Genomic DNA, 54,866 nt, shown 5'->3' on the forward strand with positions numbered 1-54,866 from the left:
GCCGTCATCGCCGAGGGCCGCTTCGCCGAACGCCCCGCGCTCCGGCGCTTCATCGAGGCGCTGACCCAGACGGGCGGGATCGCCCATCTCTGGGGTCGGGTGTCGGACGGGGGCGTGCACGGCTCGCTCGATCACGTGCTCGCGGCGGCGCGCGCGATCACCGACGAGGGCGTCGCCGTGGCCATCCATGCCCTGACCGACGGGCGCGACGGGGCGCAGAAATCCGCCGCCGAGTATGTCGCGCGGCTGGAAGACCAACTGCCCCAGGGGGCCTATATCGCGACCGTCACGGGGCGTTACTATGCCATGGACCGGGACAACCGCTGGGACCGGATCGCGCTGGCCTTCGAGACCATCGTGCAGGGCAAGGGCCCCCATGCGCGCAGCGCGGCCGATGCCGTCGCCGAAGGCTACGCGCAGGGGCTGACCGACGAGTTCTTTCTTCCGACCGAGATCGGCGACTACACCGGCATGGCCGACGGCGACGGCGTCTTCTGCCTCAACTTCCGCGCCGACCGTGCGCGCGAATTCCTGCGCGCCCTGGCCGAGCCGGGGTTCGACGCCTTCGAGACCGGCCCGCGCCCGGCGCTCGCCGGCTGCCTCGGGATGGTGTCCTATTCCGACGCGCACGACGCCTACATGGACACGCTCTTCGAGACCGAAGAGATCGCGAACACGCTCGGCGCCTGGGTGGCCGCGAAGGGCCTGCGGCAGTTCCGTCTCGCCGAGACCGAGAAATATCCGCATGTGACCTTTTTCCTGAGCGGCGGCGAAGAGGTCCCGGCGCCCGGCGAAGAGCGGTACATGGCTCCGTCGCCGCCGGTCGCGACCTACGATCTCGCCCCCGAGATGTCGGCTGGCGAGGTCACCGACCAGCTGGTAAAGGCGATCGGCGCGGGCTATGACCTGATCGTCGTGAACTACGCCAATCCCGACATGGTGGGCCATACCGGCGATCTGGATGCGGCGATCCGGGCCTGCGAGGCGGTGGACGAGGGCCTCGGCCGCGTGCGCGCGGCGCTCGCGGCGGCGGGCGGCGCGATGATCGTCACCGCCGACCACGGCAATTGCGAGGTGATGGTCGATCCCGATACCGGGGCGCCGCACACCGCGCACACGACGAACCCGGTGCCGGTGATCCTTGTGGGCGGGCCGGACGGCGCGCGGCTGCGCGCTGGCGGCCGGCTGGCCGATCTCGCGCCCACGGTGCTCGAACTCATGGGGCTGGAGGCACCGCCCGAGATGACCGGCCGGAGCCTGATCGCACGATGAGATCGCTTGCCGCGCTTCTTCTGGTGCTCTTCGCCTCGGCGGACGCCGCGGCGGAGACGGACCCGGCCGCGGCGGCACGCGGGGCGATCGAGGAACTCGAGGCGGCCGCGCAGGCGCTGGAGGCCGCAGAGACCGCGCGCGACCGGGTGGCGGCGTTGACCGCGACGGTGCGCGGCTTCGAATCCGGGCTCGCCGCGATGCGCGAGGGGCTGCGCGCCGTGTCGATCCGCGAACGCCAGCTCACCCTCGAACTCGAGGCGCGCGAGGCAGAGGTGGCGCGGCTGCTCGGGGCGCTCCAGTCGATGAGCGCCGCGCCGGCACCGCTTCTTACCCTGCATCCGTCGGGCCCCCTCGGGACGGCCCGCGCGGGGATGCTCGTGGCCGACGTGACGCCCGCGCTGCAGCGGCGGGCGGCGGCGTTGTCCGCCACCCTGACGGAGGTGGCGACACTCCGCGCGCTTCAGCAGGGCGCCGCGCGGCGGGTGGAGGAGGGCCTTCTCGGCGTGCAGACGGCGCGCACCGCGCTCAGCCAGGCGGTGGCCGAACGCGAGGATCTGCCGCGCCGCTTCACGGCCGACCCGGTCGGCATGCAGATCCTGATCGCCGCGACCGAAACGCTCGAAGGCTTCGCGAGCGGGCTCTCGGGGATCGTGCAGGACGAGACGCCCGTGCGCCTGCCGCCGGTCGTGCAGCGCAAGGGTGACCTGCCGCTTCCGGTTCAGGGCACCGTCATCCGCCGCGCGGGCGAGGCCGACGCCGCCGGGATCGTGCGGCCCGGCATTGTGGTGGCGACGCGTCCGCGCGCGCTCGTCACGACGCCCGCGGCGGCGACGCTCCGTTACCGTGGCCCCTTGCTGGATTACGGTCTGGTCTCCATGCTCGAACCGCAAGCCGGGGTACTCTTCGTCCTGGCGGGTCTCGACGTGGTCTTCGGGGAGGTCGGAGAGGTGCTGCCAGAGGGAAGCCCGGTGGGCCTCATGGGCGGAGAGGACCCGCAGGTCGGGGCGATCGTGTCACAGTCGGGTGATGGGGCTGGAAGAGACCGGAGCGAGACGCTCTATATGGAAGTCAGAGCGGGCGGGGAGCCCGAGGATCCGCTTGCGTGGTTCCGCAGCGAGAAGGACTGAGCAGATGAAGAAATTCGTGATCGCCGCGCTGGGCGGCATAGCGGCCGGGATCGTCGCGACGACGCAGGTCGCCGGCCCGTTGCTGGCGCAGGAGAGCGAGAGGTCGACCAGCGTCTACGAGCAGCTCGACCTCTTCGGCGACATCTTCGAGCGCATCCGCGCGCAGTATGTCGAGGAAGTGGACGAGGGAGAGCTGATCGAGGCGGCGATCAACGGCATGCTGACATCGCTCGATCCGCATTCGAGTTATCTTTCGCCCGAGGACGCGGCGGACATGCGCGTCCAGACCCGGGGAGAGTTCGGCGGGCTCGGGATCGAGGTCACGCAGGAGGACGGCTTCGTGAAGGTCGTCTCGCCGATCGACGGCACGCCGGCGGACGCGGCCGGAATCGAGGCGGGCGATTTCATCACCCACGTGGACGGCGAGTCGGTTCTCGGCCTCACCCTCGACGAGGCGGTGGACCTGATGCGCGGGCCGGTGGGCTCCGAGATCATCATCACCGTCGTGCGGGATGGCGAGGGCGAACCCTTCGACGTCTCGATCATCCGGGACACGATCACGCTGACGGCCGTGCGCACCCGGCTCGAGGGCGAAACGGTCGTGCTGCGCGTCACGACCTTCAACGACCAGACCTACGACAACCTGAAGGAAGGGCTGGCCGAGCAGATCGAGGCCGCGGGCGGCATGGAGGGCGTCAACGGCATCGTGCTCGACCTGCGGAACAATCCCGGTGGGCTGCTGACCCAGGCGATCCGGGTCTCGGACGCGTTCCTCGAGAAGGGCGAGATCGTCTCGACCCGCGGGCGCGTCCTGACCGATGGCGATCGCTACAACGCCACGCCCGGCGACCTGGCAGAGGGCAAGCCCATCGTCGTCCTGATCAACGGCGGCTCGGCCTCGGCGTCGGAGATCGTGGCCGGGGCGCTTCAGGATCATCGCCGCGCGGTGGTCGTGGGCACGCGGAGCTTCGGCAAGGGCTCGGTGCAGACGGTGATGCCGCTGCGCGGCGACGGGGCCATGCGCCTGACGACGGCGCGCTATTACACCCCGTCGGGCCGCTCGATCCAGGCGCTTGGCGTCTCCCCCGACATCGTGGTGGAACAGCCGCGGCGCAGGGCCGAAACCGAGGAGGACGCAGAGGACGGGGCACGCCCGCCGCGCTCGGAGGCGGACCTGCGCGGCCGGCTCGACAACGCCTCCCTGTCGGAGGACGAAATCCGGCAGATCGAGGAAGAGCGGCCCAAGGCCGAGACCGCGGCGCGGCTGCGTGAAGAGGACTACCAGCTCGCCTATGCGATCGACATCCTGAAGGGCATGGAGGCGCTCGGGCCGGATCAGCCCTGAGCCCGGCATCCGGGCGCGGCGAAGGCATTGTGCGACGCCTTCGCCGCGCCCCTGGCCGGACAGGGGCCGGCCAAAGCTCTTGCCCAGAGGAGTGCGCCGGATGACGCCCGAGGAGATCGCCCGCCTGCCCTACCGTCCCTGCGTGGGCGTCATGCTCTTGAACGCGGGCGGCCACGTGTTCGTGGGCCAGCGCATCGATTCCGATGTGGCCGCCTGGCAGATGCCGCAGGGCGGGATCGACGGGGACGAGACGCCGCGCGAGGCCGCGCTGCGCGAGCTTCGCGAGGAAACGGGCATCACCGCCGACTTGGTGCGCGTCGAGGACGAGACCGAGGGCTGGGTCACCTACGACCTGCCCCACGACCTCGTGCCCCGGATCTGGAAGGGGCGCTACCGCGGGCAGAAGCAGAAATGGGTGCTGGCGCGGTTCCTGGGCACGGACGCGGACGTGGACATCGCCACGGATCACCCCGAGTTCTCGGAGTGGCGCTGGATCCCGGCGCAGGATCTGCCGGGCGTGATCGTGCCCTTCAAGCGTGTCGTCTACGAGCAGGTTCTCGACGCGTTCCGCGCGCGGCTCTGAACCGGGCGCGGCGCGGACTCCAAAAAAGAACAAAACGTGAATATAATGCCGACTCGTCATGGCCGCGGAACTCTCGATCACCTCGAACTTCACCTTCCTGACCGGCGCCTCGCATCCCGAGGAGTTCATGCGCCGCGCCGGGCTCATGGGGCTGTCCGCCATCGCGGTGGCCGACGAGAACTCGGTGGCGGGGATCGTGCGGGCCCATGCCGCGGCGCGCGAGATCGCCCGCGAGGTGGCCGAGCGGGACGCGCTCGAGGCGGCCCGGGGGCCGATCGGCCCGCCCGCCCCCGAGGGCTGCGCCCCGGGTCCGTCGGCGGCGATCCGGAACGTGCCGCGCCTCATCCCGGCCGCGCGGCTCGTGCCGGTGGACGGCCCCGAGATCACCGCGCTCGCGGCCACGCGCGAGGGCTGGGCGCGGCTCTGCCGGCTGATCTCGCGGGGGCGGCTGCGCGCGCCCAAGGGCGGCGCCGCGCTGCGCATGGACGACATCATGGAGGGGATGGAGGGGCTCGAGCTTCTGCTGCACCCGCCCGCCCGCGCGCTGGACTGGCCCGAGGACTGGCGGCGGCAGGCGGCCCGCCTCGCCCGCCGCTTCGGAGAGCGCCTGCACCTCGCCCTCGCCCCGGCCTATGACGGGCAGGACCCGGCGCGCTTCGACCTCTGGGCGGCGGAGGCCGCGCGGCTTGCCCTGCCGACCCTCGCCACCGCGCGGCCCATGATGCATCACGGCCGGCGCCGCCGGCTCGCCGACGTGCTCACCGCCATCCGCACCGGCACGCGGGTGGACGCGCTCGGCCGCGCGGCGCTCGCCAACGCCGAACAGCGGCTGCGCTCGGAGGCGGAGATGCGCCGGATCTTCCGCGGCCACGAGGCGGCGGTGGCGCGGGCGGAGGCGCTGGCGCGGCGCTGCACCTTCTCGCTCGACGCGCTGCGCTACGAGTACCCTTCCGAGGTCGCCGACGGAGAGCGCCCGCGCGACCGGTTGGCCCGGCTGGCCCGGGCGGGTCTCGCCCGGCGCTATCCCGAGGGCGCGCCGGAGCGCGTGCGCGCCATGCTCGAGCATGAACTCGCGCTCATCGCCAAGCTGAACTACGAACCCTATTTCCTGACCGTCAACGACATCGTCGCCTTCGCGCGCACGCGCGGCATCCTTTGCCAGGGGCGCGGCTCGGCGGCGAATTCGGTGGTCTGCTACTGCCTGGGCGTCACCTCCGTCTCGCCCGAGATCGGCACCATGGTCTTCGAGCGCTTCGTCAGTGAGGCGCGCGACGAGCCGCCCGACATCGACGTGGATTTCGAGCACGAGCGCCGCGAGGAGGTGATCCAGTGGATCTACGCCCGCTACGGCCGCCACCGCGCGGGTCTTTGCGCGACCGTCATCCACTACCGCGGCAAGCGCGCGATCCGCGAGGTGGGCCGCGCGATGGGGCTTTCCGAGGACACGGTGGCGGCGCTCAGCTCCCAGCTCTGGGGCTTTTACGGCATGGGCGGGACGGAGGCGGAGCGGCTCTCCGAGATCGGCCTCGACCCTTCGGACAGGCGCCTGAGCCAGACGATGGAGCTGATCGACGAGATCGTGGGCTTCCCGCGCCACCTGTCGCAGCATGTCGGCGGCTTCGTCATCACCGAGGGGCGGCTCGACGAGCTCTGCCCGCTGGAGAACGCGGCGATGGAGGACCGCACCGTCATCTGCTGGGACAAGGATGACATCGACACGCTGGGCATCCTCAAGGTGGACGTGCTGTCGCTGGGGATGCTGACCTGCATCCGCAAGGCGTTCGAGCTGCTGCGCCAGCATCACGGGGCGGATTACACGCTGGCGACGCTGCCGCAGGAGGATCCGAGGGTCTACGACATGCTGTGCCGGGCCGACTCCGTCGGCGTCTTCCAGGTGGAAAGCCGCGCGCAGATGAACTTCCTGCCGCGGATGAAGCCACGCTCGTTCTACGATCTGGTGATCGAGGTGGCGATCGTGCGGCCGGGGCCGATCCAGGGCGACATGGTTCACCCCTACATCCGTCGCCGCAACGGCGAGGAGCGGGTCGAGTTCCCCTCCGATGCGCTGGGCGCGGTGCTGGCCAAGACGCTGGGCGTGCCGCTTTTCCAGGAGCAGGCGATGCAGATCGCCATCATCGGCGCCAATTTCACGCCCGATGAGGCCGACCGGCTGCGCCGCTCGCTCGCCACCTTCAAGAAGCACGGCAACATCAGCGAGTTCCGGAGCCGGTTCCTGAAGGGCATGGTGGCGAACGGCTACGACCGCGATTTCGCGGAGCGCTGCTTCTCCCAGATCGAGGGCTTCGGCTCCTACGGGTTCCCCGAAAGCCACGCGGCGAGCTTCGCGCTGCTGGTCTATGCCTCCGCCTGGCTCAAGTGCCATCACCCGGGCCTTTTCGCCTGCGCGCTTCTCAACGCGCAGCCCATGGGGGTCTACGCGCCGGCGCAGATCGTGCGCGACGCGCGCGAGCACGGGGTGGAGGTGCGCCCGGTCTGCATCAACGAGAGCTACTGGGACAACGTGATGGAGCCCGACGGCCGCGGCGGGCTGGCGCTGCGCCTGGGCTTCCGCCAGATCAGGGGGCTGAAGGAGGAGGACGCCGCCTGGATCGCGGCGGCGCGCGGCAACGGCTACCTGACGGTGGAGGACGTCTGGCGCCGCGCGGGCGTGACGCCCCCGGTGCTCGCCCGGCTGGCCGAGGCGGATGTCTTCGCCGCGCTCGGCCTCTCGCGCCGCGAGGCGTCATGGGAGGCGCGCGCGCTCCGCGCCCCCGCGCCGCTGCCGCTTTTCGAGGGCGACATGGACGGGGAAGGCATCGCCGAGCCGGCGGCGCTCCTGCCGGAGATGACGCTCGGCGAGGAGGTGGTGGAGGATTACGTGGCCATGCGCCTCAGCCTGCGCGCGCACCCGGTGGCGCTGCTACGCGACCGGCTGACGCCGCCTGCAGAGGGATGAGAGGCCGCGGGCGCCGCCGCGTCAGCCGTTCCTCGGGGGGATGTCGAGCGCCCGCTGCACCGCGGGCCGCGCGAGGAAGCGGTCGAGATAGGCCACGGTGCGCGGATGCGCGTCCCAGCCCACGAGGTCCTTCGCGCCGTAGAAGTCGAGCGCGCGCAGCCAGGGCGCGAGCGCCATGTCGGCGATGGAATACTCCCCCGCGATCCACTCGCGCCCCTCGAGCGCGGTTTCCACCACGCCCAGAAGCCTGCGCGCCTCGTTCACGTAACGCTCGCGCGGGATCGGGTCCTTCACCTCGGCGCCCTTGAACTTCACGAAGAAGCCGAGCTGGCCGAAGAGCGGCCCCACGCCGCCCATCTGGAACATCAGCCACTGCAGCACCTCGTAACGCCCGCGCGGATCGGCGGGCAGGAACTGCCCGGTCTTCTCGGCGAGGTAGACCAGGATGGCCCCCGACTCGAAGAGGCCCATCGGTTCCCCGCCGGGCCCGTCGGGATCGATGATGGCGGGGATCTTGTTGTTGGGGTTGAGCGAAAGGAATTCCGGGCTCTTCACGTCGGCGTCGTCGAGCGTCACGCGGTGCGCCTCGTAGGGCAGTCCCGTCTCTTCCAGCATGGCCGACACCTTGATGCCGTTCGGCGTGGGGAAGGAATAGAGTTGCAGCACGGACGGGTCCTGCGGCGGCCAACGGCGGGTGATCGGGAAATCGGCAAGCTCGGCCATCGGGTCTCCTTTCATGCTCCGGTCGCACAATAGGCGCATTACCGGCAGGTAAAACCCTTTGACTTGTGCGCGGGTGCAGGATTGCCTGCGCATGAGGGTCAACCCGCAGGCGCGGGGCGACGGCTGCGCGGCGAAAGGATGGGCGCGATGGAAGACCAGGCGAGACAGCTCATGGAAACGGCGTCGGGCTACGGCCCGATCCTGCTCAATGCGCTGAAGGCGCTCGTCGTCCTCGTCGTCGGCTGGACGATCGCCGGCATCGTCGGCGGCACCGTGCGCCGCCGGATCAACCGCACCCCGCAGATCGACAAGACGCTCGGCAACTTCGTGGCCAGCGTCGTGAAGTGGGTGCTGCTCCTCGTGGTCTTCATCGCGGTGCTGGGCATCTTCGGGATCGAGGCCACGAGCCTCGTCGCGGTGCTGGGCGCCGCGACCCTCGCGGTGGGCCTCGCGCTCCAGGGCACGCTCGCCGATCTGGCGGCGGGCTTCATGCTGATCCTGTTCCGGCCCTACAAGCTGGGCCAGTTCGTCGATATCGGCGGCACCGCGGGGACGGTCGAGAACCTCGACCTCTTCGTGACCGAACTCGTCACGCCCGACAACGTGCAGATCATCATGCCGAACGGGAAGGCGTGGGGCTCGGTCATCACCAACTACTCCGCCCATGCGACGCGCCGCCTCGACCTGGGTTTCGGCATCGACTACGGCGACGACGCGGACAAGGCGATGGGCATCATCCTGCGCATCGCCGAGGGGGATCCGCGCGTCCACGCCGACCCGGCGCCCTGGGTGCGCGTGGTCGGCCTCGGCGAAAGCTCGGTGGACCTCGGCGTGCGGCTCTGGTGCGCGGCGGAGGATTACTGGGATCTGAAATTCGACATGCTGAAACGCGTCAAGGAAGCCTTCGACGCGGAGGGCGTCACGATCCCTTACCCGCATTCGGTCGAGATCTCGAAGCCGGCCTGAGCGGCCGGGACCGGCGCTGCTTGAAGCGGCGCCGCGCGGCGCGTTAGCCTCGGCGCGACCGACAGAAAGGAGCCCTGCCCATGCCCGCCGCCCGCCCCCCTGTCTGCGACTTCGGCTGGACGGCCCCGGAGTTCCGCCTGCCCGCGACCGACGGTCGGACCCACGCGCTCTCCGACCTCAGGGGCCGGAACGGTCTGGTGCTCGCCTTCATCTGCAATCACTGCCCCTATGTCCTCGCCGTGATCGACCGGATCGTGCGCGACGCGCGCGATCTCGCGCCGCTCGGCATCGGCTTCGCGGCAATCTGCTCGAACGACGCCGAGGCCTACCCGGCCGACAGCTTCGAGAACATGGGCGCCATGGCGAAGGAGAAGGACTTCCCCTTCCCCTACCTGCACGACGCGGACCAGTCCGTGGCGCGCGCCTTCGGCGCCGCCTGCACGCCGGACTTCTTCGGCTTCGACGCGGATCTCGGCCTCCAGTACCGCGGCAGGCTCGATGCCTCGCGCGCGGAGACGGGCCCCGAGGACCTGCGCCGGGATCTCTTCGAGGCGATGAAGCAGGTGGCCGAGACGGGGAAGGGACCGGCCGAGCAGGTCCCGTCCATCGGGTGTTCGATCAAGTGGAAGGCCGCCTGAAAGGGCTGCGCGCCGCCGCGCGCCGCCGCGGCGGGCGGTTCAGCCCCGCAGCACCTTCTGCGGCGAGATCACGTCGATCCCGAGCGCCTTGCCCACGGCATAGTAGGTCAGCTGCCCAGCGTGCACGTTCAGCCCGGCCAGCAGATGGGGGTCGTCGGTGCAGGCCTGCCGCCAGCCCTTGTCGGCGAGCGCCAGCATGAAGGGCATCGTGGCGTTGCCGAGCGCGATGGTCGCGGTGCGCGCCACGGCGCCCGGCATGTTGGCGACGCAGTAATGCACGATCCCGTCCACCTCGTAGATCGGATCTTCGTGGGTGGTCGCCCGCGACGTCTCGAAACAGCCGCCCTGGTCGATGGCCACGTCCAGGAGCACGGCGCCCGGCTTCATCCGGGCAAGGTCGTCGCGGCGCACGAGCTTGGGGGCCTCCGCGCCGGGGATCAGCACCGCGCCCACCACGAGGTCGGCGCGGCCGAGCAGCTCCGCAAGCGCGCCGCTTGAGGAGTAGCGGGTGCGGAACCTGTCGCCGAACACGTCGTCGAGGTAGCGCAGCCGGGGCAGGGACCGGTCGAGCACGGTGACCTCGGCCCCCATCCCGGCCGCCACGCGCGCGGCGTGGGTGCCCACGGTGCCCCCGCCGATCACCCCCACCTCGGCCGGGCCGACACCCGGCACGCCGCCCATCAGCGTGCCGCGCCCGCCATTGGCCTTCTGCAGGGCCCAGGCGCCCATCTGCGGGGCGAGCCTGCCCGCGACCTCGGACATGGGCGCGAGCAGCGGCAGCCCGCCCTGCGCGTCGGTGACTGTCTCGTAGGCGATGGCGGTGACGCCCGACGCGAGCAGGTCCCGCGTCTGGTCCGGGTCGGGGGCGAGGTGGAGGTAGGTGAACAGCACCTGGCCCTCGCGCAGCATCCCGCGCTCCGCCGCCTGCGGTTCCTTGACTTTCACGATCATCTCCGCCTCGGCGAAGATCTCCTCGGCGGTCTCGGCGAGCCGCGCGCCGGCCTCGGTGTAATCCGCGTCCTCGAAGCCCGCGCCCCTGCCGGCGCCCGACTGGACGATCACCTCGTGCCCGTGCGCCACGGCTTCCTGCGCGGCGTTCGGCGTGAGGCCCACGCGGAACTCCTGCGGCTTGATCTCGGTGGGGCAGCCAATCTTCATCGCGGTCTCCTCTTCCCTGCACCGAGCATGCAGGATATCCGGTGCAAATGCGTTGAAATCTCTCGCGCCGGGAATGCAGTCTTCGGCAGTTTCTTCGCACATCAAGGTAAATCGGCGAAGGACATGCGGCCGTAATGACGATGGACGAAACCGATCGCCGGATCCTGCGCGCGCTTCAGAAGCAGGGCCGCATCTCGAACGCCGACCTGTCGGAACAGGTCAACCTGGCGCCCTCGGCCTGTCACCGCCGGGTTCAGCGGCTGGCGGCGGCGGGCGCGATCGCGGGCTACGTCGCGCTGCTGTCGCCGCGCGCCCTCGGCGTTCCTGCCACGATCTTCGTGGAGATCACGCTCCAGGCGCAGGCCGACGAGGTGCTCGAGGCGTTCGAGACCGCGGTGCGGCGCATTCCCAACGTCCTCGAATGTCACCTGATGGCGGGCACCGCGGACTACATCCTCAAGATCGTGGCCGAGGACACCGAGGATTTCGCCCGCATCCACCGGCAATACCTCACGCGCCTGCCCGGCGTGGCGCAGATGCAGTCGAGCTTTTCGCTCCGCAGCGTCTGCGCGACCACGGCGCTGCCCGTCTGAGGGCTCAGCGTTCGGGCCAGTCCACGACCAGTTCCAGAAGCGGGGCGCCGTCCGAGACGGTCCACACGCGCCGGATCACGACGAAGACCTCGTCCTGCACACGCAGCCGGTCGCCGGCCTGCATCGCCGGATCTGGCTTGACGGGCCGCAACTCTTCGCCGATCCCTGACGTAAGGGCACGTGCGGCGGCGCTCGCCGTGAGCCGGAACCTGGTCCGCAATCCGGCGCCGTGTGAAACTGGAGTTACCGACATGCTCGTCCGCTACTGCAAGATGGTGATGGTGTTGGGCCTAAGCCTTTTCGCTTTTCTCGTCACGTTCAACAACCTGACCGATTACAATTCGAATTTCGAGTTCGTGAAACATGTTCTCAGCATGGACACGACCTTCGAGGGCAACGCGGGCATGTGGCGCGCGATCACGGTGCCGTGGATGTGGCACGCCGGCTACTGGGGTATCATCGCGGGGGAGGGGATCACCTTCCTCCTGCTTCTCATCGGCGCGCTGCGCATGTTCGCCGCGCGGGACGCAGACGCCGACGCCTTCCAGTCCGCCAAGACCTACGTGGTGCTCGGCGCGACGGTGGGCTTTCTCGTCTGGTTCGTGGGGTTCATGGCCGTGGGCGGCGAGTGGTTCCTGATGTGGCAGTCGGACACGTGGAACGGCCAGCAGGCCGCCTTCCGCTTCTACATGAGCATTCTCGCGGTGCTCATCTTCGTGATGATGCGGGACGAGGAGGCGTGGGGAGCCGCGTCTGACCGTACCGCCGCGGGCGGCGCCCGGCGGGGGACCTGACGCCGGCGGCGCCGGGCGACGTCCCGACGGGCCCGCCCGAACATGACAAACCCCCGGGCACGAGGCCGCGGGGGTTTCCCATTCGTGTTCGATCGCCGGCAGGCGAACGCTCAGAGGAGCCCTTCGCGCTGGGCCTTCTTGCGCGCGAGCTTGCGCGCTCGGCGAATCGCCTCGGCCTTTTCGCGCGCCTTCTTCTCCGAGGGCTTCTCGAAGTGCTGGCGCAGCTTCATTTCGCGGAAGACGCCTTCGCGCTGCAGCTTTTTCTTGAGCGCGCGCATCGCCTGATCGACATTGTTGTCGCGAACACTGACCTGCATGTGGGTGTCACCACCTTTCGGGCTGAAGTTGCTGTTATTGCAGGAGGTGGCCGTATACCAAGGCCACGCTAGCTTGTCCAGAACATCCACGAGATGCCGAGGAGTCGCCAGATGCCCACGACGCCGGAAAGCCCCGAACTCGCAGCGCTGCTCGACGCCGCGCTTCTTCACGTGCCCTTCGACGGCTGGTCCGAGGCCACGTTCCGCGCCGCGATACGTGACACCGGCATCGACCCGGCGGTCGCCCGTGCGCTCTGCCGGCGCGGCGCCCTGGACCTTGCCGTGACGTTCCACCGGCGCGGCGACAGGGCGATGCGCGAGCGGTTGCGCGTCACCGACCTGACGGAGATGCGGATGCGCGACCGGATCGCCTTCGCCGTGCGCGCCCGCCTCGAGGCGGCGGGCGACAAGGAGGCGGTGCGCCGCGGCACCACGTTCTTCGCGCTTCCCAACCACGCCGCGGAGGGCGCGCGCCTGATCTGGGAGACGGCGGACACCATCTGGACGGCCCTTGGCGACGATTCCGACGACGTGAACTGGTATACCAAGCGCGCCACGCTTTCGGCGGTCTACAGCGCGACGGTGCTTTACTGGCTCGGCGACGAGACGCCCGACAGCAGCGCGACATGGGCGTTCCTCGACCGCCGGATCGCCGACGTGATGCAGTTCGAGAAGGTCAAGGCGCAGGTCGGCGAGAACCCGGTGCTGAAACGGGTTTTCGCCGGACCGGCCTGGGTGCTAGGCAAGGTGCGCGCGCCGATGCGCGCCCCCGACATCGACCTGCCGGGCCGCTGGTCCGGCCCGCCCGCCCAGGAGTGAACCCATGCCAGAGCAGACCATGCGCGCCGTCGAGATCAGCGAGCCCGGCGGCCCCGAGGTGCTGCGCCTGGCAACCCGCCCCGTGCCCGAGCTGGGGGCGGGGCAGGTCCTGATCCGCGTGTCCCATGCGGGCGTAAACCGGCCCGATGCGCTGCAACGCGCGGGCGCCTACGCGCCCCCGCCCGGCGCGTCCGACCTGCCGGGCCTCGAGGCCGCGGGCGCGATCGCGGCAATCGGCCCGGGGGTGACGGAATGGGCGGTGGGAGACCGCGTCTGCGCGCTTCTTCCCGGCGGCGGCTACGCCGAACACGTCGTGACGCCCGCGGCGCATTGCCTGCCCGTGCCCGAGGGGCTCGCCCTCCAGCAGGCCGCCTGCCTGCCCGAGACCTTCTTCACCGTCTGGTCCAACGTCTTCATGCGCGGCGGGCTCCAGGCCGGGGAGCGGTTCTTGGTTCATGGCGGCTCTTCCGGGATCGGGACGACGGCGATCCAGCTCGCCCACGCCTTCGGCGCCCGGGTCTTCGCCACGGCGGGAAGCCCGGAGAAATGCGCCGCCTGCGCCCGTCTCGGGGCCGAGCGCGCGATCAACTACCGCGAGGAGGATTTCGTCGAGGCGCTTCGCGCCGAGGGCGGCGCCGACCTGATCCTCGACATGGTGGGCGGCGATTACATCCCGCGCAACGTCAAGGCGCTCGCCGATGACGGGCGGCTCGTGCAGATCGCGTTCCTGTCGGGCCCCAAGGTGGAGCTGAACTTCGCGCAGGTGATGACGCGGCGGCTGACGATCACCGGCTCCACCCTGCGCCCGCAATCCGACCTCGCCAAGGCGCGCATCGCCGAGGGGCTTCGCGCCCATGTCTGGCCGCTTCTCGAGGCGGGGCGCATCGGACCGGTGATGGATTCCGAATTCCCGCTCGAAGAGGCCGCCGCGGCCCATGCCCGGATGGAAAGCTCCGCCCATATCGGGAAGATCGTGCTGAAGGTGGGCTGAGCGTCCCTTCGTCCGCCGCTCAGGGGATCGGCGCGAGAAGCGCGTCGTCGAGACGGCAGTCCTCGACCACGTCGCGGCCGCAGGGCACCGGCGCGAGCCCGTCGCGCGACAGGCAAAGCCGCGCCTCCTGGATGCGGCCCGCCCGGCAGGTGATGGTCAGCAGGTCGGGCGCCACGCCGGGATTGGCCTTCAGGAACGCCTCCTCCTCCACCCGGGCGGGCAGGCGCACCGGATCGCTCAGCCGGCGGAAGAGTTCGGGCCGCGCCACCGACAGGTAGGCGCGGCGCGACAGCGCGAAATAGTCGTCGGCGGCCAGCCCCGAGCAGCTTCCGTGCTTCTTCCACTGGTGCCAGGCGAGCCCCGCGCTGCCCATGATGTCTGCCATCGCGCGGGTGCCGGCGCGCGAGGGCGGCTGCATCGAGGTCGGGCAATGGCTCGGCCAGCCGCGATGGTATTGCGGCCAGAGCCCGTGCAGCGTCCAGCCGTGATCGGCGGCCGGATCGCATTGCGGCGCGCCGCGCGCCCCGCCTTCGAGCGCGCACCAGGTCGGGCTCCAGCTCAGCGAGAGCACCCAGTAGTCGAAATCGCCCGCCGCCTCGCCCTCGGCGCGCAGCGCCGTAGCCCAGAACAGCAGCAGAATCGCCCAGCGCATTCGGCCCTTCCCTTCGCGTTTCGGCTCGACTATATCAGCGCCGAGTTCCCCCACAACTCGATCCAGCCTCGCAGGGCGAGGCCGCCCGGCCCCGGGCGCCGGGCAATACGTATGGAGGAGACGCGACATGGCCAAACTGCTGCACCCGAAGGCGACCGCCGTCTGGCTCGTGGACAACACCACGCTCAGCTTCAAGCAGATCGCCGATTTCACCGAGATGCACGAGCTGGAGATCCAGGGCATCGCCGACGGCGACGTGGCCGCGGGCGTGAAGGGTTTCGACCCCGTGGCCAACAACCAGCTCGAGCCCGAGGAGATCCGCAAGGCGGAGGCCGACCCGAACTACAGGCTCCAGCTCAAGTTCAACCCCGCCGCGCGCGATGAGGACAAGCGCCGCGGCCCGCGCTACACGCCGCTGTCGAAGCGGCAGGACCGCCCGGCGGCCATCCTCTGGCTGGTGAAGTTCCACCCCGAGTTGGCCGACAGCCAGATCGCGCGGCTCGTCGGCACGACGAAGCCCACGATCCAGTCGATCCGCGAGCGCACCCACTGGAACATCTCCAACATCCAGCCGATCGACCCGGTTGCCCTGGGGCTTTGCAAGCAGAGCGAGCTCGACGCCGTCGTGCAGAAGGCGGCGAAGAAGAAGGAAGCCGAGGGCGCGATCATGTCCGACGACGAGCGCCGCAAGCTCGTCTCCACCGAGCAGAGCCTCGGCATGGAGGCCGAGCCCAAGATGCCGACGGCGATCGAGGGGCTCGAGTCCTTCACGCTCACCGGAGGCAGCGAAACGCGCGCCGACGAGGACGACAAGCGGGATCCCGACAGTTTCTTCAACCTGCCCGACGAGACCGAGGACGACGACGAGGACGGCGGCCGCTGAGCGCGAAAGGCGCGGCGGGGCTTCCCTTTTCCTTCGCCGCGCGGCAGCCTTTTCCCGGTGACAGAGCGGGAGGATGCGATGCGGATCGCCATCATCGGCGCGGGTCTGATCGGTGGCGCGGCGGCGCGGCACCTGGCTAGGGCCGGCCACGACGTGGTGCTGATCGGTCCGGCCGAGCCGGGCGACAAGCGGTGCCACGACGGGGTCTTCGCGAGCCACTACGACGAGGGCCGCATCACCCGCAAGCTCGATCCCTGGGCCTTCTGGAGCCGTGTAAGCCGCGAGAGCATCGCGCGCTATGGCGAGATCGAGGCCGAAAGCGGCATTTCCTTCTACACCGAGGCGGGCGCGATGCTCGCGGGGCCGGCTGACGGCACGCTGATCCGCCAGACCGCCGAGGTGCAGGAGGCGGCGGGTTTTCCCGCCGAGCGGCTGACAGGCGGCGCGCTGGCCGAGCGGTTCCCCTTTTTCGCGTTCGCGCCCGGGACGCTGGCCCTTTACGAAGCGACGGCGGCAGGGCACATCAGCCCGCGCCGTCTTGCCCGGGCGCAGCGGGTCGCGGCGGAACGCGCCGGCGCGCGGTATCTCGCGGCCGAGGCGCAGGGCCTCGACGAAACCGCTGCGGGCATCAGCGTCGCCACGTCCGAGGGACCGGTGCGGGCCGATCGCGCCCTGGTGGCGACAGGCGGATTCACCGACGTCCTCCTGCCCGGGGCGCTGCCGCTTTCGGTCTATGCGCGCACCGTGGCGCTTTTCGAGATCGACGCGGCAGAGGCCGCGCGGCTTTCCTCGATGCCGTCGCTCATCGCGCTTCTGCCGAACGGCGAGGATCCCTATCTCCTGCCGCCGATCCGCTACCCCGACGGGCGGCTCTACCTCAAGCTCGGCGGCGACCCGGTGGACGTGCCGCTGGAGGGCCGCGCGGCGCTCGGCGACTGGTTCCGCGGCGGCGGCTCGGCGGAGGTGGGCGCGCGCCTCGAGGCCATGATCCGGAAGCGGATGCCCGGCCTCGCGATCCGGCGCACGGTCACGGACGCCTGCGTGACCACCTACACCCCTGCCGATCGCCCGGCCATCGGGCGGCTTTCCGACCGCGTCGCGGTGGCGGTGGCCGGCTGCGGGCGGGGCGCCAAGTGTTCCGACGAACTCGGGCGGCTGGGCGGCCTTGCCGTTCTGGGCGCCGCGTTGCCGGACTGGGCCGAGCTGCAGCCGGTGGCCGCACGGGCCGCCTGAGCCGCCCCGCGCCGCGTCAGAACGACTTTCGCGCGGTGAGCGCCGCGGCGATGGTGCCGTCGTCGAGGTAGTCGAGCTCGCCACCCACCGGCACGCCTTGGGCGAGCGAGCTGATCGCGGCCCGCCCGTCCAGCGCGTCAGCGATGTAGTGGGCGGTGGTCTGTCCGTCCACCGTGGCCGAAAGCGCCAGGATCACCTCCTGCACGCCTTCCTCCGCCACGCGCTCCAGGAGCTGCGGGATGCGCAGATCCTCGGGCCCCACCGCGTCGAGCGCCGAGAGCGTGCCGCCGAGGACGTGGTAGCGCCCCTTGAACACGCCCGAGCGCTCCATCGCCCAGAGGTCGGCCACGTCCTCGACCACGCAGATCTGGCCGTTGCCGCGCGCCGGATCGGCGCAGATCGGGCAGATCTCGCCGGTGCCCACGTTGCCGCAGCGCGCGCACTCCCGCGCGGTCGCGGCCACCTGCTGCATCTGGCGCGCGAGCGGCGCGAGTTGGCTTTCCCGCCGCGCCACGAGATGCAGCACCGCGCGCCGCGCCGACCGCGGCCCGAGACCGGGCAGCCGGGCCATCATCTCGATCAGCGTGTCGATGTCCGAAGGAGCGCTCATGGCGGCGAAGGCGGCAATCCCGGGCGGTGGCGCGGCGCGCGGCCGCGGCCACGCACCTCAGAACGGCAGCTTCATGTCCTTGGGCAGGCCCATCTCGTCGGTGAGCTTCGACATCTCCTCCTGCGCCGCGGTCTGGGCCTTGGTCTGCGCCTCCTTGACCGCCGCGAGAATGAGATCCTCGACGACTTCCTTGTCGTCGCCCGAGAAGATCGACGGATCGATGTCGAGCCCGGTAAGCTCGCCCTTGAGCGTGCAGACGACCTTCACGAGGCCGCCGCCCGACTCGCCCGTCACCGTCATCTGCTTCATCTCTTCCTGCAGGTCAGCCATGCGCTGCTGCATTTCCTGCGCCTTCTTCATCATCCCGGCCATGTCGCCGAGCTGGCCCAGTCCCTTGAACATCTTCGTTCCTTTCCTGTCGCGCGCGGCGCCTGCCGGCGGCTTTCGTCAATCGTCCTCGAAGGGGTCCCACTCGTCCTCGACCTCGGGCAGCGCACCCTCGGCGGCCGCGCTTTCCCGCGCCGCCTGTGTCCGGATATCCTTGATCCGGGCGCCGGGAAAGGTGGCGAGCACCGCCTTCACGAGCGGATGGGCCCGCGCCTCGGCATCGAGCGCGCCCGCCTCCTCGGCGCGGGTCTCCGCGATCGTGGGGCCGCCGCCCGTCCCGACGACGCTCACCGCCCACCGGGCACCGGTCCAGGCCTGAAGACGCTGGCCAAGGCGCTGGGCGAGGTCCGGGGCGGCCTCGTCCGTGGGCTCGAACTCGATCCGTCCGGGTTGATAGGCGGCAAGGCGCAGATGGCTTTCCACCTCGATCAGCAGCGTCATGTCGCGGCGCGCGCGGACGAGCTCGACCACATGCTCGAAGGCCGAATAGTCGGCCAGCGAGGGCGCGAGCGCGTGGGCCTGCGCAGCGCCGCCCGCCGCGCCGGCCGGACCGCGGGGGGGCGCGGGCGCGCGCAGCCGCGCGCCGGACGTGGCCATCTGCCCGGTCGATTGCTGCGCCGCGCCGCCGCCTCCGCCGCCGCCCGGGGCAGGCCCAGGCGGGGGCGGCTCGGATTGCAGCCGGCGGAGCAGATCCTCGGGGCTGGGCAGTTCGGCCACATGCGTCAGGCGGATGATGGCCATCTCGGCGGCCATCATCGCGTTGGGCGCGGCGGCGACCTCCTCGAGCGCCTTCAGCAGCATCTGCCACGTCCGGGTGAGCGCGCGCATCGGCAGCCGCTCGGCGAGGTCGGCGCCGCGGGCGCGCTCGGCCGGGCCCACCGTGGGATCCTCGGCCGCGCTCGGCGTGATCTTCCCGACGCTGATCCAGTGCGTGAGTTCGGCAAGATCGCGCAAGACGGCCATGGGATCGGCCCCGTCGGCGTATTGCGCCGACAGCTCGGACAGCGCGCCGGCCGCGTCCCCCTTCACCACGAGTTCGAAGAGATCCATGACCCGGCCGCGATCCGCCAGACCCAGCATGGCGCGCACCTGCTCGGCCGTCGTCTCGCCCGCGCCGTGGCTGATCGCCTGGTCGAGAAGCGAGGTCGCGTCCCGGGCCGAGCCCTCGGCGGCGCGGGTGATGAGCGCCAGCGCGTCATCCGAGATCGCCGCGCCCTCCCGCTCGGCGATGCGGCGCAGCAGGCCGATCATCACCTCGGGTTCGATCCGCCGCAGGTCGAAGCGCTGGCAGCGCGAGAGCACGGTCACGGGCACCTTGCGGATCTCGGTGGTGGCGAAGATGAACTTCACATGCGCCGGCGGCTCCTCGAGCGTCTTGAGAAGCGCGTTGAAGGCCGAGGTGCTCAGCATGTGCACCTCGTCGACGATGTAGATCTTGTAGCGCGCCGAGGCCGCCCGGTAGTGGACGCTGTCGATGATCTCGCGGATGTCGCCCACGCCCGTGTTCGACGCCGCGTCCATTTCCAGCACGTCGACGTGCCGGCCCTCGGCGATGGCCACGCAGTGCTCGCAGACCCCGCAGGGATCGGTGGTGGGCCCGCCCGTTCCGTCGGTGCCGACGCAGTTCATGCCCTTGGCGATGATCCGCGCCGTCGTCGTCTTTCCCGTGCCGCGGATGCCGGTCATGATGAAGGCCTGCGCGATCCGGTCCGCCGCGAAGGCGTTCTTGAGTGTGCGCACCATGGCGTCCTGGCCGACGAGATCGGCGAAGGTCTCGGGGCGGTATTTCCGCGCCAGAACCTGGTAGCCGCCCTTGTCCGTCTCGCTCATCACGCCTCGCCCGAATCCTGAATACGCAGCCTAGGGCCGCCGCCCGGCATCGTCCAGCGGGCGGCGCGCGGACGCCCGCCCATCAGAACGCCTGCACCGCGATCGCGAACCCGTAGACCGCCAGGATCAGGACGCTTTCCAGCCCGATGCCGGCCGGCCCGCGCCGCTGCCGGTAGAGCATCCCGAGGACGAGGATCGCGGTCATGGTCAGTCCCGCGGTCAGCCAGAACAGGTCGTCCCTGCCGATCGCGTGGTAGATGGACCCATTGCGATAGCCGGCATCCGAGAGCGTGATGAAGAGCACGTCGAAGGTGTTTCCGCCGATGATGCCGCCGACGGCCATCTGCAGCGCGCCGCGCCGGATCGCGGCGAGCGTCGTGACCAGTTCGGGAAGCGAGGTGATGACCGCCGTCACGAGCGCGCCGACGACGGAGGCGTTCAAGGCGTAGCGGTCGGTCAGTTCCGCCGCCGCGCGCGAAAGCGTCCAGCCCGCCGCCGCCATGATCAGCATCAGCGCCGCGAAAACGGTGAAAAGCGCGAGCGTCGATCGTGGCTCGGGATCGTCCTCCTCGGGCTCGTCCTCGCGGGTCTCGTGCGTGCGCACCGGTCGCCACATCGGTGTCTCGCGCACCTCGCGGACCGCGAGCAGCCCGACCGCGTAGACCGCGACGAGCAGGACCGAGACGGGATGAACGCCCCAGATCGCGAATTCGGGCAGGGTGTAGGCGACGAAGGGCAGGGCCAGCATCAGCATCAGCACGGTGCCCTGGAAGACGTTGGCGAGTTCGGCGGCGGCATGTTCCAGGTTGGCCTTGCGATGCAGGATGTCCGCGAGCGCGAGGAAGGCCGTCTGCACCGCGATCCCGCCGATCCCGTTGGAAAAGGCGAGCGATGCGCGCTCGTCGAGCGCGGCGGTGACCGAGACGATCGTGCCCGAGATCGACGTCGCCGCGCCGAGGAGGACCGCCCCCACCATCGCCTCGCCCAGCCCGGTTCGGTCGGCCAGGCGGTCGGCGAGCGAGGTCATCCGCAGGCCGCTGAGCAGGATGACGATGGCCGTCCCGGCGAGGATCGCCGCGAGGGCCGCGAAAGAGAAGTCGGAAAACATCCACCGCGCCTCGGACCGGGTTGCCCACATCAGGGACATATCAGCGGGCGGCGGCCGGAGGAACCGCGCCCCGTCACATCCGCACGCGCGTCAGATTCCGGACTGGAGGGGAAAGGTGAGAGGTTGGAAAACGACCCAAGCGGGGCTCGTTACGGCTGCTTCCTTCCGGACCTGACCGGGTTGGCGAGGCGCTTGCCCGCACCAACCTCTCAAACGGGTATCTAAGGCCGGCGGCGCGGATTCGCAACCCGTGCACTCAGAGCCGCAGCCGGAGTTGCAGAAACCCGTCCGCCGTCTCGCCCGTCTCGGCCACGTCCAGGCCTGCCGCGTCGACAAGATGCGCCCGCGCGGCCGGCCCGGTCGGCGCGAGCGCGGTGGCGCCCGGCAGCCGCGCGAACCGCCATACCGGGATCGGGTCCGGCCGGACCGGGCTTTCCCGAAGAAGGTGGTCCGCGAGCGCATCGCGGGCGGTCAGGTCCGCATCCCAGACGACCTCCCAGTCGGCGGCGCCGCCGGGCGGGTCCGACGCGCCGGTGCGATGCGCGCTCGTGACGACGAGGAAGTCGTCGGCCGGCCGCACCGGGCGCCCCGCGTGCCGGACCGCGTCCACGCGGCCGGGCCCCGGCCCGGTGGGCCGGCCGGAGATGTCGTAAAGGGCCGGGCGCGACAGGTCGATCCGATAGCTCAGGCCGTGCAGCACGTCGAAGCGGTGGGTCGGGAAATCGGGCTGGAGAAGCGGCTGGTCCGCGACGCCGGGCCGCAGCGTGCGGTAGAGCGCGGCGGCGCGTTCCAGCCAGTCGAGCAGTGCCGCTCCGCTCAGCCGCACGACCTGGAGCGCGTTGCCGAAGGGGAAAAGCTCCGACAGGTGCCGCGCGTGCAGCGGGCCGGCGGGGATATCGACGAAGTGCCCGGGTCCGCCGGGCCCGCCCGCCTTGGACGGCGCGACGGCCGAAAGCAGGGGAAGGCCCGCCCATCGGGTGCCGGCGAGCCCGCGCTCTGCCGCGGCGCGCTGCGCCTCGGCCAGAAGGCGCAGCGCCGGCGCGTCGGTCAGAAGCGCGAAATGGCTGTGAAGCGGCCGCGAGGTGGCGCCCGCGACCACGGCGAGACGCGCCTGCGCCGCGCCGTGGTCACGGGCCGCCGCGCGCAGGACTGCGGCGTCCTCGCCTTCCCCGCCCGTAGGGGCGACGCGGCGCGCCCGGTGCGCCGCCACCCGCCACCCGCCGGTCGACCGCCGCTCGAGGACAAGGTCGATGACGCCCACGCTCTTGCCCAGGAAATCGGGCATCACGGCGGGGATGCCCGCCAGCGTCGCGCCGGGCGTGTCGTCGGGCGGGAAGGCCGCGTGGCTGTGTCCGGCGATCACCGCGTCCAGACCGGGAACCGCCGCGAGCGCGCGGACCACGTTCTCGGCGCGGGGGGCGGGCCGCCTCTCTCCGAGGCCGCTATGGGCGAGCGCCACCACCACATCGGCCCCGTCCGCGCGCATCCGCGGCACGAGCCGGCGCGCGCTGTCGAGGATGCAAGCGGCGCGCACCGCGCCCGCGAGGGCACGACCGCTCCATCGCACGGTCTGGGGCGGCGCGAAACCGATCACGCCCACCCGCACCCGGGCGCGCCCGCCGCCGCCGTTGCGCAGCTCGCGGTCGATCAGCGTGTAGGGCGGCAGCAGGGGCGTGCCGCCCGCGTCCGCGAAATTGGCCAGCACGACCGGAAAGCCCGCGCCGGCCAGCGCGTTGCGCAGGAACGCGAGGCCGTAATCGAAATCGTGGTTGCCGAGCGTCGCGGCGTCGTAGCCCAGCGCCGTCATCGCCGCGATCGCGGGGTGTGGCGCGCCGCCGCGCTCCGCCCAGTTCTCGGCCACATGGTCGGCGAGCGGCGTGCCTTGCAGCGTGTCGCCGTTATCGAGGAGCAGCGTGCCCGGCACCTCCGCGCGAAGCCGCCGGATAAGCGGGCCGAGCGCGGCAAGCCCGGCTCGCGGCACCGGCGCGTTCCGCGCGTAGTCGTGCCCGAGAAGCGTGCAGTGCAGGTCTGTGGGCGCGAGGATGCGCAGCTGTGCCATGCCCGGCGCGAGGGTCAGGGGGGCGAAAGAGATCGTCATCGTTGGGAGTTCTGGCATCCATCGGCTTTGACTATCTGGGAATGTAATCCAATGATTTATTGCAATCTAGGGTTAAGCCAGCCGCCGGGGTCCGCATTTCCACTGGCCTGCGTGGCGTCGCGCATGTCATGGCTCTTACCCGGCGGCGGGCGAACGAACCGGAAGGAAGGATGATGCGGCACGCGGAGACGGTGACTTTCGGTGGATCGGCGCTCGACCGCGCGGACACGCTTCGGGCCGATCAACGGGCGCTCGCGGACGCGATGTCCGATCCCCGGTCCAGCGTGCTGGCGCTCTGGCGCGGACGGCCGCTCTTCGCCGGCCCGGGGCTCGACCGGCTGGTCCGCCTTCCGGTCGGGCATGCCGCGCTTGACGGCGCGGGCGAGCCCATCCTGATCGGGCGCGAGGATGGCTGCGCGGTCTTCGCCGCCGATATCTCGCACTGGATGCCGGAGACGGCCGAAGAGCCTTCGGAAGATGCCGAACAGTGCCACCCCGCCCTTCCCGGGGATCACGCCTTCCGCGAGCTGAGATCGTCCATGACCGCGCTCGGACCGCGCGACGCCGAGCTTGCTGCCACCGCCCGCGCCATTCTCGGCTGGCACCGAAGCCATCGGTTCTGCGCGCGTTGCGGGGCCGAAAGCGCGGCGGCGCGGGGCGGTTGGGTCCGGGTCTGCGCGTCCTGCGGCGGCCAGCATTTCCCGCGCACGGATCCGGTGGTCATCATGCTCGTCGTCTCGGGGCCGCGGGTGCTGCTGGGCCGCTCGCCCCACTGGCCGGGCGGCATGTATTCGCTGCTCGCGGGCTACATGGAGCCCGGCGAATGCATGGAGGCCGCGGTGCGGCGCGAAGTCCTGGAGGAGGCGGGCGTGCACGTCGGCGCGGTGCGCTACCTCGCCAGCCAGCCCTGGCCTTTCCCGGCCTCGCTCATGCTCGGCTGCCTCGCCGAGGCCGAGAGCGAGGCGATCACGCTCGATCCCGCGGAGCTGGAGGATGCGCTCTGGGTCGGCCGGACCGAGCTTCTGGACGTTTTCGCGGGCACGCATCCCCGCATCAGCCCGCCGCGCGCGGGCGCCATCGCCGGGTTCCTGCTGCGCAACTGGCTCGCGGACCGGCTGGATTGAAGGCGTGGGCCGGCCGGCGCCTCAGGCGCCGTGCCGCCGGGGATCGGCCGGGTAGACGCCGAGGATCCGCATCTCGTCGGTGAAGTAGTCGAGCTCCTCGAGCGCCAGTTTCACCCCGGGATCGTCCGGGTGCCCCTCGATATCGGCGTGGAACTGGGTGGCCTTGAACGAGCCGCCCACCATGTAGCTTTCCAGCTTGGTCATGTTGACGCCGTTCGTGGCGAACCCGCCCATGGCCTTGTAGAGCGCCGCGGGGATGTTGCGAACGCGGAAGACGAAGCTTGTCATCATGCCGTCGTCGCCACGCGGCGTGTGGTCGGGCTCTCGCGCCATGATGAGAAAGCGCGTGGTGTTGTTGCCCTGGTCCTCGATGTGCCGGGCGAGCACCTCGAGGCCGTAGATCTCGGCGGCGAGGTCGCCGGCCAGCGCGGCCAGCGCGGGATCGTGGGCGTTCGCGACATGGCGGGCGGAACCGGCGGTGTCCGCGCCGGTCACACGGTGGATGCCGTGGGCGCGCAGGAAGTCGCGGCACTGGCCCAGCAGCATTGTGTGGCTCATCGCGCGCTCGATCCGCGACAGGGGCGTGCCGGGCAGGGCGAGCAGGTTGATGTGCACCCGCACGAAGGCCTCGTTCACGATGTGCAGCCCGGACATCGGCAGAAGCTGATGGATGTCGGCCACGCGCCCGTAGGTGGAATTCTCCACCGGCAGCATGGCGAGTTCGGCCTGGCCGTCCCGCACAGCCTCCACCGCGTCCTCGAAGGTGCGGCAGGGCAGCGCCTCCATCTCCGGATGCGCGTCGTGGCAGGCCTGGTGCGAATACGCACCCGGCTCGCCCTGGAAGGCGATGCGTGCTGTCATGGCCATCGTCCCGCGAAAAAGCCCCGATCCGGGCGTTTGGTCGCGGTAACTACACCTTGCGCGGGTTGGACGGAACCCTATAGATACCCCCCGACTGACACCGGAAAACGGAAATGCGAGCCATGCCTGACACGATGACGTTTACCAAGGTATTCGGGAGCCTCTGCGGCGCGCTCCTGGTCTTCCTGCTGGGCAAGTGGGCCGCCGAGGAACTCTATCATGTCGGCGTTCCCTACGGCGAGCAGCAAGCCTACGTCATCGACACCGGCGAGGAAGAGGAGGAGGAGGTGGCCGACGCGGCCCCCGTCGAAGAGGAGGAGGAAGTTCCCTTCGTTCAGCTTCTCGCCAACGCGAGCGCCGATGCCGGCGAAGGCGTGTTCCGCCAGTGTTCGGCCTGCCACGTCGTCGATCAGGAGCGCAACGGTGTCGGGCCGCATCTCGTGAACGTCATGGGCCGCGAGATCGCGTCCATCGACGGGTTCCGCTATTCCGGGGCGCTGCCCGAGGGCGCATGGACATGGGAAGAGATGAACGCGTGGATCGAGAACCCGCGCGACTACGCGCCGGGCACCTCGATGGGGTATGGCGGGCTTGCCGATGACGAGGACCGCGCCGACCTGATCGCCTATCTGGGCAGCTACACCGAAGGATGGACCCTGCCGGGCGCGGACGCCGCCGTGGAAGAGGCGGCCGCCGAGGCCCCCGCCGAGGACATGGCCACCGAGGAGGCTGCTGCGGAAGACGCGGCGCCTGAGGAGCCCGCCGCGGAAGCGGCGGCCGAAGAAGAGGGCGCGAGCGAGGACACCGCCACGGAAGACGTCGCGATGGAGGACACCGCCACCGAGGAGGCAGCGACCGAGGAGATGACCGCTGCGGATGACGCGTCCGAGGATGCGTCCGCTGGCGGCGAGATGTCGGAGTTGCAGATGGCGCTGGCCGAGGCCGACGTCGGCAACGGCGAGCGCGTGTTCCGCCAGTGTTCGGCATGCCACGTCGCGAACCAACAACAGAACCGCGTCGGCCCGCACCTTGTCGGCATCATCGGCCGCGAGATCGGCGCGGTGGACGGCTTCCGCTACTCCGGCGCCCTTCCCGAAGGCGTCTGGACGGCCGAGGAAATGGACGCCTGGCTCGAGAACCCGCGTGATTACGCGCCGGGCACCTCGATGGGTTATGCCGGGCTTCGCGATCTTCAGGATCGTGCCGACCTTATCGCGTGGCTCGACAGCCTCGACGACTGAGCAGTGTCTCGCGCCCGCAAGGCGTATCGGGGCCGTCGCGCGGGAGCGCGGCGGCCCTTTTCGCGCCAGCGGACGGTCGGCCTGTCGGGATCACGCAATCGCAACTTGAACACGCGCGATCTGGCATTCTAGCGTAACTGCACCATTTCCCGTGAAGTGCGCACCGCTTCGGAACGCTGGAGGATCCGACCATGACCCCGTCGCAGCAGCCCGCGCAGGCCATCGTCCAACTCTTCGGTGCCGCGGCGCTCGCGCTTGCGGTGGCGTTCCCGCCGGCGACGGCCGCCGCCGAGACCGGGACGCCCGCCTTCACGCCGGAGCCGAGCGAGGCCGCGCGCGCCCAGGGCGGCGAGGTCGTCGTCTCGCACGGTTACAACTTCTTCGGCGATCTCACCTATCCGCCCGACTTCGCGCATTTCGACTACGTCAATCCCGACGCGCCCGTGGGCGGCGAGATCTCGCTCTGGGCCCCGGGCACCTTCGACAGCATGAATCCCTATTCCCGGCAGGGCCGGGCCGGACGCTATTCGTGGATGTTCTACGAGTCGCTTCTGGGCGAGATGCCCGCCTCGGGGGCGGGCGCGCCGGCCGACCAGATCGGGGAATCCTACGGCCTTCTCGCCTGGAAGGTCGAATACGATCCGGGCAAGACCTGGGCGATCTTCCACATGCGCCCCGAGGCGCGGTTTTCCGACGGCACGCCGGTGACCGCGCATGACGTGGTCTTCTCGCACAACCTGCTGCTGGAACAGGGGCTTCCGAGCTACGCGCAGGCGGTCAGCCGCCGCGTCCTCTCGGCGGAGGCGCTCGACGATCACACGGTGAAGTTCACCTTCGCCGAAGGCATCTCGCGCCGGTCGCTCATCGACCAGGTGGGCGGCGTTCCGGTCTGGTCGCAGGCGTGGTTCGAGGAGACGGGCGCCCGCCTCGACGAGCCGCGCCTGGAGCCGGCGGTCGGCTCCGGTCCCTATGTCCTCGACAGCGTCGACGTGAACCGCAGCATCGTCTATCGGCGCAATCCCGACTACTGGGGCTGGCACCTGCCGATCAACCAGGGCCGGCACAATTTCGAGCGCATCCGGATCGAGTATTTCGCCGACGAGAACGCCGCCTTCGAGGCGTTCAAGGCGGGGGTCTACACCTTCCGCGCCGAAGGCAATTCCCGCACCTGGGCCACGGGCTACGATTTCCCCGCGGTCGAGCGCGGGCACGTGAAGCTGGAGGAGCTTCCGGATGGCACGCCGCCGGCGCCCACCGGCATCGTCTTCAACCTCGGCCGCGACGTCCTCAAGGACAAGCGTGTGCGCGAGGCGATCTCGCTGGCCTACAATTTCGAATGGACCAACGAGTCGCTGCAGTATGGCCTTTTCAAGCAGCGCGAGTCCTTCGTTCAGGACACGCCGATCGAGGCCGAGGGCCCGCCCGAGGGCGCGGAACTCGAGCTTCTGCAATCCCTCGACGTGGAGGTCCCCGAAGAAGTGCTGACCGAACCGGCCCGCGACGCGCACAGCTCCGGCGCCGACTGGCTGAACGACCGCCGGAACCTGCGCCGCGCGATGCGCCTGCTCGACGAGGCGGGCTGGGCCGTGGGGGACGACGGGTTGCGCCGCAGCGCCGCGGGCGAGGTGCTGAGCCTCGACTTCCCGATCTCGTCGTCGAGTTCCGCGACCCTCGTCTCGGTGGTGCAGACCTTCGCGCAGAACCTCGAACTGATGGGGATCGAGGCCAACGTGGAGCGGGTCGATCCCTCGCAGTTCACCCTGCGCAGCCGGGAACGCGACTACGATCTGGTGTTCGACAACTACGTCGCCTTCCTTCAGGCGGGCACCGGTCTGATGCAGCGATACGGCTCCACAGAGGCGGAATTCAGCCTGTTCAATCCCGCCGGGCTCGCCAGCCCGCTGGTGGATGCGGTGATCGAGGCGGCGCTCGCGACCGACAATCGCGAGGACGAGGCCGTGGCGCTGCGCGCGCTCGACCGCGTTCTGCGGCACGAGTTCTTCATGGTGCCGGTCTGGTACAACGACAGCCACTGGGTGGCCTACTGGGACCAGTACGAGCACCCCGAGACCCTGCCGCCCTACGCGCTGGGCGTGCTCGATTTCTGGTGGTTCAACGCGGAGAAGGCCGCGCGCCTTCGCGCCGACGGCGCGCTGAGGTAGGGGCGGCATGGGCGCCTATATCCTCCGGCGGCTTCTGCTCATCGTTCCGACGCTGCTGGGCATCATGATCATCAACTTCACGCTGGTGCAGTTCGTACCCGGCGGGCCAGTCGAGCAGATCATCGCCCAGATGCAGGGGCAGGGCGACGTGTTCGAGGGCTTCGCGGGCTCGGGAGAGGACGCGGGCAGCACCTCGGCCGAGGAGCTCGACGGCTACGCCGGCGCGCGCGGACTTCCGCCCGAGTTCATCGCCGATCTCGAACGGCAGTTCGGCCTCGACAAGCCGCCGCTGGAGCGGTTCTTCGGGATGCTCTGGGATTACATGCGGCTCGATTTCGGCGAGAGCTACTTCCGCAAGATCGAGGTGACGGAGCTGGTCCTCGAGAAGATGCCCGTGTCGATCAGCCTCGGCCTCTGGTCCACGCTGATCGCCTACCTGATCTCGATCCCGCTGGGCATCCGCAAGGCGGTGAAGGACGGCACCCCCTTCGACACCTGGACCTCGGGCGCGATCATCGTGGCCTATGCCATTCCGGGCTTTCTCTTCGCGATCCTGCTGCTCGTGCTGCTGGCGGGCGGCAGCTATCTGCAGGTCTTCCCGCTGCGGGGCCTGACCTCGGACAACTGGCAGGACCTGAGCCTTCCCGCCAAGATCGCAGACTATTTCTGGCACATCACGCTGCCGGTCGCGGCCTCCACGATCTCGGCCTTCGCGACGCTCACGCTGCTGACGAAGAACTCCTTCCTGGACGAGATCAAGAAGCAGTATGTCATCACCGCCCGGGCCAAGGGCGTCAGCGAGGGGCGCGTGCTCTACGGGCACGTGTTCCGCAACGCGATGCTGATCGTGATCGCGGGTTTCCCGGCCGTCTTCATCGGGATCTTCTTCACCGGCTCGCTCATCATCGAGACGATCTTCTCGCTCGACGGGCTGGGGCGGCTGGGCTTCGAGGCGGCGGTGGCGCGTGACTATCCGGTGATCTTCGGCACGCTGTTCATCTTCGGGCTGATCGGTCTCGTGGTGGGCATCCTGTCGGACCTGATGTACGTCATCGTCGATCCGCGCATCGACTTCGAGAAACGCGAGGGCTGAGCGGTGCAGCAACGCGCGCCCAACGAAACCCCGGTGCCCACCGAGGAGACCGTCCCCCACAAGGAACGTATGCCGGGCCACATGGCCCCCGCGCCGGTCGTTCCGCCGCAGAAGCGCCGCTGGCTTTCGCCGCTCAACGAGCGGCGCTGGCGGAACTTCCGGCGCAACAAGCGTGCCTACTGGTCGCTCATCATCTTCTCGATCCTGTTCGGGCTCTCGCTCTTCGCGGAGTTCATCGCCAACGACAAGCCGATCCTCGTGAGCTACCGGGGCGAGCTTCACACGCCCGTCTTCACCTTCTACCCGGAGACGGCATTCGGCGGCGATTTCCGGACGGAGGCGATCTACCGTGATCCCGAGGTGTCCTGCCTGATCGTCACGGGCGGGCTCGACGCCTGTTTCGACGATCCCGAGGGCCTGATCGAGGACGCGGAGGACGGGATCGTGGGCGGGCAGGAGATCGAGAAGGGCTGGCTGCTCTGGCCGCCCATTCCCTACGCCTACGACACCGTGGTGGACCGGCCGGGCGCGGCGCCGCTGCCGCCCAACGAGCAGAACCTTCTGGGCACCGACGACACGAAGCGCGACGTGCTGGCGCGCATCATCTACGGCTTCCGGCTCTCGATCCTCTTCACGATCATCGTCACCACGCTCGCGAGCGTGGTGGGCATCGTCGCCGGCGCCGTCCAGGGCTTTTTCGGGGGCTGGCTGGACCTCATCTTCCAGCGCATCATCGAGATCTGGCAGGCGACGCCGGCGCTTTACATCATCATCATCCTCTTCGCGATCCTCGGGCGAAGTTTCTGGCTGCTCGTGCTGCTCACGGTGCTTTTCGGATGGACGGCGCTGGTGGGCGTGGTGCGCGCGGAGTTCCTGCGCGCGCGCAACCTCGAATATGTCCGCGCGGCGCGGGCGCTCGGCGTGTCGAACTGGACGATCATGTTCCGCCACATGCTGCCCAACGCCATGGTGGCGACGCTCACCATGCTGCCCTTCATCGTCACCGGCACCATCGCCACGCTCGCCGGCCTTGATTTCCTGGGCTTCGGCCTGCCGTCCTCGGCGCCGTCGCTGGGCGAGCTGACGCTTCAGGCCAAGCGCAACCTTCAGGCGCCCTGGCTGGCCTTCACGGCGTTCTTCACCTTCGCGATCATGCTCTCGTTGCTGGTGTTCATCTTCGAGGGCGTGCGCGACGCCTTCGACCCGCGAAAGACCTTCCAGTGAGCCGGGTCCTCGAAGTCGAGAAGCTGAGCGTGGCGTTCCGTCAGGACGGGCGGCGCATCGAGGCGGTGCGCGGCGTCTCCTTCGCCGTCGACAAGGGTGAGACGTTGGCGCTGGTGGGCGAATCCGGCTCGGGCAAATCGGTCTCGGCCCTTTCGACGGTGTCGCTGCTCGGCCCGTCGGCCGAGGTTTCGGGCAGCGTGCGCTACAAGGGCGAGGAGATGATCGGCGCCCCCGAGGCGGCGTTGCGCCGTGTGCGCGGCAACGACCTGAGCTTCATCTTCCAGGAGCCGATGACATCGCTCAACCCGCTTCACACGCTGGAACGGCAGATCCGCGAAAGCCTCGCGCTGCACCAGGGGCTCGTGGGGGACGCGGCGCGCGCGCGCATCGCGGAGCTCCTGGACCGGGTCGGCATCCGCGCTCCCGAAAACCGGCTGAAGGACTATCCGCCCCAGCTCTCGGGGGGGCAGCGCCAGCGCGTGATGATCGCCATGGCGCTCGCCAACAAGCCCGACATCCTGATCGCCGACGAGCCAACGACCGCGCTCGACGTCACGATCCAGGCCCAGATCCTGGAGCTTCTGGCCGAGCTGAAGGCCGACGAGGGGATGGGGCTTCTGTTCATCACCCACGATCTCGGCATCGTGCGGCGCATCGCGGACCGCGTCTGCGTCATGAAGGACGGCGAGATCGTCGAGAGCGGGCCGACCGCCGCGATCTTCTCCCGCCCCGAACATCCCTACACCCGGAAACTCCTGGCCGCAGAGCCGGAGGGGATGCCCGACCCCGTGCCCGAAGACGCCGAGGAGGTGGTGCGCACCGACCGGCTGAAGGTCTGGTTTCCCGTCCAGCGCGGGCTCTTGCGGCGCACGGTGGGCCATGTGAAAGCGGTGAACGACGCCACCATCACGGTGCGGCGGGGCGAGACGCTGGGTGTCGTGGGCGAATCGGGGTCCGGAAAGACCACGCTCGCGATGGCGATGATGCGCCTCATCGGCTCCGAGGGAGAGATCACCTTCGCCGGCGAGGACGTGAACGCGTGGTCCGTGCGCAAGCTTCGGCGCCTGCGCCGGGACATGCAGATCGTCTTCCAGGATCCCTTCGGCTCCCTTTCGCCGCGCATGAGCTGCGAGCAGATCATCGCGGAAGGGTTGGGCGTGCATGGAACCCGCGACAAGCGCCCGCAGCGCGAACTCGTGGCCGAGGTCATGTCCGAGGTGGGGCTCGACCCCGCGACGATGGACCGGTATCCGCACGAGTTCTCGGGCGGCCAGCGCCAGCGCATCGCCATCGCGCGGGCGATGATCCTGCGCCCGAAGCTTCTGGTCCTCGACGAGCCGACCTCGGCGCTCGACATGACCGTGCAGGTGCAGATCGTGAACCTGCTGCGCCAGTTGCAGGAGCGGTACGGCCTCGCCTACCTCTTCATCTCGCATGACCTGCGAGTGGTGCGGGCGATGTCGCACCGCGTCGTGGTGATGAAGGACGGCGATATCGTCGAATACGGCCCCTCGGAAGAGATCTTCGAGACGCCGCGCCACGCCTACACGCGCGCGCTGCTCGAGGCGGCGCTCAACCCCACGGGCGGCAGCGTCGCGGGCCGCGCCCCCGCGCCGGCCGAGGCGCTGCGCTAGAGACCCGGAAACGTCACCGCCAGCGCCGCGTGATCGCTCGCATGCGGGCGATGCCAGCCCGTCCCCTCGAGCCGCGGTCCCGCGTGCCGCGTGGCCTCGTGCCCGAGCCCCGCGCGCAGGATCTCGGGGCATGCCTGCGGGAAGCGGCCGGCAAGGGCGGGCGAGGCGAGCAGCGCATCGGGCCGGCCGTACCCGCCGGTCTCGGCGTCGTGCCAGGACCAGCGCCGGCCCGCAGGCAGCCGCTGGAGAAGGTCCACCGAGAAGGGTGGCAGCAGCGGCGCGATGGCCGGCGCGCCGGTCCCGTCAGCCGATTCGTTCAGATCGCCCAGAACCAGCCAGAGCGCCGCGACCGGATCCGGAAAGCACGCCTCGATCAGTCGGCGCACCGCCTCGGCCTCGAGGCGGCGGATCGCCCAGGCGCGCCGCGCGCTGGGGTAGGGCGCCTTGAAGTGACAGACGAAGAGCGTGAGCGGGCCGGCGCGCGCGCGCAGGCAATCGCGGCGGAAGATCGGGTGGTCGGGATCGACGCCGCGCGGCGCCTCGAGGCCGAGGTCGGCGGGGCGCAGGCTGGCGTGGCCCGCCACGTCCTCGAGGGGCCGCCGGCTCATCAGCGCCACGTCCTGGCCGCGCCCGTCATTGCCCGGCAGGCACACCCGCCAAGGATACCGGCCGTCTCCGGCGCGCGCGAGGAACCGGTCATGGAAATGATCGAGCGAGGCACGGTCGAAGACTTCCTGCAGGGCGACGACATCCGCGTCGGCCCGCGCGATCAGCTTCGCCCCTAGGCTCCGGTCGGCCGGGTCGAGCCGCGCGGCCGTCGCCGTCGCGTCCTCGGGGCGGTCGCCGTCGCGTGCGCCATCGAGGCGCCCGTCGCGCAGGCGCAGGTTCTGCATGTTGAAGCTGGCGACACGCATGAACCCATAGCGCCCGACGGCCGCGCCCCTGTCCAGAGCCCGCCCGCGTCAGATGGCAGAGGAGTGGCCGGCCTTGTCGAGTTCGTAGGCGTCGAAGGCGCGCGCCACCATGCGGGTCAGCGGTCGCGCCTCGGGCGGGATCGAAAGCCCGTCGGGCGTGACCCTGAGCAGCCCCCCGAAGGCCGCCTGCGCCTCTGCGAACATGGCCGAAAGCCGCCGACGCGACACGCCGAAGCTGTCGGCGATCTCTGCCGCGTCGATGCGGAAGTCGCACATCAGCGCCTCGATCATCCGGCTGCGCAGCGTGTCCTCGTCGCTGAAGACGTGACCGCGCGAGGTCGAGAAGCGCCCCTCGCGGATGGCGGTGGTGTGCGCAGAGGTGGCCGGCGCGTTCTGCGCATAGCCCTGCGGAAAGCGCGAGATGGACGAGGCGCCGACGCCGATTAGCACCTCGGCGGTGTCGTCGGTGTAGCCCTGGAAGTTCCGGCGAAGCCGCCCCTGCCGCGCCGCGACGGCGAGGCCGTCCTCGGGCCGGGCGAAATGGTCGATGCCGATCTCGTCGTAACCGTCCCAGGCGAAAAGCTCCCGCGCCGTGTCGAAGAGATCGAGGCGTTCCTGTGGCGTCGGCAGCGCGTCGGAGGGAATCATCTGCTGGCGCTTGGCCATCCAGGGCACATGGGCGTAGCCGTAAAGCGCCACCCGGTCCGGAGAGAGCGACAGGAGCTTCTGCACGCTTTCGGTGATCCGCGCGCGGCTCTGGTGGGGCAGGCCGTAGAGAATGTCGGCGTTCAGGCTCGCGACGCCACGGGCGCGAATCGCGTCCACCGCGTTGCGGGTCGCGTCGAAGCTCTGGATGCGGCCGATCGTGCTCTGGATATGCGGGTCGAAATCCTGCACCCCGATGGAGGCGCGGTTCATGCCCGCCGCGGCGAGCGCGTCGAGCCGGGGGCCGTCGATCTCGTTCGGGTCGATCTCGACGGAAAACTCGTAGTCCTCGGCGAAGGGCGCGACCTTGGCGATGGCGGCGGCCAGTTCCTCCATCATCGGCGCGGACAGCAGCGTGGGCGTGCCGCCGCCCCAGTGAAGCCGCGCGAGGCGGACCCCGCCCGGCAGGGTGTCGCGAAGCAGCGCCAGTTCGGTCTTCAGCGTTTCGAGATAGGCCGCGACGGGCTTTTCGCTCTGGGTGCCCTGCGTCCGGCACGCGCAGAACCAGCAAAGTCTGCGACAGAACGGCACATGCACGTAGAGCGAAATGGCGCTGCCTTCGGGAATCGCACCGATCCAGTCCGCGAAGCGTTGCGGATCGACGCCGCCACCGAAATGGGGCGCTGTGGGGTAGCTGGTGTAGCGGGGCACCTTCGCGTCGAAGAGTCCCAGCTTTGCAAGTTGTGTTCGGCTGTCCATGTCACTAGAATTAGACACTGAGGGATGTGGGAACCTTGACTCAGATCAACCAGCGAGAGCGACCGATCACATGCTCAACGACACCATGAAACCGATCTCGCAGGCATGCTCGGATTGCCCCATCCGCCACCGCGCTGTCTGCGCGCGCTGCGACACCGACGAGCTCGATCGCCTCGAAGAGATGAAATACTACCGCAGCTTCGAGGCGGGGCAGACGGTGATCTGGTCGGGCGACCGCATGGATTTCGTCGGCTCGGTCGTCTCCGGCATCGCCACGCTCACGCAAACCATGGAAGACGGCCGCACCCAGATGGTCGGCCTCTTGCTGCCCAGCGATTTCGTCGGACGCCCCGGCCGCGAGGGCGCGGCCTACGACGTCGTGGCCACCACCGACATGGTGATGTGCTGTTTCCGCAAGAAGCCCTTCGAACAGATGATGGAGCGCACGCCCCACATCGCGCAGCGGCTTCTGGAGATGACGCTGGACGAACTCGACGCCGCGCGGGAATGGATGCTGGTCCTGGGCCGCAAGACGGCGCGCGAAAAGATCGCGTCGCTCCTGTCGATCATCGCGCGGCGCGACGCGACCTTGCAACTTCGGGGCACGCAAGGGCCCCTCGTCTTCGATCTTCCGCTGACGCGCGAGGCGATGGCCGACTATCTCGGCCTGACGCTCGAGACCGTGAGCCGGCAGATGTCGGCGCTCAGGCGCGACGGCGTCATCGAGCTTCAGGGCAAGCGCCACGTCACGGTGCCCGATTTCGGGCGCCTGATGGAAGAGGCGGGCGACGACAGCGACGGCGGCATGCTGGTCTGACCGGGTCGGGCCCCGCCGGCCGCAAAACGCGGCCGGCGCCCCGCACGGTTCAGTGCGCCATGAAGAGCGGCAGCGGAGAATTCTCCAGCATGTTGCGCGTCGCGCCGCCCAGAATGGCCTCGCGGAAGCGCGAGTGCCCGTAGGCGCCCATCACGATCATGTCCGCGTCGATGTCGAGCGCGTGGCGCATCAGCACGTCCGAGATTTGCGGCATCGTCTTCGACAGCACGTCGATCTCGACCTTCACGCCGTGACGGGCGAGGAACTGCGACAAAAGGCCGCCCGGATCGGACCGGTTCGGCCCGTGCGCCGGCGGATCGACGACGACGATATGCACGGTGTCGGCCGCGGACAGGAACGGCAGCGCGGCACGCGCCGCCGAAAGCGCCTCGTCGCCCTCGTCCCAGCCCAGCAGGATTCGCTCGGGCCGCGTCTTGGCCAGCCCCTCTTCCGGCACGACGAGGACAGGCACATGGCCGTCGAACAGGGCGCCTTCGATCACCGGCTCCAGCTCCGCGCCACGGTTCTCGCCATAGGGTTTGGGCAGGATCACCAGGTCGGAAAAGCGCGCGTGCATCGCCACCTGGCGGCCGATGTCCGCAAGCTGGGCGACACCCGTCTCCACGTTCCAGCGCACGTCGCTCTTGCCGAGCGTGTCGCGCACGTGCTGCCCCGCCGCCTCTGCGTCGCGCTGGGCGCGGGCGATCGTCTCCTGCAGGATCATCGCGTTGGCGCCCGCGTAGTAGTAGCCGGTCTGCGTTCTGTCGACGCCCATGCACATCGCCTCGAGATGCGCGTCCCAAGCCTGCGCCAGCGCCACGCTCGCCTCGAGCGGCGGTTTTGAAACGCCGGTGTCGGTGACGACGGTCATCAGTGTCTTGTAGCTCATCTCGTCCTCCAGATAGACTTCGTTCGTGGACCGTAGGGTGCCAGACGGCGTGCGACCTTGATGCGCGTCAACCTTGCCGGCCCAACGCATTGATGCAGATCAAGGCGCGCGGGGCCGCGCCTGTACATGAAAGCTGACACAGACACCCGCCCCCGCGGAGCATGACCCGTGCGGGCAGAACGACCGAAGGGACGACACCTTATGGCGAATTATCTGAAGCTGATCGTGCTCGGCCTGATCACGCTCTTCGCGATGATCGCGGCCAATTTCGCGCGCGACGCGGCCTATCTGGTCCATGCCATCCTGATCATGCTGGTCTCGGGCGGCCTTTTCCTGTGGGTCTTGCGGAACACGGAGGAGGACACCGTAAAGCCCGACCTGTCGGGGCAATACATGGACGGCGTCGTCCGCGCGGGCGTGATCGCCACGGCGTTCTGGGGGATCGTGGGCTTCCTGGTGGGCACCTTCATCGCCTTCCAGCTCGCCTATCCGGGTCTCAATTTCGACTGGGCGGAAGGCTACGCCAACTTCGGCCGCCTGCGCCCGCTGCACACCTCGGCGGTGATCTTCGCCTTCGGCGGCAACGCGTTGATCGCGACCTCGTTCTACGTGGTCCAACGCACGAGCGCGGCACGGCTCTGGGGCGGTGATCTGGCCTGGTTCGTCTTCTGGGGATACCAGCTCTTCATCGTGCTGGCCGCGACCGGCTACCTTCTCGGCGCCACGCAGTCGCGCGAATACGCCGAGCCCGAGTGGTACACCGACTGGTGGCTGACGATCGTCTGGGTGGTCTATCTCGCCGTGTTCCTCGGCACGATCGTGAAGCGGAAAGAGCCGCACATCTACGTCGCCAACTGGTTCTACCTCAGCTTCATCGTCACCGTCGCGATGCTGCACGTCTTCAACAACCTGTCGGTGCCGGTCTCGATCTTCGGCTCGAAGTCCGTCTCCGCCTTCTCGGGAGTGCAGGACGCGATGACGCAGTGGTGGTACGGCCACAACGCGGTGGGCTTCTTCCTCACCGCCGGCTTCCTCGGCATGATGTACTACTTCATCCCGAAGCAGGCGGAGCGGCCCGTCTTCTCCTACAAGCTCAGCATCATCCACTTCTGGGCGCTGATCTTCATCTACATCTGGGCCGGTCCGCACCACCTGCACTACACCGCGCTGCCCGACTGGGCCTCGACGCTGGGGATGGTATTCTCGATCGTGCTCTGGATGCCCAGCTGGGGCGGCATGATCAACGGCCTGATGACCCTTTCGGGGGCTTGGGACAAGCTGCGCATGGACCCGGTGATCCGGATGATGGTGATCTCGGTCGGCTTCTACGGCATGTCCACCTTCGAGGGGCCGATGATGTCCATCAAGGCCGTGAACTCTCTGTCGCACTACACCGACTGGACGATCGGCCACGTGCACTCGGGCGCGCTCGGCTGGAACGGCATGATCACCTTCGGCGCGCTCTACTTCCTCGTGCCGCGGCTCTGGAACCGCGAGCGGCTCTACTCGCTGAGCCTCGTGTCCTGGCACTTCTGGCTCGCGACCATCGGCATCGTGCTCTACGCCGCGTCGATGTGGGTCACCGGCATCATGGAGGGCCTGATGTGGCGCGAGGTGGACGCGAACGGCTTCCTCGTGAACAGCTTCGCCGACACCGTGGCCGCCAAGTTCCCGATGTACGTGGTCCGGGCTCTGGGCGGGGTGCTCTACCTCACCGGCGCGATCATCATGTGCTACAATCTCTGGATGACCGTCCGGCGGTCCCCGGCCAAAGAGGCCGCGGGCACCCCGGCGGCCGTCCCGGCCGAATAAGGAGGGCCGAGGCATGGCAATTCTCGACAAGCACAAGATCCTCGAGACCAACGCGACTCTGCTGCTGATCTTCTCGTTCCTGGTCGTGACGGTCGGGGGGCTCGTGCAGATCGTGCCGCTCTTCTACCTCGACAACACGATCGAGGAGGTGGAGGGGATGCGGCCGTACTCGCCGCTCGAGCTTACCGGCCGCGACATCTATGTCCGCGAGGGCTGCTACGTCTGCCACAGCCAGATGATCCGGCCCATGCGCGACGAGGTGGAGCGTTACGGCCACTACAGCCTCGCTGCCGAGTCGATGTACGACCGCCCCTTCCCGTGGGGCTCCAAGCGGACGGGGCCCGACCTCGCCCGCGTGGGCGGGCGCTACTCGGACGACTGGCACGTGGTCCACCTGCGCGACCCGCAGTCGGTGGTGCCGGAATCGGTGATGCCCAAATACGATCACCTGGAGCGCACGCTGATCGACGCCCAGTATATCGAGGACCTGCTGGGCACCCACCGGTTCCTGGGCGTTCCCTACACCGACGAGATGATCGAGAACGCGCGCGCCGACTTCAACGCGCAGGCGGATCCGGATGCCGATCACGAGGGGCTGCTGGCGCGCTATCCGAAGGCGCAGACGCGCAATTTCGACGGCCAGCCCGGCATCTCCGAGGCCGACGCGCTGATCGCCTACATGCAGATGCTGGGCACGCTGGTGGACTTCTCCACCTTCACGCCCGACGAAAGCCGCTAGGAGGACGCGATGGAGACCTACTCCGCATTGCGGGGCTTCGCGGACAGCTGGGGTCTCTTGGCGATGTTCGTGTTCTTCATCGCCGTTGTGATCTGGGTGTTCCTGCCCGGCCGCAAGAAGGCGCTGGAGGACAGCAAGACGATTCCCTTCCGCTACGAGGACGCGCCAGCGCCGGACGCCGGCCGCGATGACGACGAACCCGCCGAGAACGAGGAGGCGCGGAAATGAGCAAGTCGCCCAGACAGAAGAAGCACGAGCCGGAAACCACAGGGCACGAATGGGACGGGATCGAGGAATACAACAACCCGCTGCCCCGCTGGTGGCTCTGGATCTTCTATGCGACGATCGTGTGGGCAATCGGCTACACGATCGCCTACCCGGCCTGGCCCGGGATCAACAAGGCGACGCCGGGCCTCCTGGGCTATTCGAGCCGGGCGGAAGTGGCAAAGGAGCTTGCCGAGGCCGAGGCGGCGAACGCGGGCATAAACGAACGGCTTGTCAGCGCGCCGCTCACCGAGATCGGCGACGACCCCGAGTTGCGCCAATACGCGGTGCAGGCCGGCGCGTCGGTGTTCCAGACCTGGTGCGCGCAGTGCCACGGCTCGGGCGCGGCGGGCGTGCAGGCGGCGGGCTATCCCAACCTGCTCGATGATGCGTGGCTCTGGGGCGGCACGATCGAGGACATCCACACCACGATCGCGCACGGCATCCGCAACGAGGACGACCCGAACGCCCGCTGGTCGCAGATGCCGGTCTTCGGAGAGATCCTGTCGGAGGACGAGATCCACCAGGTCACCAACTACGTCATGCAGATGTCCGGCCAGACGCCGCAGGACGCCGCGGCCACCGAAGCCGGCGCCGAGGTCTACGACATCAACTGCTCGGCCTGCCACGGCGCCGAAGGCAATGGCGACAAGTGGCAGGGCGCGCCGGCGCTCAACGACGCGATCTGGCTCTATGGCGGGGATTACGAGACGATCCACGAGACCGTGACCTACTCGCGCTTCGGCGTCATGCCGCCGTGGCAATCGCGCCTCGACGAGCACGAGATCCGCGCCGTGTCGCTTTACGTCCACCAGCTGGGCGGCGGCGAGGATAGCCCCGAGTGACGGGGTGGAGAACACCCGGGGGCATCCCTGCCCCCCGGGCCCAGCGCCGGCATCCCGTCCTGTTCGCGCGTTTCCCGGGATGCCGGCGCGATTTTCCGGCAAAAGATACGTCAGCTCCTCATCGGCGCGCCTGCTGAACCTGCGGAGTGCACGTGTTACGTCCCCGACATAAAACAGGGGCGCATCACAACGCTAAGGCGGTTTTTCACGTCGCTGAGGGTTCTTTGGATGCGCCCGGACCAGGAACCAGAGCGCCGCGACACTTTCCAGCCACGTGCTGCGTCGCGACATTCCTCGAAAAGAGCCTTTTTGATTTTCACTAATGGGAGTGAGCTGGAGGCAGCTTTCGAGGAAACTCGCGAACCGACGCGAGCCGCGTGGAGATTATCTGGAAGATTTATCGCCAAATCTCTGGCGCAATAGTGGGCCAGGGCGTTCGTTGAAATTGAAATCGGGTCCGAGCACTTCCGTGAGATGCCGGTTGGGTTCTTCAAAGTACTGGGCGAGCATTTCTATGGTTTTCTCTGGGACATCACTCCACCTTCCGACATTCCGTCGTGTATCGGGCGGCGGCTCCATTGCTGGCAGATCCAGAAAATCGAAGATCCGCCCCAGAGCCTCGCCGGGTGAGGACGAGAGCATATCGCTTCGCAGAAACAGGAAGCTCTCCTCCGGAAAAAAGTCCCGCCAACGAGAGATCTGCTCATGATAGACGCCACGCTTGATAGACGCCACGCTTGCGATAGGAAAACCGTCTGTACGGTATGCTGTAATAGCCGGGATCATCATACATCCTCTGGACTTCCCCGGATAACCGTTCTTCCTCTGCGGCGAGGGCGTCGTCAAGCTTCAGATGTTCATGGCCTCTTTTGAGGCAATGAAAGTAGTGCGAGAGAGTGCGTTCGACGGGGTCGCGCAGGAGTACGACGAACTTAGCGTTCGGAATCGTGTTCCTGGCGCGTTCGGGAACAAGGGGATGAAAGAGATAGATGGGCGTGCAGTCGCCGGCCCTTGTTCGTATCCCTTGTCTGTCAGTCTTGCCGTCGAAGGGAAAGTGGGCCCTGTACCAATCGAGACCCTTGTGAAAATGGCGGTCTAGGAAATGGGTTTCCTGTGCGCCTACTGACATGCCAATATTCGGGTGAGACGCGAGCATGTGATACAATGAGGTCGTGCCACATTTTTGGCCGCCGATGATTGCAAAGTCCGGTAGTTTGACTGGCCGAAACCTGTTGACTATTCGTTGAATTCGATGTCGCAACTCTACAGTCCTTTTCGACCCTTGTCCGAAATTGTCCCAACTTCGAACGTGCCCTCTGGACCCACTTTTGGCAATGGCGGCCTGACGGAAGGTCGTGGTTGCGCGACCTCGGCGCGCCGCTCGTCACCGGCCGGCCTGCGCGGCACGGACCGCATGCATGCCCAAGGCGGCGCTTGCGCCGCGTGTCGCGCGACCTGGTGCCCGACGCGACTGCGGCACGAGGCCGCAGCGCAACGCGAATAGGTGGATCACAGATACAGGATTTGATGCAGGTCAAAGCTCGCGCGGCCCCGCCCTGAGACAAGACCGTGACGCATTCCCAGACCGCTGGAGACATTCCGTGAGTTCCACCGACCAAGAGCCCCCCGTCCTTTACGCCGCGCGCGAGCCGATCTTCCCGCGCCGCGTCTCGGGCCGGTTCCGCAACCTCAAATGGATCATCATGGCGGTGACGCTGGGCATCTACTACATCACGCCCTGGATCCGCTGGGACCGTGGCCCGAACCTGCCCGACCAGGCGGTTCTGATCGATCTCGCGAACCGCCGGTTCTTCTTCTTCTGGATCGAGATCTGGCCGCACGAGTTCTATTTCGTCGCCGGGCTCCTGATCATGGCGGGGCTGGGGCTCTTCCTCTTCACCTCCGCGCTCGGGCGCGTCTGGTGCGGCTACACCTGCCCCCAGACGGTCTGGACCGATCTCTTCCTGACCGTGGAGCGCTGGATCGAGGGCGACCGCAACGCCCGGCTGCGCCTGCACAGGCAGAAGAAGCTGGATTTCCGCAAGGCCCGTCTGCGGCTGACGAAATGGGTGACGTGGCTTCTCATCGCGGTGGCCACGGGCGGGGCGTGGGTCTTCTATTTCGCAGATGCGCCGACCCTTCTGAGCAACCTCTTCACGCTCGACGCGCATCCCGCGGCCTACATCACCATCGCGATCCTGACCGGCACGACGTTCCTCTTCGGGGGCTTCGCGCGCGAGCAGATCTGCATCTATGCCTGCCCCTGGCCCCGCATCCAGGCCGCGATGATGGACGAGGAAACGCTGACCGTCGCCTATCGCGCCTGGAGGGGCGAGCCGCGCGGCAAGCACAACGTGCGCCGCGTTTCGGTCAAGGAGGCACAGGCCGCCGAAGAGCAGGCCCAGGCGTCCGGCGAAGGCGCGGTGAAATACGCGCCCACGCCCACGCCCGAAGCGCCCACCGGCACCCGGAGCGAGGACCAGGAGCAGGAGGCCGGCGACTGCATCGACTGCATGGCCTGCGTCAACGTCTGTCCGATGGGCATCGACATCCGCGAGGGCCAGCAGCTCGAATGCATCACCTGTGCGCTGTGCATCGACGCCTGCGACGACGTCATGGAGAAGATCGGCAAACCGCGCGGCCTGATCGACTACATCGCGCTCTCGGACGAGCGGCGAGAGCGCGAGGGGATGGCGCCGCGCCCGGTGTGGAAGCACGTTCTTCGCCCCCGCGTGGTCCTCTACACGACGCTCTGGGCGATGGTGGGCCTCGGCCTCGTCTTCGCGCTCTTCGTTCGCCCCGACATCGAGATGACCGTGGCGCCGGTGCGCAACCCGACCTACGTCACGCTGTCGGACGGATCGGTCCGCAACACCTACGACGTGCGGCTTCTGAACAAGCATGGAGAGGATCGCCCCTTCCGCGTCTCGCTCACGGGCCACCCGCAGCTGCGCATCCAGCTGGAGGGCACGCCCTACGAGACCGTCGAGGTGCCCGCCGACACCACCTTCCTGCAGCGCGTCTACGTCGTCGCGCCGCCGGGATCGGAGCCGGCCACCGCGGAGCGCACCGACTTCCGATTCTGGGTCGAGGATCTCACCAACGCGGAGCGTGCGCATAACGACACGATCTTCTTCGGGAGGGCCTCGGATTGAAACCTGAACGCGAATTCACCGGGCGGCATGCGCTGGCCATCTTCGTCGGCGCCTTCACCATCATCATCGGCGTCAACCTGGCGCTGGCCTGGAACGCGGTCTCGACTTTCCCGGGCCTCGAGGTGAAGAACTCCTACGTCGCGTCGCCGAACTTCGACGCCCGCCGCGAGGCGCAGGAGGCGCTCGGCGGGGACGTCTCGGCCGCCTTCGAGGACGAGACGCTGGTGCTGTCGGGGCGCGATGCGGAGGGCCGGCCGGTGCAACTCGGCCAGCTGGAGACGACCGTGGGCCGGGCCACGCATGTGCGGGACGACTTCACGCCGGAGTTCAGCTTCGACGGGCGCGACTACGTGGCGCGGACCTCGCTCGCGAGCGGCGTCTGGAACCTGCGCATGCGGGCGCAGGCGCTCGACGGCACGCCGTTCGAGCAGCGCATCGAGATCTACGTGCGGGGCTGACCAGGTGAACACCGCGGCCCGCCCCTCGGCCTGTCCCGCATGCAGCGCCGCGCCCGCGGCGGAAGACCTCGCCGCGCGCGCACCCCAGAAGAACGCGCGGATCGCGCTGTCGCTGCCGACGATCCACTGCGCGGGCTGCATCACGACCGTCGAGAAGGGACTTTCGGCACATCCGGGGGTGCATTCCGCCCGGGTGAACCTGACGCTGAAACGCGCCTCCGTGGAGGCCGATCCGGACGTCACCGCCGAGGACCTCACCGGGGTGCTCGACCGGCTCGGCTACGAGGCGCACGAGCTCGATGCCGGCACCCTTTCGGCGACGGAAACCGACCGCGCGGGCCGCGACCTGATGATGCGCCTCGCGGTGGCGGGCTTCGCCTCCATGAACGTGATGCTGCTGTCCATCGCCGTCTGGTCCGGCGCGGAAGGCGTGACGCGCGACCTCTTCCACTGGGTCTCGGCGGCGATCGCGCTTCCGGCCATCGCCTTCTCGGCCCAGCCCTTCTTCCGCAACGCCTGGGCGGCGTTGTCGGCGGGACGGCTCAACATGGACGTGCCGATCTCGCTCGCCATCCTCCTCGCGGTGGTGACGTCCCTGTGGGAGACCTCGCTTTCGGGCGAACATGCCTATTTCGACGCGGCCATCGCGCTCACCTTCTTCCTGCTGGCCGGCCGGTTCCTCGACCACCGCACGCGGGCCGTGGCACGCTCGGCTGCCGAGGAGCTTGCCGCGCTCGAGGTGCCGCGCGCGCTGCGCGTCCGCGGTGACGGCGGGACCGAGCAGGTCGCCATCGCCGAGCTTGCCGCGGGCGACCTGGTGCTGGTGCGGCCCGGCGGGCGCATGCCGGTGGACGGCGAGATCGTGGAGGGCGCCTCGGAACTCGACCGCTCGCTCCTCACCGGAGAGACGCTGCCCGTCCGCGCCCAGCCCGGCATGGCGGTCAGCGCGGGCGAGCTGAACCTGACCGGCCCGCTTACCGTGCGCGCCACCGCCGTGGGCGAGGAAAGCTCGCTTCACCGCATGGCCGAACTCGTCGCCGTCGCCGAATCGGGCCGGTCGCGCTACACCTCGCTCGCCGACAAGGCGGCCAAGCTTTACGCGCCCGGCGTTCACATCCTTGCCGCGCTTTCCTTCGCGGGCTGGTTGCTGTGGTCGGGCGATCTGCGCATCTCGCTCAACATCGCGGCGGCAGTGCTGATCATCACATGCCCCTGCGCGCTGGGCCTCGCCGTGCCGGCGGTGACCACCGCGGCCTCCGGGCGCCTGTTCCGCAAGGGGCTTCTGATCAAGAACGCCACCGCGCTCGAGCGTCTGGCGCAGGTGGACACCGTTGTTCTCGACAAGACGGGGACGCTGACCGCGGGCACGCCGGTGCTCACGAATCTCGACGCGCATGAAGGCCAGGACCTCGAAATAGCGCTTGCCCTCGCCGAAGGCTCCGCGCATCCGCTCTCGCGCGCGCTGGCGGAAGTGGCGCGGGCGGCGGGGGTGAAGCCCGCCCCGGGTATCGACGCGCTGGCCGAGGTGCCCGGCCACGGCACCGAGGCGCGCTGGCAGGGCCGTCGGGTCCGGCTGGGCCGGGCCGACTGGGTCGGGGCCGAGACCGGCGAGACGACCGCAGCCTGGCTGTCGATCGAGGGGCGCGATCCGGTGGCGTTCACCTTCACCGACCGGCTGCGCGAGGGGGCGGAGGCCGCCGTCGACGCGCTGCGCGCGGACGGGATGCGGATCCTGCTCTTCTCGGGCGATGCCGCCGCGCCGGTGCGCGACCTGGCCGACCGGCTGGGGATCGCGGAGTGGACCGCGGGAATGCGGCCCGAGGACAAGGCCGCGCGGGTCGAGGCGCTTTCGGCCGAGGGTGCCAGGGTGCTCATGATCGGCGACGGGCTCAACGACACGGCCGCGCTTGCCGCGGCGCATGCCTCGATCTCGCCGGCCTCGGCGCGCGACGCCGCGCGCGTCGCCTCCGACATCGTGCTTCTTAGCGGCAACCTGGAGCCGGTGGCAGACGCGATCGCGGTGGCGCGGTCCGCCACGAAGCGGATCCATGAAAACTTCAGCCTGGCGACGATCTACAACGTGATCGCGGTGCCGATCGCGGTGATCGGCTGGGCGACGCCGCTGGTCGCCGCCTTGGCGATGTCCGCCTCGTCGATTACGGTGTCGCTGAACGCATTGCGGCTGAGGGGACGCTCATGAACATCCTCGCCTACCTCATCCCGATCTCGGTGTTCCTGGGGGCCGTGGGCCTCGCCTTCTTCGTCTACACGGTGCGGTCGCGCCAGTACGACGATCCGGAGGGCGACGCGCGGCGCATCCTGTCGGACGAATACGACGACCACCCCAAACCCTGAGCCACGCGCGCCGCGCGTCAGCTGGGCGGGCCGACCATGAAGCAGGTGGTGCCGCGCGCCTGGAGGCGCCGGCAGGCGCGGTCCGCCCCGTCGCGCGTCAGCCCGTGGAAGTTGGCCTCGAAACCGCCGTTGCGCTGCACGACCTTCCGCAGCGCCCCGTCGAGTGCCGACATCTCCGCGAGCGCGGTGGTGAGCAGAACCTTCTCTGCGCTCGTGCGCGTCGGATACCGGCCGAGGTTGACGCCCCATTGCCGCCCGCCCGACGTGGAAAGCCGCGTGACGACGCGGTCTTCCGCGGTCTCCGCCGCGCGCTCGTTCGCGGCGGCGCTGGCAAGTTGCAACGTCTCGGGACGCGTCTCCGGCGGGACGCTCGCCTTCGGCGCGACGCCTGCCGTGGCCGCCGCCGCGCCGACGGGTTGGGCGGGCTCTGCCCTGCCGGTCTCGGCCACGATCTCGGCGACTTGCTCGTCCGGGTCGCCGACCACCGTGGCGAGCACGTCGCTTACCGAGGCATCCAGCACTTCGGCCACGGCGCTGTCGATCACCTGCGCGCTGGCGACCGCCACCGGGACGGTTTCGGCCGGCCGCGGCCGCGCCATCGGCCGCACCGAGCGCGCGACGAGCCCGCTGACGCGGATTTCCGTGCCGCTGGCGCCGCCGGGGCCGGTATTGCCGAGATAGGGCGGGCGCGCGGGCCGGTGGACCGCGACCCGCGTCGGCGCCCGGGCGAACCCCATGTCGAGCAGTTCGGCCACGCGCTGGTTGCGCCATGCTGTGGAGTGGCCGCCGAAGACCGTCGCGATGATGCGCTCACCGCCCCGCTCGGCGGAGGCCACGAGGTTGAAGCCCGCGGCGCGCGTGTAGCCGGTCTTGATCCCGTCGGCGCCCCTGTAGGCGTCGAGCAGGCGGCGGTTCGTGTTGGGCACGGTCTTGACGCCCGCATGGGTCGAACGACGGGAGAAGAGATTGTAATACTCGGGGTAGTCGTAGAAGAGCTGCCGGCCCAGGATCGTCATGTCCCGCGCGGTGGAAAGATGCCCCTCCTGGGTGAGGCCATGGGCGTTCTTGAAGGTGGTGCGCGTCATCCCGATGGCCTTGGCCGTGCGGTTCATGCGCCGTGCGAAGGCGGCCTCGGAGCCCGAGATCGCCTCGGCCAGCGCCGTCGCCGTGTCGTTGCCGGATTTCACGGCGGCCGCGCGGATCAGGTAGCGCAGCTTGATCTTCTGGCCGGCGCGCAGGCCGAGCTTCGACGGCGGCTCTGCGGCGGCCTTGCGCGAGATCGTCACCAGATCGTCGAGACCGATCTCGCCGTTTTCCACCGCTTCGAACACGACGTAAAGCGTCATCATCTTGGTCAGAGAGGCAGGATGCAGGCGGGTGTCCGCGTTGCGCGAGTGCAGCACTTCGCCGGTGCGCGCGTCCATCACCATCGCCGCATAGGGCGCCGCGGCGGCGCTGAGTGGCACCACCACGACCAACCATACGAACGCAATGAAATACAGGCCCCACCGGGCCGGTTGCCTGCGTACCCGCGCCATCGCTGTCCCGCCTCGTCTGCTCGCGCCGCCGGTTTCCGGCTGGCAATTGTTGTGATGGAAAGTTACCACAGGAAGAACGGCGAATAAAGCGCGACATAGGAACGATTTTTCGGCCTGGAGGGACGCAGGGCGTCCCAAGATGTGGGGCCTGCGCGTTGCGAGGGCGCAATACCTCTCCCCCGGTCCATCGCATGGCGGGTCGAAGCGGCGACCGCGACCAATCGCCCCGCATGTCGCGGCCGTTTTCCCGGCACCGTCATGCAGACAGACGCGAAGCACGAGGCCCCGGGCCTGGCATGAACCGGGCGCGGCGCCGGACATGCCCTGCAACGGCGGGGACCCTTCCGGCCGGAAACCATGCTGCTGCCGACCGGACGCCCCCTTTTCAGTGCGCCCCGGTCACTTATATAACCGGGTCGGAAACGATGACGCGAAGCGACACGATGAACACGCCCGCCCGGACATGGACGCTGCAGTCCGACCGCCCCGACGGGGGTGGCACGGGCTCGGACGTCGTCGTCGAGGCCAAGCCCAAGACGAAACGCCCGCCGCTCTACAAGGTCCTGCTGCTGAATGACGACTACACGCCGATGGAATTCGTCGTGCACGTGCTCGAACGCTTCTTCGGCATGAGCCACGCCCAGGCCTTCGAGATCATGCTCACGGTTCACAAGAAGGGCGTCGCCGTGGTGGGCGTCTTCAGCCACGAGATCGCCGAGACGAAGGTGGCGCAGGTCATGGACTTCGCCCGCCGGCATCAGCACCCGCTGCAGTGCACCATGGAAAAGGAATAGGCCGCCCGGGATGGGCGGATCGCGCCTGAGCCTGGCCCTTGGCGGCGGACTGGAGCTGCCCTCCGAGGGGCGGATCGTCGTGCTGGGTCCGCGTGCCGGCATGGATCTCTCGGCGCTGGACCGGGACCGTGTGGATGTGATCCAGCGCTTCCGGCCCGACCACGACGCCTTTGCCGGGGGGGGCTGGAACACGGCACCAGAGCCGCCCGAGGAGGCCGAGGGGCGTTACGCCGCGGCGATCGTGGTCCTGCCGCGCGCGCGCTCGGAGGGGCGCGACGCAGTGGCACGCGCCGAATCGCTGGTGGCGCGCGGCGGCCTGGTGGTCGTCGACGGCCAGAAGACCGACGGTGCCGACGCGCTGCTTCGCGCGCTCAGGGCGCGGGTGGCCGTGGCCGGGCCGATCAACAAGGCGCACGGCAAGCTTTACTGGTTTTCCGCGACGGGGGCGCTTTCGGACTGGCGGGCACCGCCGAGAGAGCAGGTGGAAGGCGGCTTCGTCACCGCGCCGGGGGTCTTTTCCGCCGATGGGCCGGACCCGGGCTCGGTGCTGCTCGCACGGGCGCTGCCCGCGCGCCTGCCCGCGCATCTCGCCGATCTCGGGGCGGGGGGGGGCTGGCTCGCCGCCGCGGCGCTGAGCCGCGACGGGGTGGAGGCGATCGACCTCGTCGAAGCGGACCATCTGGCACTGACCTGCGCGCGAGAGAACATCCGCGATCCCCGAGCGCGCTTTCACTGGGCCGACGCCACCCGCTGGCGTCCCGAAGCGCCCCTTGGCGGCATCGTGATGACCCCGCCCTTCCACGGCGGTCGCGCCGCCGACCCCTCGCTCGGGCGTGCCTTCATCGCCGCCGCCGCGGCCTGCCTCGCGCCCTCCGGACGGCTCTGGCTTGTCGCCAATCGCCACTTGCCCTATGAGACCGCGCTGACGGAGTGTTTCGCGCAGACGGCCGAGACCGGCGGCGACGCGCGTTTCAAGATCCTTGAGGCCGCGCGTCCGCGCCGCCTCCGCTGATCCCCCCAGGAGCCTTCCCCATGTCCTTTTCCATCGAAGGCAAGACCGCCATCGTCACTGGCGCCGCCAACGGCATCGGTCTTGCGATCGGGCGGCATTTCGCCGACCGCGGCGCGAACGTGATGTTCGCCGACATAGACGAGGCGCGTCTCGCCCACGAGCTGGGCGGGACGGCGGAGGACGGCAACGTCCGATACTTCGCGGGTGATCTGCGAGAGCGCCTGGCCATCGCCAACCTGCTGTCGGCCACGCTCGACAGCTTCGACCGGGTGGACATCCTGGTGAACGGCTCGCGGCAGATGATGGCCTCCGACCCGCTGGACCCCGAGGACACGTCGGTCGAGAAACTCCTCAACCAGAACCTGATGACAAGCCTTCGCCTCAGCCAGTGCGTGGCGCGGCGCATGATCAAGCAGGCGGAGGGCCAGGAGAGCGGGCAGGTGGGCAGCATCGTGAACCTGTCCTCGATCGCCGCACGCCGCACGCATCCCGACCTCATGGCCTACTCGGTATCGAGCGCGGCGCTGGACCAGCTGACCCGGTCGCTTGCCGTGGCGCTCGCGCCATACCGCATCCGGGTGAACGCGGTCGCCTTCGGCTCTGTCATGTCGGCGAGCCTGAAGGGCGCCTTGCAGCAGAACGCGGAATATCGCGAGGACATCGAGGACCACACGCCCCTGTCCCGGATCGCCGCACCGGGCGAGCTTGCCGAAGCCGTGCAGTTCCTGGCCTCCGAGGGGGCGGGCTTCGTGACCGGGCAGATCATGACGGTGGACGGCGGGCGCACGCTGCTCGACCCGGTGGCGGCCCCGGCGCATTGACGAGGCCCCCGCCGGGCCGCCCCGATCGGATCCCGTCAAGGGGGCGTTGCCCGGGCTGATGCGCCTTCGGCCTGATTTGATCCAACTGGCGCGCCTTCGGCCTGGTTTGATCCAACTGGCGCGCCTTCGGCGCGACACCTTCACTAGCGCCGAAGCCGCCTAGCCCTCTGGGTAGGCGGCCTGGCAGGCGCGCACCGCCGCCTCGGTTTCCCGGACAAGCCCCTCGCGCCGTGCCAGCATCGAGTCGAGCTTGCGCCGCTCCGCGTCGAGATCAACGGCGACCGGGGTCCGCACCGTCGTCGGCACCTCGACGGTGCATACGCCGACCGTGCCGTCGGCCAGGCGGCATCCGCGTGTGCGCGTGGTTTCGATCACACGCTCCTCGACCGCGTAGCCGCGGCGGAGCGTCGCGCGCGTCTCGGCGATCAGCCCATCGAGCACGCGAAGATCGCGCGTCGCCTGCGAGATGCAGATGTCTCGCTGCGTGCAGGCCGAAAGCGTCACGAGCGCGACGAGGAAGATCAGCACGAACCGCATTTCGGAACGATAGGCCGGCACGGCGGTCCGCGCAACGCCCGGGCGCGCGAGCGGCGATCAGGGCGGCATCCCGGTTCTGGCCAAGCCGCGCGGGCGCTGCTACGTCTTTGCGGCGACACGGGGAAGAGGGCCGGGAATGACCGCCATGATGGAAAGCGAGAAGGGCCGCGCGAGCGCCTGGTTCCGTGACCTGCGCGACGAGATCGTCGCCGCGTTCGAGGGGCTCGAGGCAAGCCACGACACCGGGCCGCTCTCCGACGCCGCGCCCGCGCGCTTCGAGGTGACCGAGACGCGGCGCTCCTCGGAGGATGGCTCGGACGCGGGCGGGGGCCTGATGAGCGTCATGCGGGGCGGTCGCGTCTTCGAGAAGGTCGGTGTCAACGTCTCCACCGTCTACGGCACCCTGGGGCCGGCCGCACAGAAGGCGATGGCGGCCCGGGGCGTGCCGGGCATGGACAGCGATCCGCGTTTCTGGGCGTCCGGGATCAGCCTTGTGGCCCACATGCAGAACCCGCATGTTCCGGCGGTGCACATGAACACGCGGATGTTCTGGACGCCGGGCGCCTGGTGGTTCGGCGGCGGGTCGGACCTCAATCCCTGCATCGAGTACGCGGAGGATACCCGGCACTTCCACGCCACGCAGCAGGCGCATCTCGCGCCGCACGGCGAGGACCTTTACGATGAGCTGAAGGCCTGGGCGGACGAGTATTTCTACATCCCCCACCGGAACCGTGCGCGCGGCGTAGGCGGAATCTTCATGGACGACCGCAACTCCGGCGACTGGGAGGCCGATTTCGCGCTGACGCAGGACATCGGTCGCGCCTTCCTGCCGGCCTTCGTGCCGCTGGTCGAGCGCCGCCGCGTCATGCCGTGGAGCGATGAGGACAAGGAGGCGCAGCTTGTCCATCGCGGGCTCTACGCGGAATACAACCTCGTCTATGACCGGGGCACCAAGTTCGGTCTGGCCACGGGGCACGACGCCAACGCGGTGCTCATGAGCCTGCCGCCGATGGCGAAGTGGATCTGAGGCTCAGACGAGCCCGATCCACAGCGCCAGCGGGATCATCGGCGCGATGGCGAAGACGCCGAGCCCGGCGAGCGCGAAAAGCCCGTCGCGCGTCAGGAACGCCGCCGAGATCAGGACCACCGACAGGCCGAGGACGGAGGAGGAAAACGGCACAAGCTCCAGGAACGGCATGGCAAGCCCGGCGCAGAGACAGATCAGCGTGAACAGGCTTGCCATGGGCTGTACCGTCAGCAGCCGCAGCCGGGTGCCGGTGTTCCGGTCGATCCATTGCCCGATGCGCGCGATGCGCGTAAGCGCGGCACGCAGGCGGCCGCCGGCCACCGCGCGCTTGCGCAGCCCTCGCGGCAGCCAGACATACCGGCGCCGCACGAGCATCTGGGCCGAGACGACGGCGATCGTCAGTCCGCAGATCGACGAGAAGAGCGGAATCCCCGACAGTGGCGAAAAGACCAGAAGCGCCGGCAGCATCAGCGCCGGAACAAAACTCGCCTGGCCGAAGGATTCCAGGATGTCGCCCAGCGACACGCGCTCACGCTGCGAGAGCACCTCGAGCCGCGCGAGGATCTCGCGGATTGTGATCGGATCGGGATCCCGGGGAAGCTCAAGCTCGCCCATGCGGCCTCTGGAAGGGATGCGCCCCGACGGGCACGCCGCAGAAATAGGTGGGCGCCGCGCTGACTGCAATCCGCCTCACAGACGATCCAGCAGCGCGGGCGTCGGCCAGCCATCGGCGGGAAGCCCGAGGCGCGCCTGCACCTCGCGCACGGCGATCCGCGTCTTCGCCCCGAGGATGCCGTCCACCCCGCCCACGTCGTGGCCCATCCCGGCGAGCTTGCGCTGAAGCGCCTTCATCCGATCGCCGGAAAGACCGGGTTCCGGCGTGCCCGCGTCATAGATCGGCGCGCCCTCGAGCCGGGTGGCGAAATAGGCGGCGGTCGTCACGTAGACGAAGCTCTGGTTCCACTCGAAAAGCACATTGAAATTCGGATAGGCGAGGAATATCGGCCCGAGCCGGCCCTGCGGCGCGATCACCGACGCCTGAAGCGCGCCGGGGCCGAGCGGAGCGTTGCGCCCGCGCACGCCGAGCGCCGCCCACTCCGAAACCGGCCGCGTGCCCTCCAGCCCCGAAAGCGCCCAGTCGAAGCCCCGAGGCACCGTGATCTCCTGCAGCCAGGGCTCGTTCGCGCGCCAGCCCAGGCTTTCGAGCATCTTCGCCCCGGAAAGGAGCGCGTCGGGCGGCGAGGTCTTGAGAGAGACGCGGCCATCGCCGTCGCCGTCCGTCCCATGTTCCAGGATGTCCCGCGGCAGCATCTGCACCATGCCGATCTCGCCCGCCCAGGCGCCCGTCGTGCCGTCGGGATCGAGGTCGCCCTGCGCGTAGAGTTCGATCGCCGCGAAGACCTGCGGCCGGAAAAGCCCCGGCCGGCGACAGTCGTGCGACAGCGTCACCAGCGCGTCGCGCGTGTTGTAATCGCCCTGCACCGCGCCGTAATCGGTCTCGAACGCCCAGAAGGACAGCAGGATGCCGCGCGGCACCCCGATCTCGCGTTCGATCCTGTCGAAGACCGCGGCATGGCGCTGGGCGTTGCGGCGTCCGTTCTCTATCCGGTTCTGGCTGATGAGGCGGCGCGAGAACTCCACGAAGGGCAGCTGGAAGACGCCCTGCCGTCGGTCGGCGCGGATCACGTCCGGATCCTGGCGGACATTCGCGAAGAACCGCTCCACGGTGGCGGGATCGAGGCCGCGGCGCTCAGCCTCGCGCTTCAGGCCGTCCACGAAGTCCGGGAACGGGCCGCCGCAGGGCGCGGATTGCGCCGTCGCGGCCCCGGCGGTGTGAAGGAAGATCAGCAAGGCCCAAAGGATCGCCGCGCCGCGCATGATGATACCCTAAACTGGTTTCCACGGGGGCAGGCTAGCAGGCGCAGCCGGGGGAGCAAGGCTGGCCCGCGCCACTCCTGCCGGCCGAATCTTGCCGGTCGGGCCGGGAAGCGTCCGAAATTCCACCCGGCGCGTCGCGTTTGACTTAAGGTAAGGAGGGGAGGGGCGTTTGCGGGCGGCGCGAGGCGCGGGCCCGGCGTTGTAACGGGGGCTCGCATGCGCGTTCTGATCGTGGAGAGTAACCCCGATCTGGGCGAACTCTGGCAACGCCACCTGCACCGCCAGGGCGCGGAGGGCGGGCGCGCGGCGGCCGAGGACGACGCGATCGCCCTTCTTCAGCAGGCGGACTGGCAGGTGATCGTGCTGGACCTCGTGCTCGACCAGGGCAGCGCCTTCGCCGTGGCCGACTTCGCCAGCTACCGTGTCCCGGACGCCAAGGTGATCTTCGTTACCAACACGCGCTTCTTCTCCGACGGCTCCATCTTCGGACTTTGCTCGAACGCCTGCGCGTATATCCAGAGTGCGACCCCGCCCGAGGACCTTGCGGCGATGGTGGAGCATTACGGCTCCACCCCGCCATCCCCGCCGCCCTGAACCCCGGCCCGTCAGCCGCGCCCGTGCGGCGCCTCGAGGTCGAGAACGGGCCCGATGGGCACGATGCGGTGCGGATTGATGGTCTCGTGGCTGTAGTGGTAGTGGCGCATGATGTGCTCGAGGTTCACCGTCTCGGCCACGCCCGGCCACTGGTAGAGTTCACGCGTGTAGCCCCAGAGATTGGGGTAGTCCACGATCCGGCGCCGGTTGCACTTGAAGTGCCCGTGATACACCGAATCGAAGCGGATCAGCGTGGTGAAGAGCCGCCAGTCGGCCTCGGTGACACGCGCGCCCATCAGGTAACGGCTGCCGCCGAGGCGGTCCTCGATCCAGTCGAGCGTTTCGAATAGGGGATGCACCGCCGCCTCGTAGGCGTCCTGCGTCGTCGCGAAGCCGGATTTGTAGACCCCGTTGTTCACGGTGTCGTAGATGCGCGCGTTCACGGGCTCGATGGCCTCGCGCAGGTCCTCCGGCCAGTAATCGTCGGCATTCCCGGTAATCGCGTCGAAGGCGGAATTGAACATGCGGATGATCTCGGCCGATTCGTTAGAAACGATCGTCTCGCGCTGCCGATCCCACAGGATCGGCACG

General features: G+C 69.2%; 54 protein-coding genes and 1 other RNA gene (2 of these 55 only partly in view). 33 read left to right on the plus strand and 22 right to left on the minus strand.

What is annotated here, in order from left to right; all coding sequences use genetic code 11:
* From gpmI to AB6A65_RS09580, 5 genes are all read left to right on the plus strand, one after another.
* Nucleotides 1–1,272: the 3' portion of a 2,3-bisphosphoglycerate-independent phosphoglycerate mutase gene (gene gpmI / locus AB6A65_RS09560; protein ID WP_371038145.1), read on the plus strand. The gene continues 252 nt to the left of window position 1, outside the view; only the last 1,272 of its 1,524 coding nucleotides appear in the window; its start codon lies beyond the left edge, outside the window; it ends in the stop codon at nucleotides 1,270–1,272.
* Nucleotides 1,269–2,399: a murein hydrolase activator EnvC gene (locus AB6A65_RS09565; protein ID WP_371038146.1), complete on the plus strand. Its 1,131-nt coding sequence runs from the start codon at nucleotides 1,269–1,271 to the stop codon at nucleotides 2,397–2,399. The genes gpmI and AB6A65_RS09565 overlap by 4 nt, the downstream gene beginning before the upstream one ends.
* A gap of 4 nt (nucleotides 2,400–2,403) precedes the next feature.
* Nucleotides 2,404–3,744 (plus strand): S41 family peptidase, encoded by a 1,341-nt coding sequence (locus AB6A65_RS09570; protein WP_371038147.1) that lies wholly within the window; start codon nucleotides 2,404–2,406, stop codon nucleotides 3,742–3,744.
* Nucleotides 3,745–3,844: 100 nt separating this feature from the next.
* Nucleotides 3,845–4,327 carry an RNA pyrophosphohydrolase gene (locus AB6A65_RS09575; RefSeq protein WP_371038148.1) on the plus strand — a complete coding sequence of 161 codons (483 nt, stop codon included), beginning with the start codon at nucleotides 3,845–3,847 and terminating at the stop codon, nucleotides 4,325–4,327.
* Nucleotides 4,328–4,385: 58 nt separating this feature from the next.
* Entirely contained in the window at nucleotides 4,386–7,283 is a 2,898-nt protein-coding gene (locus AB6A65_RS09580) for an error-prone DNA polymerase (RefSeq protein ID WP_371038149.1), read from the plus strand.
* A 21-nt stretch (nucleotides 7,284–7,304) separates the two neighbouring features.
* Here the strand turns inward: AB6A65_RS09580 and AB6A65_RS09585 are convergent, their stop codons facing one another.
* A complete protein-coding gene (locus AB6A65_RS09585) occupies nucleotides 7,305–8,006 on the minus strand; it encodes a glutathione S-transferase family protein (RefSeq protein ID WP_371038150.1) in 702 nt (233 codons plus the stop codon).
* A gap of 171 nt (nucleotides 8,007–8,177) precedes the next feature.
* Between AB6A65_RS09585 and AB6A65_RS09590 the strand changes: the two genes are divergently transcribed.
* Nucleotides 8,178–8,972 carry a mechanosensitive ion channel family protein gene (locus AB6A65_RS09590; protein ID WP_371038298.1) on the plus strand — a complete coding sequence of 265 codons (795 nt, stop codon included), beginning with the start codon at nucleotides 8,178–8,180 and terminating at the stop codon, nucleotides 8,970–8,972.
* Between the two features lie 80 nt (nucleotides 8,973–9,052).
* Nucleotides 9,053–9,610, plus strand: a complete 558-nt coding sequence (locus AB6A65_RS09595) for a thioredoxin family protein (RefSeq protein ID WP_371038151.1) — start codon at nucleotides 9,053–9,055, stop codon at nucleotides 9,608–9,610.
* Nucleotides 9,611–9,649: 39 nt separating this feature from the next.
* Here the strand turns inward: AB6A65_RS09595 and ald are convergent, their stop codons facing one another.
* Entirely contained in the window at nucleotides 9,650–10,768 is a 1,119-nt protein-coding gene (gene ald / locus AB6A65_RS09600; protein ID WP_371038152.1) for an alanine dehydrogenase, read from the minus strand.
* Between the two features lie 134 nt (nucleotides 10,769–10,902).
* Between ald and AB6A65_RS09605 the strand changes: the two genes are divergently transcribed.
* Complete coding sequence (locus AB6A65_RS09605) at nucleotides 10,903–11,361, plus strand: Lrp/AsnC family transcriptional regulator (RefSeq protein WP_371038153.1); 459 nt, start codon at nucleotides 10,903–10,905, stop codon at nucleotides 11,359–11,361.
* Nucleotides 11,362–11,365: 4 nt separating this feature from the next.
* On the opposite strand, the gene AB6A65_RS09610 is transcribed toward AB6A65_RS09605, so the two are convergent.
* Nucleotides 11,366–11,512, minus strand: coding sequence for a hypothetical protein (locus tag AB6A65_RS09610; RefSeq protein ID WP_371038154.1), 147 nt, complete (start codon nucleotides 11,510–11,512; stop codon nucleotides 11,366–11,368).
* A gap of 100 nt (nucleotides 11,513–11,612) precedes the next feature.
* Between AB6A65_RS09610 and AB6A65_RS09615 the strand changes: the two genes are divergently transcribed.
* Nucleotides 11,613–12,155 (plus strand): DUF2165 family protein, encoded by a 543-nt coding sequence (locus AB6A65_RS09615; RefSeq protein WP_371038155.1) that lies wholly within the window; start codon nucleotides 11,613–11,615, stop codon nucleotides 12,153–12,155.
* A gap of 110 nt (nucleotides 12,156–12,265) precedes the next feature.
* On the opposite strand, the gene rpsU is transcribed toward AB6A65_RS09615, so the two are convergent.
* Nucleotides 12,266–12,472 (minus strand): 30S ribosomal protein S21, encoded by a 207-nt coding sequence (gene rpsU / locus AB6A65_RS09620; protein ID WP_371038299.1) that lies wholly within the window; start codon nucleotides 12,470–12,472, stop codon nucleotides 12,266–12,268.
* Nucleotides 12,473–12,583: 111 nt separating this feature from the next.
* Here rpsU and AB6A65_RS09625 point away from each other — a divergent pair, with 111 nt between their 5' ends.
* Nucleotides 12,584–13,291 (plus strand): COQ9 family protein, encoded by a 708-nt coding sequence (locus tag AB6A65_RS09625; RefSeq protein WP_371038156.1) that lies wholly within the window; start codon nucleotides 12,584–12,586, stop codon nucleotides 13,289–13,291.
* Between the two features lie 4 nt (nucleotides 13,292–13,295).
* Nucleotides 13,296–14,282, plus strand: coding sequence for an NAD(P)H-quinone oxidoreductase (locus AB6A65_RS09630; protein WP_371038157.1), 987 nt, complete (start codon nucleotides 13,296–13,298; stop codon nucleotides 14,280–14,282).
* A 19-nt stretch (nucleotides 14,283–14,301) separates the two neighbouring features.
* Here the strand turns inward: AB6A65_RS09630 and AB6A65_RS09635 are convergent, their stop codons facing one another.
* Nucleotides 14,302–14,934, minus strand: a complete 633-nt coding sequence (locus AB6A65_RS09635) for a ribonuclease T (protein WP_371038158.1) — start codon at nucleotides 14,932–14,934, stop codon at nucleotides 14,302–14,304.
* A gap of 127 nt (nucleotides 14,935–15,061) precedes the next feature.
* Here AB6A65_RS09635 and AB6A65_RS09640 point away from each other — a divergent pair, with 127 nt between their 5' ends.
* On the plus strand, nucleotides 15,062–15,817 hold the full coding sequence (locus tag AB6A65_RS09640) for a DUF1013 domain-containing protein (RefSeq protein ID WP_371038159.1): 756 nt from the start codon (nucleotides 15,062–15,064) through the stop codon (nucleotides 15,815–15,817).
* A gap of 78 nt (nucleotides 15,818–15,895) precedes the next feature.
* Entirely contained in the window at nucleotides 15,896–17,050 is a 1,155-nt protein-coding gene (locus AB6A65_RS09645) for an FAD-dependent oxidoreductase (protein WP_371038160.1), read from the plus strand.
* A 16-nt stretch (nucleotides 17,051–17,066) separates the two neighbouring features.
* Here AB6A65_RS09645 and recR read toward each other — a convergent pair whose 3' ends face one another.
* The 6 genes from recR to AB6A65_RS09675 form a co-directional block, all read right to left on the minus strand.
* Nucleotides 17,067–17,660, minus strand: coding sequence for a recombination mediator RecR (gene recR / locus AB6A65_RS09650; RefSeq protein ID WP_371038161.1), 594 nt, complete (start codon nucleotides 17,658–17,660; stop codon nucleotides 17,067–17,069).
* Nucleotides 17,661–17,717: 57 nt separating this feature from the next.
* Complete coding sequence (locus AB6A65_RS09655) at nucleotides 17,718–18,062, minus strand: YbaB/EbfC family nucleoid-associated protein (RefSeq protein WP_371038162.1); 345 nt, start codon at nucleotides 18,060–18,062, stop codon at nucleotides 17,718–17,720.
* 45 nt (nucleotides 18,063–18,107) lie between these two features.
* Nucleotides 18,108–19,877: a DNA polymerase III subunit gamma/tau gene (locus tag AB6A65_RS09660; RefSeq protein WP_371038163.1), complete on the minus strand. Its 1,770-nt coding sequence runs from the start codon at nucleotides 19,875–19,877 to the stop codon at nucleotides 18,108–18,110.
* 82 nt (nucleotides 19,878–19,959) lie between these two features.
* On the minus strand, nucleotides 19,960–20,985 hold the full coding sequence (locus AB6A65_RS09665; RefSeq protein WP_371038164.1) for a sodium:calcium antiporter: 1,026 nt from the start codon (nucleotides 20,983–20,985) through the stop codon (nucleotides 19,960–19,962).
* A 114-nt stretch (nucleotides 20,986–21,099) separates the two neighbouring features.
* Nucleotides 21,100–21,196, minus strand: an RNA gene (gene ffs / locus AB6A65_RS09670) — signal recognition particle sRNA small type.
* A 45-nt stretch (nucleotides 21,197–21,241) separates the two neighbouring features.
* Nucleotides 21,242–23,083, minus strand: coding sequence for a 5'-nucleotidase C-terminal domain-containing protein (locus tag AB6A65_RS09675; RefSeq protein WP_371038165.1), 1,842 nt, complete (start codon nucleotides 23,081–23,083; stop codon nucleotides 21,242–21,244).
* 173 nt (nucleotides 23,084–23,256) lie between these two features.
* Between AB6A65_RS09675 and nudC the strand changes: the two genes are divergently transcribed.
* Nucleotides 23,257–24,207 carry an NAD(+) diphosphatase gene (gene nudC / locus AB6A65_RS09680; protein WP_371038166.1) on the plus strand — a complete coding sequence of 317 codons (951 nt, stop codon included), beginning with the start codon at nucleotides 23,257–23,259 and terminating at the stop codon, nucleotides 24,205–24,207.
* Nucleotides 24,208–24,228: 21 nt separating this feature from the next.
* On the opposite strand, the gene AB6A65_RS09685 is transcribed toward nudC, so the two are convergent.
* Nucleotides 24,229–25,068, minus strand: coding sequence for a prephenate dehydratase (locus AB6A65_RS09685; RefSeq protein ID WP_371038167.1), 840 nt, complete (start codon nucleotides 25,066–25,068; stop codon nucleotides 24,229–24,231).
* A gap of 122 nt (nucleotides 25,069–25,190) precedes the next feature.
* Between AB6A65_RS09685 and AB6A65_RS09690 the strand changes: the two genes are divergently transcribed.
* From AB6A65_RS09690 to AB6A65_RS09710, 5 genes are all read left to right on the plus strand, one after another.
* A complete protein-coding gene (locus tag AB6A65_RS09690) occupies nucleotides 25,191–26,309 on the plus strand; it encodes a cytochrome c family protein (protein ID WP_371038168.1) in 1,119 nt (372 codons plus the stop codon).
* Between the two features lie 191 nt (nucleotides 26,310–26,500).
* On the plus strand, nucleotides 26,501–28,471 hold the full coding sequence (locus tag AB6A65_RS09695; protein ID WP_371038169.1) for an extracellular solute-binding protein: 1,971 nt from the start codon (nucleotides 26,501–26,503) through the stop codon (nucleotides 28,469–28,471).
* Nucleotides 28,472–28,478: 7 nt separating this feature from the next.
* The gene (locus tag AB6A65_RS09700) at nucleotides 28,479–29,564 is read left to right on the plus strand and encodes a microcin C ABC transporter permease YejB (protein WP_371038170.1); all 1,086 of its coding nucleotides are present in this window, start codon (nucleotides 28,479–28,481) and stop codon (nucleotides 29,562–29,564) included.
* A gap of 69 nt (nucleotides 29,565–29,633) precedes the next feature.
* A complete protein-coding gene (locus AB6A65_RS09705) occupies nucleotides 29,634–30,788 on the plus strand; it encodes an ABC transporter permease (protein WP_371038300.1) in 1,155 nt (384 codons plus the stop codon).
* A complete protein-coding gene (locus AB6A65_RS09710; protein ID WP_371038171.1) occupies nucleotides 30,785–32,422 on the plus strand; it encodes an ABC transporter ATP-binding protein in 1,638 nt (545 codons plus the stop codon). The genes AB6A65_RS09705 and AB6A65_RS09710 overlap by 4 nt, the downstream gene beginning before the upstream one ends.
* On the opposite strand, the gene AB6A65_RS09715 is transcribed toward AB6A65_RS09710, so the two are convergent.
* Together AB6A65_RS09715 and hemN are read right to left on the minus strand one after the other, a co-directional pair.
* Complete coding sequence (locus AB6A65_RS09715) at nucleotides 32,419–33,336, minus strand: endonuclease/exonuclease/phosphatase family protein (protein ID WP_371038172.1); 918 nt, start codon at nucleotides 33,334–33,336, stop codon at nucleotides 32,419–32,421. The genes AB6A65_RS09710 and AB6A65_RS09715 overlap by 4 nt on opposite strands.
* A gap of 48 nt (nucleotides 33,337–33,384) precedes the next feature.
* Nucleotides 33,385–34,740 carry an oxygen-independent coproporphyrinogen III oxidase gene (gene hemN, locus AB6A65_RS09720; protein WP_371038173.1) on the minus strand — a complete coding sequence of 452 codons (1,356 nt, stop codon included), beginning with the start codon at nucleotides 34,738–34,740 and terminating at the stop codon, nucleotides 33,385–33,387.
* 70 nt (nucleotides 34,741–34,810) lie between these two features.
* On the opposite strand from hemN, the gene fnrL reads away from it, so the two are divergent.
* Nucleotides 34,811–35,557, plus strand: coding sequence for a transcriptional regulator FnrL (fnrL, locus tag AB6A65_RS09725; protein WP_371038174.1), 747 nt, complete (start codon nucleotides 34,811–34,813; stop codon nucleotides 35,555–35,557).
* Nucleotides 35,558–35,606: 49 nt separating this feature from the next.
* Here fnrL and AB6A65_RS09730 read toward each other — a convergent pair whose 3' ends face one another.
* On the minus strand, nucleotides 35,607–36,446 hold the full coding sequence (locus tag AB6A65_RS09730; RefSeq protein ID WP_371038175.1) for a universal stress protein: 840 nt from the start codon (nucleotides 36,444–36,446) through the stop codon (nucleotides 35,607–35,609).
* A gap of 201 nt (nucleotides 36,447–36,647) precedes the next feature.
* On the opposite strand from AB6A65_RS09730, the gene ccoN reads away from it, so the two are divergent.
* Genes ccoN through ccoP form a run of 4 tightly spaced genes read left to right on the plus strand, consistent with a single transcriptional unit; the run spans nucleotide 36,648 to nucleotide 40,106 of the window.
* Nucleotides 36,648–38,258: a cytochrome-c oxidase, cbb3-type subunit I gene (ccoN, locus tag AB6A65_RS09735; protein ID WP_371038176.1), complete on the plus strand. Its 1,611-nt coding sequence runs from the start codon at nucleotides 36,648–36,650 to the stop codon at nucleotides 38,256–38,258.
* A gap of 13 nt (nucleotides 38,259–38,271) precedes the next feature.
* On the plus strand, nucleotides 38,272–38,997 hold the full coding sequence (ccoO, locus tag AB6A65_RS09740; protein WP_371038177.1) for a cytochrome-c oxidase, cbb3-type subunit II: 726 nt from the start codon (nucleotides 38,272–38,274) through the stop codon (nucleotides 38,995–38,997).
* 9 nt (nucleotides 38,998–39,006) lie between these two features.
* On the plus strand, nucleotides 39,007–39,225 hold the full coding sequence (locus tag AB6A65_RS09745) for a cbb3-type cytochrome c oxidase subunit 3 (RefSeq protein ID WP_371038178.1): 219 nt from the start codon (nucleotides 39,007–39,009) through the stop codon (nucleotides 39,223–39,225).
* The gene (gene ccoP / locus AB6A65_RS09750) at nucleotides 39,222–40,106 is read left to right on the plus strand and encodes a cytochrome-c oxidase, cbb3-type subunit III (protein ID WP_371038179.1); all 885 of its coding nucleotides are present in this window, start codon (nucleotides 39,222–39,224) and stop codon (nucleotides 40,104–40,106) included. The genes AB6A65_RS09745 and ccoP overlap by 4 nt, the downstream gene beginning before the upstream one ends.
* Before the next feature lie 384 nt (nucleotides 40,107–40,490).
* Here ccoP and AB6A65_RS09755 read toward each other — a convergent pair whose 3' ends face one another.
* Nucleotides 40,491–40,892, minus strand: coding sequence for a sulfotransferase domain-containing protein (locus AB6A65_RS09755; RefSeq protein WP_371038310.1), 402 nt, complete (start codon nucleotides 40,890–40,892; stop codon nucleotides 40,491–40,493).
* Entirely contained in the window at nucleotides 40,810–41,367 is a 558-nt protein-coding gene (locus AB6A65_RS09760) for a sulfotransferase (protein ID WP_371038180.1), read from the minus strand. Before AB6A65_RS09760 ends, AB6A65_RS09755 begins: the two co-directional genes overlap by 83 nt.
* Before the next feature lie 340 nt (nucleotides 41,368–41,707).
* On the opposite strand from AB6A65_RS09760, the gene AB6A65_RS09765 reads away from it, so the two are divergent.
* Genes AB6A65_RS09765 through ccoS form a run of 4 tightly spaced genes read left to right on the plus strand, consistent with a single transcriptional unit; the run spans nucleotide 41,708 to nucleotide 46,074 of the window.
* The gene (locus AB6A65_RS09765; RefSeq protein ID WP_371038181.1) at nucleotides 41,708–43,261 is read left to right on the plus strand and encodes a cytochrome c oxidase accessory protein CcoG; all 1,554 of its coding nucleotides are present in this window, start codon (nucleotides 41,708–41,710) and stop codon (nucleotides 43,259–43,261) included.
* Nucleotides 43,258–43,719 carry a FixH family protein gene (locus AB6A65_RS09770; protein ID WP_371038182.1) on the plus strand — a complete coding sequence of 154 codons (462 nt, stop codon included), beginning with the start codon at nucleotides 43,258–43,260 and terminating at the stop codon, nucleotides 43,717–43,719. The genes AB6A65_RS09765 and AB6A65_RS09770 overlap by 4 nt, the downstream gene beginning before the upstream one ends.
* A 4-nt stretch (nucleotides 43,720–43,723) precedes the next feature.
* On the plus strand, nucleotides 43,724–45,919 hold the full coding sequence (locus tag AB6A65_RS09775; protein ID WP_371038183.1) for a heavy metal translocating P-type ATPase: 2,196 nt from the start codon (nucleotides 43,724–43,726) through the stop codon (nucleotides 45,917–45,919).
* Entirely contained in the window at nucleotides 45,916–46,074 is a 159-nt protein-coding gene (ccoS, locus tag AB6A65_RS09780) for a cbb3-type cytochrome oxidase assembly protein CcoS (protein WP_371038184.1), read from the plus strand. The genes AB6A65_RS09775 and ccoS overlap by 4 nt, the downstream gene beginning before the upstream one ends.
* Before the next feature lie 17 nt (nucleotides 46,075–46,091).
* On the opposite strand, the gene AB6A65_RS09785 is transcribed toward ccoS, so the two are convergent.
* A complete protein-coding gene (locus AB6A65_RS09785) occupies nucleotides 46,092–47,612 on the minus strand; it encodes a D-alanyl-D-alanine carboxypeptidase family protein (protein ID WP_371038185.1) in 1,521 nt (506 codons plus the stop codon).
* Nucleotides 47,613–48,055: 443 nt separating this feature from the next.
* On the opposite strand from AB6A65_RS09785, the gene clpS reads away from it, so the two are divergent.
* The 3 genes from clpS to AB6A65_RS09800 are packed head-to-tail and all read left to right on the plus strand — an operon-like array spanning nucleotide 48,056 to nucleotide 50,239.
* Nucleotides 48,056–48,406: an ATP-dependent Clp protease adapter ClpS gene (gene clpS / locus AB6A65_RS09790; protein ID WP_371038301.1), complete on the plus strand. Its 351-nt coding sequence runs from the start codon at nucleotides 48,056–48,058 to the stop codon at nucleotides 48,404–48,406.
* Nucleotides 48,407–48,416: 10 nt separating this feature from the next.
* Nucleotides 48,417–49,418, plus strand: coding sequence for a class I SAM-dependent methyltransferase (locus AB6A65_RS09795; RefSeq protein ID WP_371038186.1), 1,002 nt, complete (start codon nucleotides 48,417–48,419; stop codon nucleotides 49,416–49,418).
* Between the two features lie 20 nt (nucleotides 49,419–49,438).
* The gene (locus tag AB6A65_RS09800) at nucleotides 49,439–50,239 is read left to right on the plus strand and encodes an SDR family NAD(P)-dependent oxidoreductase (protein ID WP_371038187.1); all 801 of its coding nucleotides are present in this window, start codon (nucleotides 49,439–49,441) and stop codon (nucleotides 50,237–50,239) included.
* 159 nt (nucleotides 50,240–50,398) lie between these two features.
* Here AB6A65_RS09800 and AB6A65_RS09805 read toward each other — a convergent pair whose 3' ends face one another.
* A complete protein-coding gene (locus tag AB6A65_RS09805) occupies nucleotides 50,399–50,776 on the minus strand; it encodes a hypothetical protein (RefSeq protein ID WP_371038188.1) in 378 nt (125 codons plus the stop codon).
* 145 nt (nucleotides 50,777–50,921) lie between these two features.
* Between AB6A65_RS09805 and hemF the strand changes: the two genes are divergently transcribed.
* A complete protein-coding gene (hemF, locus tag AB6A65_RS09810) occupies nucleotides 50,922–51,803 on the plus strand; it encodes an oxygen-dependent coproporphyrinogen oxidase (RefSeq protein WP_371038302.1) in 882 nt (293 codons plus the stop codon).
* Between the two features lie 3 nt (nucleotides 51,804–51,806).
* Here hemF and AB6A65_RS09815 read toward each other — a convergent pair whose 3' ends face one another.
* The gene (locus tag AB6A65_RS09815) at nucleotides 51,807–52,418 is read right to left on the minus strand and encodes an exopolysaccharide biosynthesis protein (protein WP_371038189.1); all 612 of its coding nucleotides are present in this window, start codon (nucleotides 52,416–52,418) and stop codon (nucleotides 51,807–51,809) included.
* A 75-nt stretch (nucleotides 52,419–52,493) separates the two neighbouring features.
* The gene (locus tag AB6A65_RS09820; RefSeq protein ID WP_371038190.1) at nucleotides 52,494–53,681 is read right to left on the minus strand and encodes a lytic murein transglycosylase; all 1,188 of its coding nucleotides are present in this window, start codon (nucleotides 53,679–53,681) and stop codon (nucleotides 52,494–52,496) included.
* 216 nt (nucleotides 53,682–53,897) lie between these two features.
* On the opposite strand from AB6A65_RS09820, the gene AB6A65_RS09825 reads away from it, so the two are divergent.
* Nucleotides 53,898–54,275 carry a response regulator transcription factor gene (locus tag AB6A65_RS09825; RefSeq protein ID WP_371038191.1) on the plus strand — a complete coding sequence of 126 codons (378 nt, stop codon included), beginning with the start codon at nucleotides 53,898–53,900 and terminating at the stop codon, nucleotides 54,273–54,275.
* An 11-nt stretch (nucleotides 54,276–54,286) separates the two neighbouring features.
* Here AB6A65_RS09825 and AB6A65_RS09830 read toward each other — a convergent pair whose 3' ends face one another.
* Nucleotides 54,287–54,866, minus strand: partial view of a glutathione S-transferase family protein gene (locus AB6A65_RS09830; protein ID WP_371038192.1) — the 3' portion only. 395 nt of this gene lie beyond the right edge of the window; 580 of the gene's 975 nt are visible here — the last part of the coding sequence; the start codon falls outside the window, past its right edge — the gene reads right to left on this strand; its stop codon occupies nucleotides 54,287–54,289.

The sequence above is a fragment of the Rhodosalinus sp. FB01 genome (assembly GCF_041365715.1).
Classification (GTDB): Bacteria; Pseudomonadota; Alphaproteobacteria; order Rhodobacterales; family Rhodobacteraceae; genus Rhodosalinus.

Bases quoted from the DNA above. Each gene is read 5' to 3' on its own strand.
- hemN (WP_371038173.1), bottom strand. From the start codon at position 34,740: ATGGACAGCCGAACACAACTTGCAAAGCTGGGACTCTTCGACGCGAAG.
- ccoN (WP_371038176.1), top strand. From the start codon at position 36,648: ATGGCGAATTATCTGAAGCTGATCGTGCTCGGCCTGATCACGCTCTTC.
- AB6A65_RS09585 (WP_371038150.1), bottom strand. From the start codon at position 8,006: ATGGCCGAGCTTGCCGATTTCCCGATCACCCGCCGTTGGCCGCCGCAG.
- AB6A65_RS09805 (WP_371038188.1), bottom strand. From the start codon at position 50,776: ATGCGGTTCGTGCTGATCTTCCTCGTCGCGCTCGTGACGCTTTCGGCC.
- AB6A65_RS09785 (WP_371038185.1), bottom strand. From the start codon at position 47,612: ATGGCGCGGGTACGCAGGCAACCGGCCCGGTGGGGCCTGTATTTCATT.
- clpS (WP_371038301.1), top strand. From the start codon at position 48,056: ATGAACACGCCCGCCCGGACATGGACGCTGCAGTCCGACCGCCCCGAC.
- AB6A65_RS09630 (WP_371038157.1), top strand. From the start codon at position 13,296: ATGCCAGAGCAGACCATGCGCGCCGTCGAGATCAGCGAGCCCGGCGGC.
- AB6A65_RS09795 (WP_371038186.1), top strand. From the start codon at position 48,417: ATGGGCGGATCGCGCCTGAGCCTGGCCCTTGGCGGCGGACTGGAGCTG.
- AB6A65_RS09590 (WP_371038298.1), top strand. From the start codon at position 8,178: ATGGAAACGGCGTCGGGCTACGGCCCGATCCTGCTCAATGCGCTGAAG.
- nudC (WP_371038166.1), top strand. From the start codon at position 23,257: ATGCGGCACGCGGAGACGGTGACTTTCGGTGGATCGGCGCTCGACCGC.
- AB6A65_RS09665 (WP_371038164.1), bottom strand. From the start codon at position 20,985: ATGTTTTCCGACTTCTCTTTCGCGGCCCTCGCGGCGATCCTCGCCGGG.
- AB6A65_RS09675 (WP_371038165.1), bottom strand. From the start codon at position 23,083: ATGACGATCTCTTTCGCCCCCCTGACCCTCGCGCCGGGCATGGCACAG.
- AB6A65_RS09730 (WP_371038175.1), bottom strand. From the start codon at position 36,446: ATGAGCTACAAGACACTGATGACCGTCGTCACCGACACCGGCGTTTCA.
- AB6A65_RS09815 (WP_371038189.1), bottom strand. From the start codon at position 52,418: ATGGGCGAGCTTGAGCTTCCCCGGGATCCCGATCCGATCACAATCCGC.
- AB6A65_RS09570 (WP_371038147.1), top strand. From the start codon at position 2,404: ATGAAGAAATTCGTGATCGCCGCGCTGGGCGGCATAGCGGCCGGGATC.
- AB6A65_RS09640 (WP_371038159.1), top strand. From the start codon at position 15,062: ATGGCCAAACTGCTGCACCCGAAGGCGACCGCCGTCTGGCTCGTGGAC.
- AB6A65_RS09625 (WP_371038156.1), top strand. From the start codon at position 12,584: ATGCCCACGACGCCGGAAAGCCCCGAACTCGCAGCGCTGCTCGACGCC.
- hemF (WP_371038302.1), top strand. From the start codon at position 50,922: ATGATGGAAAGCGAGAAGGGCCGCGCGAGCGCCTGGTTCCGTGACCTG.
- AB6A65_RS09825 (WP_371038191.1), top strand. From the start codon at position 53,898: ATGCGCGTTCTGATCGTGGAGAGTAACCCCGATCTGGGCGAACTCTGG.
- AB6A65_RS09695 (WP_371038169.1), top strand. From the start codon at position 26,501: ATGACCCCGTCGCAGCAGCCCGCGCAGGCCATCGTCCAACTCTTCGGT.
- AB6A65_RS09755 (WP_371038310.1), bottom strand. From the start codon at position 40,892: ATGATCCCGGCTATTACAGCATACCGTACAGACGGTTTTCCTATCGCA.
- fnrL (WP_371038174.1), top strand. From the start codon at position 34,811: ATGCTCAACGACACCATGAAACCGATCTCGCAGGCATGCTCGGATTGC.
- AB6A65_RS09715 (WP_371038172.1), bottom strand. From the start codon at position 33,336: ATGCGTGTCGCCAGCTTCAACATGCAGAACCTGCGCCTGCGCGACGGG.
- ccoO (WP_371038177.1), top strand. From the start codon at position 38,272: ATGGCAATTCTCGACAAGCACAAGATCCTCGAGACCAACGCGACTCTG.
- AB6A65_RS09575 (WP_371038148.1), top strand. From the start codon at position 3,845: ATGACGCCCGAGGAGATCGCCCGCCTGCCCTACCGTCCCTGCGTGGGC.
- AB6A65_RS09690 (WP_371038168.1), top strand. From the start codon at position 25,191: ATGCCTGACACGATGACGTTTACCAAGGTATTCGGGAGCCTCTGCGGC.
- AB6A65_RS09605 (WP_371038153.1), top strand. From the start codon at position 10,903: ATGACGATGGACGAAACCGATCGCCGGATCCTGCGCGCGCTTCAGAAG.
- AB6A65_RS09800 (WP_371038187.1), top strand. From the start codon at position 49,439: ATGTCCTTTTCCATCGAAGGCAAGACCGCCATCGTCACTGGCGCCGCC.
- AB6A65_RS09645 (WP_371038160.1), top strand. From the start codon at position 15,896: ATGCGGATCGCCATCATCGGCGCGGGTCTGATCGGTGGCGCGGCGGCG.
- AB6A65_RS09820 (WP_371038190.1), bottom strand. From the start codon at position 53,681: ATGCGCGGCGCGGCGATCCTTTGGGCCTTGCTGATCTTCCTTCACACC.
- AB6A65_RS09745 (WP_371038178.1), top strand. From the start codon at position 39,007: ATGGAGACCTACTCCGCATTGCGGGGCTTCGCGGACAGCTGGGGTCTC.
- ccoS (WP_371038184.1), top strand. From the start codon at position 45,916: ATGAACATCCTCGCCTACCTCATCCCGATCTCGGTGTTCCTGGGGGCC.
- rpsU (WP_371038299.1), bottom strand. From the start codon at position 12,472: ATGCAGGTCAGTGTTCGCGACAACAATGTCGATCAGGCGATGCGCGCG.
- AB6A65_RS09685 (WP_371038167.1), bottom strand. From the start codon at position 25,068: ATGACAGCACGCATCGCCTTCCAGGGCGAGCCGGGTGCGTATTCGCAC.
- ccoP (WP_371038179.1), top strand. From the start codon at position 39,222: ATGAGCAAGTCGCCCAGACAGAAGAAGCACGAGCCGGAAACCACAGGG.
- AB6A65_RS09595 (WP_371038151.1), top strand. From the start codon at position 9,053: ATGCCCGCCGCCCGCCCCCCTGTCTGCGACTTCGGCTGGACGGCCCCG.
- AB6A65_RS09705 (WP_371038300.1), top strand. From the start codon at position 29,634: ATGCCGGGCCACATGGCCCCCGCGCCGGTCGTTCCGCCGCAGAAGCGC.
- ald (WP_371038152.1), bottom strand. From the start codon at position 10,768: ATGAAGATTGGCTGCCCCACCGAGATCAAGCCGCAGGAGTTCCGCGTG.
- AB6A65_RS09565 (WP_371038146.1), top strand. From the start codon at position 1,269: ATGAGATCGCTTGCCGCGCTTCTTCTGGTGCTCTTCGCCTCGGCGGAC.
- AB6A65_RS09660 (WP_371038163.1), bottom strand. From the start codon at position 19,877: ATGAGCGAGACGGACAAGGGCGGCTACCAGGTTCTGGCGCGGAAATAC.
- recR (WP_371038161.1), bottom strand. From the start codon at position 17,660: ATGAGCGCTCCTTCGGACATCGACACGCTGATCGAGATGATGGCCCGG.
- AB6A65_RS09700 (WP_371038170.1), top strand. From the start codon at position 28,479: ATGGGCGCCTATATCCTCCGGCGGCTTCTGCTCATCGTTCCGACGCTG.
- AB6A65_RS09580 (WP_371038149.1), top strand. From the start codon at position 4,386: ATGGCCGCGGAACTCTCGATCACCTCGAACTTCACCTTCCTGACCGGC.
- AB6A65_RS09635 (WP_371038158.1), bottom strand. From the start codon at position 14,934: ATGCGCTGGGCGATTCTGCTGCTGTTCTGGGCTACGGCGCTGCGCGCC.
- AB6A65_RS09655 (WP_371038162.1), bottom strand. From the start codon at position 18,062: ATGTTCAAGGGACTGGGCCAGCTCGGCGACATGGCCGGGATGATGAAG.
- AB6A65_RS09615 (WP_371038155.1), top strand. From the start codon at position 11,613: ATGCTCGTCCGCTACTGCAAGATGGTGATGGTGTTGGGCCTAAGCCTT.